The 57,671-nt window shown below is 70.3% G+C and carries 47 protein-coding genes and 1 riboswitch (1 of these 48 running past the window's edge); of the genes, 26 read left to right on the top strand and 21 right to left on the bottom strand.

Going from position 1 to position 57,671, the window contains the following annotated elements; translation table 11 throughout:
- Together RAC69_RS13355 and RAC69_RS13350 are read left to right on the top strand one after the other, a co-directional pair.
- Positions 1-311, top strand: partial view of an MFS transporter gene (locus tag RAC69_RS13355; protein ID WP_375087232.1) — the final stretch only. The gene continues 940 nt to the left of window position 1, outside the view; the window shows 311 of its 1,251 coding nt (coding positions 941-1,251); the start codon falls outside the window, past its left edge; the stop codon is at positions 309-311.
- A gap of 22 nt (positions 312-333) precedes the next feature.
- A complete protein-coding gene (locus RAC69_RS13350) occupies positions 334-1,053 on the top strand; it encodes a DUF6882 domain-containing protein (RefSeq protein ID WP_375087231.1) in 720 nt (239 codons plus the stop codon).
- A gap of 118 nt (positions 1,054-1,171) precedes the next feature.
- Here RAC69_RS13350 and RAC69_RS13345 read toward each other — a convergent pair whose 3' ends face one another.
- Both RAC69_RS13345 and glyA read right to left on the bottom strand, forming a co-directional pair.
- Positions 1,172-2,050, bottom strand: coding sequence for a bifunctional methylenetetrahydrofolate dehydrogenase/methenyltetrahydrofolate cyclohydrolase (locus RAC69_RS13345; protein ID WP_341935159.1), 879 nt, complete (start codon positions 2,048-2,050; stop codon positions 1,172-1,174).
- On the bottom strand, positions 2,047-3,321 hold the full coding sequence (gene glyA, locus RAC69_RS13340) for a serine hydroxymethyltransferase (RefSeq protein ID WP_375087230.1): 1,275 nt from the start codon (positions 3,319-3,321) through the stop codon (positions 2,047-2,049). The genes RAC69_RS13345 and glyA overlap by 4 nt, the downstream gene beginning before the upstream one ends.
- 38 nt (positions 3,322-3,359) lie before the next feature.
- A riboswitch (ZMP/ZTP riboswitch) is annotated at positions 3,360-3,444 on the bottom strand.
- Between the two features lie 54 nt (positions 3,445-3,498).
- Between glyA and RAC69_RS13335 the strand changes: the two genes are divergently transcribed.
- The 6 genes from RAC69_RS13335 (at position 3,499) to RAC69_RS13310 (ending at position 10,984) form a co-directional block, all read left to right on the top strand.
- Complete coding sequence (locus RAC69_RS13335; RefSeq protein ID WP_375087229.1) at positions 3,499-5,013, top strand: family 20 glycosylhydrolase; 1,515 nt, start codon at positions 3,499-3,501, stop codon at positions 5,011-5,013.
- 2 nt (positions 5,014-5,015) lie between these two features.
- Complete coding sequence (locus RAC69_RS13330) at positions 5,016-6,176, top strand: N-acetylglucosamine-6-phosphate deacetylase (protein WP_375087228.1); 1,161 nt, start codon at positions 5,016-5,018, stop codon at positions 6,174-6,176.
- 471 nt (positions 6,177-6,647) lie between these two features.
- Positions 6,648-8,711 (top strand): sigma-70 family RNA polymerase sigma factor, encoded by a 2,064-nt coding sequence (locus RAC69_RS13325; protein ID WP_375087227.1) that lies wholly within the window; start codon positions 6,648-6,650, stop codon positions 8,709-8,711.
- Positions 8,712-8,772: 61 nt separating this feature from the next.
- A complete protein-coding gene (locus tag RAC69_RS13320) occupies positions 8,773-9,144 on the top strand; it encodes a YrdB family protein (protein ID WP_341935164.1) in 372 nt (123 codons plus the stop codon).
- Positions 9,145-9,204: 60 nt separating this feature from the next.
- On the top strand, positions 9,205-10,587 hold the full coding sequence (locus RAC69_RS13315) for an FAD-binding oxidoreductase (RefSeq protein ID WP_375087226.1): 1,383 nt from the start codon (positions 9,205-9,207) through the stop codon (positions 10,585-10,587).
- The gene (locus RAC69_RS13310) at positions 10,580-10,984 is read left to right on the top strand and encodes an NUDIX domain-containing protein (protein ID WP_341935166.1); all 405 of its coding nucleotides are present in this window, start codon (positions 10,580-10,582) and stop codon (positions 10,982-10,984) included. Before RAC69_RS13315 ends, RAC69_RS13310 begins: the two co-directional genes overlap by 8 nt.
- A gap of 13 nt (positions 10,985-10,997) precedes the next feature.
- Here the strand turns inward: RAC69_RS13310 and nagB are convergent, their stop codons facing one another.
- The 5 genes from nagB to RAC69_RS13285 form a co-directional block, all read right to left on the bottom strand.
- Entirely contained in the window at positions 10,998-11,777 is a 780-nt protein-coding gene (gene nagB / locus RAC69_RS13305) for a glucosamine-6-phosphate deaminase (protein ID WP_375087225.1), read from the bottom strand.
- Positions 11,770-12,735, bottom strand: coding sequence for an ROK family protein (locus RAC69_RS13300; protein WP_375087224.1), 966 nt, complete (start codon positions 12,733-12,735; stop codon positions 11,770-11,772). The genes nagB and RAC69_RS13300 overlap by 8 nt, the downstream gene beginning before the upstream one ends.
- Before the next feature lie 40 nt (positions 12,736-12,775).
- Positions 12,776-13,963, bottom strand: a complete 1,188-nt coding sequence (locus RAC69_RS13295; RefSeq protein WP_375087223.1) for an ROK family protein — start codon at positions 13,961-13,963, stop codon at positions 12,776-12,778.
- A 98-nt stretch (positions 13,964-14,061) separates the two neighbouring features.
- Positions 14,062-17,310, bottom strand: a complete 3,249-nt coding sequence (locus tag RAC69_RS13290) for a family 20 glycosylhydrolase (RefSeq protein ID WP_375087222.1) — start codon at positions 17,308-17,310, stop codon at positions 14,062-14,064.
- Complete coding sequence (locus RAC69_RS13285; protein WP_375087221.1) at positions 17,301-18,518, bottom strand: alanine racemase; 1,218 nt, start codon at positions 18,516-18,518, stop codon at positions 17,301-17,303. The genes RAC69_RS13290 and RAC69_RS13285 overlap by 10 nt, the downstream gene beginning before the upstream one ends.
- A 25-nt stretch (positions 18,519-18,543) precedes the next feature.
- Here RAC69_RS13285 and RAC69_RS13280 point away from each other — a divergent pair, with 25 nt between their 5' ends.
- The gene (locus RAC69_RS13280; RefSeq protein ID WP_341935172.1) at positions 18,544-18,948 is read left to right on the top strand and encodes a RidA family protein; all 405 of its coding nucleotides are present in this window, start codon (positions 18,544-18,546) and stop codon (positions 18,946-18,948) included.
- Between the two features lie 120 nt (positions 18,949-19,068).
- Complete coding sequence (locus RAC69_RS13275) at positions 19,069-20,583, top strand: L,D-transpeptidase family protein (RefSeq protein WP_375087220.1); 1,515 nt, start codon at positions 19,069-19,071, stop codon at positions 20,581-20,583.
- 78 nt (positions 20,584-20,661) lie between these two features.
- On the opposite strand, the gene RAC69_RS13270 is transcribed toward RAC69_RS13275, so the two are convergent.
- Positions 20,662-22,881, bottom strand: coding sequence for an NADP-dependent isocitrate dehydrogenase (locus RAC69_RS13270; RefSeq protein WP_375087219.1), 2,220 nt, complete (start codon positions 22,879-22,881; stop codon positions 20,662-20,664).
- A gap of 121 nt (positions 22,882-23,002) precedes the next feature.
- Between RAC69_RS13270 and RAC69_RS13265 the strand changes: the two genes are divergently transcribed.
- The 7 genes from RAC69_RS13265 (at position 23,003) to RAC69_RS13235 (ending at position 31,713) form a co-directional block, all read left to right on the top strand.
- On the top strand, positions 23,003-23,461 hold the full coding sequence (locus RAC69_RS13265) for a GNAT family N-acetyltransferase (protein WP_341935175.1): 459 nt from the start codon (positions 23,003-23,005) through the stop codon (positions 23,459-23,461).
- A 209-nt stretch (positions 23,462-23,670) separates the two neighbouring features.
- Entirely contained in the window at positions 23,671-24,684 is a 1,014-nt protein-coding gene (locus RAC69_RS13260) for a LacI family DNA-binding transcriptional regulator (RefSeq protein ID WP_375087218.1), read from the top strand.
- A 125-nt stretch (positions 24,685-24,809) separates the two neighbouring features.
- The gene (locus RAC69_RS13255; protein WP_375087217.1) at positions 24,810-26,117 is read left to right on the top strand and encodes an ABC transporter substrate-binding protein; all 1,308 of its coding nucleotides are present in this window, start codon (positions 24,810-24,812) and stop codon (positions 26,115-26,117) included.
- Between the two features lie 55 nt (positions 26,118-26,172).
- Entirely contained in the window at positions 26,173-27,150 is a 978-nt protein-coding gene (locus tag RAC69_RS13250) for a carbohydrate ABC transporter permease (RefSeq protein WP_375087216.1), read from the top strand.
- Complete coding sequence (locus RAC69_RS13245) at positions 27,150-28,037, top strand: carbohydrate ABC transporter permease (RefSeq protein WP_341935179.1); 888 nt, start codon at positions 27,150-27,152, stop codon at positions 28,035-28,037. The genes RAC69_RS13250 and RAC69_RS13245 overlap by 1 nt, the downstream gene beginning before the upstream one ends.
- Positions 28,037-30,268 carry an alpha-xylosidase gene (gene yicI, locus RAC69_RS13240; RefSeq protein ID WP_375087215.1) on the top strand — a complete coding sequence of 744 codons (2,232 nt, stop codon included), beginning with the start codon at positions 28,037-28,039 and terminating at the stop codon, positions 30,266-30,268. Before RAC69_RS13245 ends, yicI begins: the two co-directional genes overlap by 1 nt.
- Complete coding sequence (locus RAC69_RS13235; protein ID WP_375087214.1) at positions 30,265-31,713, top strand: GH1 family beta-glucosidase; 1,449 nt, start codon at positions 30,265-30,267, stop codon at positions 31,711-31,713. Before yicI ends, RAC69_RS13235 begins: the two co-directional genes overlap by 4 nt.
- A gap of 99 nt (positions 31,714-31,812) precedes the next feature.
- On the opposite strand, the gene RAC69_RS13230 is transcribed toward RAC69_RS13235, so the two are convergent.
- The 7 genes from RAC69_RS13230 to RAC69_RS13200 form a co-directional block, all read right to left on the bottom strand.
- Entirely contained in the window at positions 31,813-32,616 is an 804-nt protein-coding gene (locus RAC69_RS13230; protein WP_375087213.1) for a hypothetical protein, read from the bottom strand.
- Between the two features lie 98 nt (positions 32,617-32,714).
- Entirely contained in the window at positions 32,715-34,529 is a 1,815-nt protein-coding gene (locus RAC69_RS13225; protein ID WP_375087212.1) for an ABC transporter ATP-binding protein, read from the bottom strand.
- Complete coding sequence (locus RAC69_RS13220) at positions 34,526-36,460, bottom strand: ABC transporter ATP-binding protein (protein ID WP_375087211.1); 1,935 nt, start codon at positions 36,458-36,460, stop codon at positions 34,526-34,528. Before RAC69_RS13220 ends, RAC69_RS13225 begins: the two co-directional genes overlap by 4 nt.
- A gap of 321 nt (positions 36,461-36,781) precedes the next feature.
- Positions 36,782-37,276 carry a methylated-DNA--[protein]-cysteine S-methyltransferase gene (locus RAC69_RS13215; RefSeq protein ID WP_375087210.1) on the bottom strand — a complete coding sequence of 165 codons (495 nt, stop codon included), beginning with the start codon at positions 37,274-37,276 and terminating at the stop codon, positions 36,782-36,784.
- On the bottom strand, positions 37,273-38,784 hold the full coding sequence (locus RAC69_RS13210; RefSeq protein WP_375087209.1) for an AlkA N-terminal domain-containing protein: 1,512 nt from the start codon (positions 38,782-38,784) through the stop codon (positions 37,273-37,275). The genes RAC69_RS13215 and RAC69_RS13210 overlap by 4 nt, the downstream gene beginning before the upstream one ends.
- A gap of 152 nt (positions 38,785-38,936) precedes the next feature.
- Positions 38,937-40,487, bottom strand: a complete 1,551-nt coding sequence (locus RAC69_RS13205; RefSeq protein ID WP_375087208.1) for an APC family permease — start codon at positions 40,485-40,487, stop codon at positions 38,937-38,939.
- Positions 40,488-40,605: 118 nt separating this feature from the next.
- On the bottom strand, positions 40,606-41,514 hold the full coding sequence (locus RAC69_RS13200; RefSeq protein ID WP_375087207.1) for a LysR family transcriptional regulator: 909 nt from the start codon (positions 41,512-41,514) through the stop codon (positions 40,606-40,608).
- A 118-nt stretch (positions 41,515-41,632) separates the two neighbouring features.
- Between RAC69_RS13200 and RAC69_RS13195 the strand changes: the two genes are divergently transcribed.
- From RAC69_RS13195 to RAC69_RS13175, 5 genes are all read left to right on the top strand, one after another.
- Positions 41,633-42,130: a YjbQ family protein gene (locus tag RAC69_RS13195; protein ID WP_375087206.1), complete on the top strand. Its 498-nt coding sequence runs from the start codon at positions 41,633-41,635 to the stop codon at positions 42,128-42,130.
- A gap of 1 nt (position 42,131) precedes the next feature.
- Positions 42,132-43,583, top strand: a complete 1,452-nt coding sequence (locus tag RAC69_RS13190; protein ID WP_375087205.1) for an L-fuculokinase — start codon at positions 42,132-42,134, stop codon at positions 43,581-43,583.
- A 52-nt stretch (positions 43,584-43,635) separates the two neighbouring features.
- Positions 43,636-44,442, top strand: a complete 807-nt coding sequence (locus RAC69_RS13185) for a sugar phosphate isomerase/epimerase family protein (protein WP_375087204.1) — start codon at positions 43,636-43,638, stop codon at positions 44,440-44,442.
- Positions 44,439-45,137 (top strand): triose-phosphate isomerase, encoded by a 699-nt coding sequence (locus RAC69_RS13180; RefSeq protein ID WP_375087203.1) that lies wholly within the window; start codon positions 44,439-44,441, stop codon positions 45,135-45,137. The genes RAC69_RS13185 and RAC69_RS13180 overlap by 4 nt, the downstream gene beginning before the upstream one ends.
- A 79-nt stretch (positions 45,138-45,216) precedes the next feature.
- Positions 45,217-45,984, top strand: coding sequence for an SDR family oxidoreductase (locus RAC69_RS13175; protein WP_341935194.1), 768 nt, complete (start codon positions 45,217-45,219; stop codon positions 45,982-45,984).
- A 66-nt stretch (positions 45,985-46,050) separates the two neighbouring features.
- On the opposite strand, the gene purH is transcribed toward RAC69_RS13175, so the two are convergent.
- From purH to RAC69_RS13160, 3 genes are read right to left on the bottom strand one after another with little or no spacing between them, the layout of a single operon-like run.
- Complete coding sequence (purH, locus tag RAC69_RS13170; protein ID WP_375087202.1) at positions 46,051-47,658, bottom strand: bifunctional phosphoribosylaminoimidazolecarboxamide formyltransferase/IMP cyclohydrolase; 1,608 nt, start codon at positions 47,656-47,658, stop codon at positions 46,051-46,053.
- A gap of 56 nt (positions 47,659-47,714) precedes the next feature.
- Complete coding sequence (gene purN, locus RAC69_RS13165; RefSeq protein WP_375087201.1) at positions 47,715-48,296, bottom strand: phosphoribosylglycinamide formyltransferase; 582 nt, start codon at positions 48,294-48,296, stop codon at positions 47,715-47,717.
- Positions 48,297-48,339: 43 nt separating this feature from the next.
- Positions 48,340-49,749 carry a DUF6350 family protein gene (locus tag RAC69_RS13160; protein ID WP_375087200.1) on the bottom strand — a complete coding sequence of 470 codons (1,410 nt, stop codon included), beginning with the start codon at positions 49,747-49,749 and terminating at the stop codon, positions 48,340-48,342.
- Positions 49,750-49,840: 91 nt separating this feature from the next.
- Between RAC69_RS13160 and RAC69_RS13155 the strand changes: the two genes are divergently transcribed.
- A complete protein-coding gene (locus tag RAC69_RS13155; protein ID WP_375087199.1) occupies positions 49,841-51,298 on the top strand; it encodes an NCS2 family permease in 1,458 nt (485 codons plus the stop codon).
- Between the two features lie 143 nt (positions 51,299-51,441).
- Here RAC69_RS13155 and sucD read toward each other — a convergent pair whose 3' ends face one another.
- Together sucD and sucC are read right to left on the bottom strand one after the other, a co-directional pair.
- Entirely contained in the window at positions 51,442-52,344 is a 903-nt protein-coding gene (gene sucD / locus RAC69_RS13150; protein WP_096714261.1) for a succinate--CoA ligase subunit alpha, read from the bottom strand.
- Positions 52,345-52,362: 18 nt separating this feature from the next.
- A complete protein-coding gene (gene sucC / locus RAC69_RS13145; protein WP_096714262.1) occupies positions 52,363-53,529 on the bottom strand; it encodes an ADP-forming succinate--CoA ligase subunit beta in 1,167 nt (388 codons plus the stop codon).
- A gap of 142 nt (positions 53,530-53,671) precedes the next feature.
- Here sucC and RAC69_RS13140 point away from each other — a divergent pair, with 142 nt between their 5' ends.
- Complete coding sequence (locus RAC69_RS13140) at positions 53,672-54,334, top strand: TetR family transcriptional regulator (protein WP_341935198.1); 663 nt, start codon at positions 53,672-53,674, stop codon at positions 54,332-54,334.
- Positions 54,335-54,428: 94 nt separating this feature from the next.
- On the top strand, positions 54,429-55,664 hold the full coding sequence (locus tag RAC69_RS13135; protein ID WP_375087198.1) for an acyl-CoA dehydrogenase family protein: 1,236 nt from the start codon (positions 54,429-54,431) through the stop codon (positions 55,662-55,664).
- A gap of 52 nt (positions 55,665-55,716) precedes the next feature.
- On the opposite strand, the gene RAC69_RS13130 is transcribed toward RAC69_RS13135, so the two are convergent.
- Positions 55,717-56,202 carry a hypothetical protein gene (locus RAC69_RS13130; protein WP_375087197.1) on the bottom strand — a complete coding sequence of 162 codons (486 nt, stop codon included), beginning with the start codon at positions 56,200-56,202 and terminating at the stop codon, positions 55,717-55,719.
- A gap of 41 nt (positions 56,203-56,243) precedes the next feature.
- Between RAC69_RS13130 and RAC69_RS13125 the strand changes: the two genes are divergently transcribed.
- Positions 56,244-57,671 (top strand): phytoene desaturase family protein (locus RAC69_RS13125; protein ID WP_375087196.1); only part of this gene is annotated, 1,428 nt, incomplete at its 3' end.

The following is a 57,671-nucleotide window of genomic DNA, read 5'->3' as shown; positions in this document are numbered from 1 at the left end:
CGTTCCTCGCGGGAGCGGGCGCCGAGGTCTTCAGCACCGGATGGAACGTCGCCATGATGGAGAACGTGCCGGGCGACAAGCTCTCGCGCGTCTACAGCTACGACATGCTCGGCAGCTACGTGGTGCTGCCCGTCGGCACCCTCGTCTACGGCTGGCTCGTCACGCACAGCGACGTCGTCACCGTGCTCATCTGGTCGGGGGCCGCATACGCCGTGATCGCCCTGCTCGCCCTCGCGGTGCCGAGCGTCTGGCGCATGGGGCGGCCCGCCGAAGCACTCGGCAGCCGACCCAGCGGGTTGGCGGATTCATAGCAATCCGGGTGAGACTGTGAGCATGACCTTCGCCGCGCTCCAGCCCCTCGCCGACCGTGCCGCACTGTTCACCGCCCTCCGTCAGGACGCCCTGGCGCAGGAGCTCGAGAAGCTCGGCGACAACCGCTGGGATGCCGACATGGCCGCCGGCACGATCACGTTCACGTCGAACGCCGATCCGGCACGCCAGCTCGTCGCCCGCGCGCACCTCGTCGCCACGATCGCCCCCGGACCCCGCTCGCTGCTCTGGGCATGGGCGCACCCGCAGGGCGATGCCGCGGGGATCGCGGCCCAGCTGCGGGACTACGGCACCGAGCACGGCATCCCCGCGCTCAGCGACGCCGAGCTTCCCTTCCCCGCCGACGCCGGGGGCGACGAGTGGATCGCCTCGGCGGGCCACACCGTCGGAGCGGTCGCGGTCGAGCTGACCGGCCGCTCGCCGTACTACGTGGCCCCGGTGGGTGGCGGGACCTCCGCGGTGTTCCTCCTCGACGCCCCGATCCCACCGCTCACGGTCGCGTCCGCCGCGATCGCGCTCCCCCGTATCCTGTCGGGCCTCGCTCTTCCCGACGCACGCACCTCGGTGTGGGATGCCGCTCGCCTCGCCGGCTGGAACCTCAGCTGGACGGACGAGTCGTTCTCGGGCGCGACGGTGACCGACTCCAGCGGCTCGGCGACGTTCCGCTTCGACGACCAGGCGCGCATCGCGAACATCGAGAGCAGCCTGCAGCCCCAGGGCTAGGTCGAACGACTCGGCCTGGCGTCCGACAGCTGATCCGCGCGTCGCACACATGCAGCGGTGTCGCAGGGATCCGGAGAATCCCTGCGACACCGAAGCTGATCTGCGACCGTAGCGCCTGTCAGGCCAACCGCTCCGCGGCCTCGACCACGTTCGTCATGAGCAGCGCGACCGTCATCGGCCCCACGCCACCCGGGTTCGGCGACACCCAGCCCGCGACCTCGGCCACGTCGGGGTGCACGTCGCCGAAGACGAGGTTCTTGCCCGTCTCGGGGTCGGTCTCGCGCGTCACGCCCACGTCGAGCACCGCTGCGCCCGGCTTGACGTCCTCGGCGCGGATGAGATGCTTCACCCCGGCGGCGGCCACGATCACGTCGGCCTCACGCAGGTAGCGCGGCATGTCGACCGTGCCCGTGTGCGTCAGCGTGACGGTGGCGTTCAGGTCCCGGCGCGTCAGCAGCAGCCCGATCGAACGACCGATCGTCACGCCGCGGCCGACGACGACCACGTGCTTGCCCTTCAGGTCGTAGTCGTTGCGCAGCAGCAGCTCGATCACTCCGCGCGGCGTGCACGGCAGCGGCGTGTGGATCGGGCTGTTGACGTTGAGCACGAGGCGCCCCAGGTTGGTGGGGTGCAGGCCGTCGGCATCCTTCGCCGGGTCGATCCGCTCGAGGATCGCGTCGGTGTCGATGTGCTTCGGCAGCGGCAGCTGCACGATGTAGCCGTGGCAGCTGTCGTCGGCGTTGAGCTCGTCGATCAGAGCCTCGACGTCGGCCTGCGTCGCATCGGCCGGCAGCTCGCGCTGGATCGAGTTCATGCCGATCGCCTCGGACTGCCGGTGCTTCATGCCGACGTAGAGCTGGGATGCCGGGTCGGCGCCGACCAGCACCGTGGCGATGCCGGGGACGATCCCCTTCTCCTTCAGCGCGGCGACCCGCTCGGTGAGCTCGGCCTTGATCGCGGCCGACGCCGCCTTGCCGTCGAGAACGCGAGCGGTCACTGCTGCAGGTCCGGGTACAGCGGGAAGGCGGCGGCGAGCGCGTCGACCCGAGCGCGGAGCGCCTCGACGTCGGCACCGGGGATGAGCGCCAGGGCGATGACGTCGGCGACCTCGGTGAACTCGGCGTCACCGAATCCGCGCGTCGCGAGGGCGGGCGTGCCGATGCGCAGGCCCGAGGTCACCATCGGCGGCCGCGGGTCGTTCGGCACCGCGTTGCGGTTCACGGTGATGTGGATCTCGTGCAGCAGGTCTTCGGCCTGCTTGCCGTCGAGCTCGGCATCCCGCAGGTCGACCAGCACGAGGTGCACGTCGGTGCCGCCGGAGCGGACGCCGATGCCGGCGTCCTTCACGTCCTGCTGCGACAGACGCTCGGCGATGATCGAGGCCCCGCGGAGGACGCGCTGCTGGCGCTCCGCGAACTCGGACGTCGCCGCGAGCTTGAACGCGGTCGCCTTCGCCGCGATCACGTGCATGAGCGGGCCGCCCTGCTGACCGGGGAAGACCGCGGTGTTGATCTTCTTGGCGATGTCTGCGTCGTTCGTGAGGATGAAGCCCGAGCGGGGGCCGCCGATCGTCTTGTGCACGGTCGACGACACGACGTGTGCGTGCGGCACGGGGTTCGGGTGCAGACCGGCGGCGACGAGGCCGGCGAAGTGCGCCATGTCGACCCAGAGCAGCGCTCCGACCTCGTCGGCGATCGCGCGGAACGCCTCGAAGTCGAGGGTGCGGGGGTACGCCGACCAGCCGGCGATGATGACCTTGGGCTTGTGCTCGAGAGCGAGGCGGCGCACCTCGTCCATGTCGATGACCGAGGTCTCGGGGTTCACGCCGTAGGCGACGATGTCGTAGAGCCGGCCGGAGAAGTTGATCTTCATGCCGTGTGTGAGGTGGCCGCCCTGGTCGAGCGACAGACCGAGCAGGGTGTCGCCGGGGCGGGCGATCGCGTGCAGCACGGCGGCGTTCGCCGACGCGCCGGAGTGCGGCTGGACGTTGGCGAACTCGGCGCCGAACAGATCCTTCGCGCGCTGGATCGCGAGCTCCTCGGCGACGTCGACCTCTTCGCAGCCGCCGTAGTAGCGACGGCCGGGGTAGCCCTCAGCGTACTTGTTCGTCAGGACGGAGCCCTGCGACTGCAGCACGGAGACGGGCACGAAGTTCTCGGACGCGATCATCTCGAGGAACGTCTGCTGACGGGCGAGCTCGCGGTCGAGGACCTGAGCGATCTCGGGGTCGACCTCGGCGAGCGGGGCGTTGAAGTAACGGTCGGTCATGGTGACATGCTCCTCTGACAACGGAATCGAAGGGTGTTCCTATCGGCCCAGGCGCGCGGTCGAAGTCCGTGGTCAGTCGCTCCCCGGTGGTAGTCCACCCAGACGCCAGTCGCGACGGTTCGAGCATACCGGATCCGCCCTGTCGTGGCGGCGCGTCCGCAGGGTAGGTTTTTGTTCATGGTCCGTCCTCTTCCCCTCCCTCTGGTCCCCCTCCCCGCCTCCGCCATCGTCGGCGAAGGGCGGATGCCGGTCACCGAGAGCATGCGAGTCATCGGCGACTCCCCCGCAGCGATCCAGCTGATGGATGCCGTGGCGCACCGCACCGGCATCCGCCTCACCACGACCGACGTCGCCGAGCCCGGCGCGATCACCCTGCGCGTGGAGTCCGGCGCCGCACCGACGGAGGGATACCGCCTCTCGATCGGGGAGAACCTGCAGATCGTCGGCGGCGACGAGGCGGGGCTCTTCTACGGCGTGCAGACGCTCCTGCAGCTGCTGACCGAGGAGAGCGGCGTCTGGAGCCTCCCCCGCGTCGAGATCACCGATGCTCCGCGGTTCCCCCGCCGCGGAGTCATGCTCGACGTCACCCGCCACTTCTTCGACGTGGCCGAGGTCAAGCGCTTCATCGACGAGACCAGCGCGCTCAAGTACAACCACCTGCACCTGCATCTCAGCGACGACCAGGGCTGGCGCATCCAGATCGACTCGTGGCCGAAGCTCACGGAGCTGTCGTCGGCGTCGGCGGCCGACGGCGACCGCGGCGGCTTCTACACGAAGGACGAGTACCGCGACATCGTGGCGTACGCGGCCGCGCGGCACATGATCGTCATCCCCGAGATCGACCTCCCCGGGCACACGCACGCGATCGGCGTCGCCTACCCCGACCTCGTCGAGGAACCCGTGCTCAACGACGCCCTCGTGTCGCAGGCGAAGGAGCTCGACCAGCCGCTCCCCGTGAAGGGCGAGCCGTACCTCGGCTGGGGTGTCGGCCACTCGAGCGTCCGGATCCACGAGGAGCGCACGTACGACTTCGTGCGCGATGTGATCCGTGAGCTCGTCGAGCTCACCCCCGGGCCGTACATCCACATCGGGGGCGACGAGTCGCTCGGCACCCCGCAGGCCGACTTCGACCTGTTCGCCGAGCGCGCCACCGCCATCGTGATCGAGGAGGGCCGGATCCCGGTCGCCTGGCACGAGATGGGGTCGGCCGCCGGCATCGCCGAAGGCACCGTCGGCCAGTACTGGGGCATGACGACGCCCTCCGAGACGCACGCCGCCGAGGCGGCGCGCTTCGTCGAACGCGGCGGCGCGCTCATCGTGTCGGCCGCGGACGCCGCCTACCTCGACATGAAGTACACGCCCGACTTCCCGCTCGGCCTCACCTGGGCCGCCGTGGTCGACGTGCAGCGCGCGTACTCGTGGGACCCGACCGCCGTGCTCGACGTGCCGGACAGCGCCGTGCTCGGCATCGAGGCGCCGCTGTGGAGCGAGACCACGCGCACGTACGCCGACGTCGAGCAGCTCGTGTTCCCGCGCGCGGCGGCGCTCGCGGAGGTCGCCTGGTCGCCGCAGGAGGGCGAAGGGCGCGACTGGGAGTCGTTCCGCGACCGCATCGCGACGCTCGCACCGGGGTGGCGCGTCCGCGGCGTGAACTTCCACGCCTCACCCGAGATCGACTGGGTCGAGCAGTGACGGTGGCGCCGACCGCCTCTGGGTCGCTCGTGATCCACCGCGCACGGCTGGTGGACGGCGGCACCGTCGTCGACGACGCCTGGGTGCGCATCGAGGACGGCCTCGTCGTCTCGACCGGCACCGGGAGCACGTGGGATCCGGCTGATCTGATCGTCGATGCGCAGGAGGCCGCAGGCCGGGGCGCTGTGCTCACCCCCGGCTTCATCGACATCCACGGGCACGGCGGCGCGGGAGCGGCTTTCGACGACGGGATCGACGCGATCCGCACGGCCCGTGCCCTGCACCGCGCACACGGCACCACCCGCGCCGTGGTGTCGCTCGTCACGGCTCCGCTCGACGACCTCGCGCACCGTGTCGCCGAGATCGCGGAGCTCATGCGCAGCGACCGCGACATCCTCGGCTCGCACCTGGAGGGGCCGTTCCTCGACCCCGGACACCACGGCGCCCACGAACCGAGCCTGCTCCGCGCTCCGGTGGCGGCGGACGTGGCCCGACTGCTCGAGGCGGGCTCCGGCACCGTGCGCCAGGTCACGATCGCGCCGGAGCTGCCAGGCGGGTTGGATGCCGTGCGGCTGATCGTCGAGGCGGGAGCGGCGGCGGCCGTCGGCCACACCGACGCAGACGCCGAGATGGCCCGCGCGGCGTTCGACGCCGGAGCGTCGATCCTCACCCACGCGTTCAACGCGATGCCCGGCATCCATCACCGCGCGCCGGGCCCGGTGCTGACGGCAGCAGCCGACCACCGCGTCGTGCTCGAGGCGATCGCCGACGACGTGCACCTCGACCCGCATGTCGTGAAGCTGCTCTTCGACTCCGCTCCCGACCGCGTGGCGCTGATCACCGACGCCATGGCCGCAGCGGGAAGCGCCGACGGGCACTACGACCTCGGCGCCGTGAGCGTGACCGTGCAGGACGGCATCGCCCGTGCCGACGACACCGGATCGATCGCCGGTTCGACGCTCACGCAGGACGTCGCTCTGCAGCGCGCGGTGGCCGCAGGAATCCCGCTCCCCGTCGCAGTCCGCGCCCTCACGCGCACCCCCGCGTCCGCGATCGGATACGGCGACCGGCTCGGCGCGCTCTCCCCCGAGTACGCCGGCGACGCCGTGCTTCTGGATGCGGAGCTGCGCGTCGCGCGCATCTGGGTGGGCGAACTCCCCTAGCTCGCTGCGCGACGACGCGCAGCTCTGCGCTCTCCGGTCTTCTTTTCAGGGTGGAGGGCCGCCTTTCCCCAGAATGGCGGCCCCCGCACTCTCCCTTCTCAGAGCTGGCGGGCCGGGAACTCCTCCCCCGAGGTGCCCGACCCGCCATTCACCGGTGCTCATGCCCCTCGGCACCAGCGCCTGGTCCTTCCGCCCCCCGGTGGAGGACCATGGCAGTCTCTATGGGATGAGACGAAGGCCCTCGCGATTCATTACGCGACTTCTCAGATTTTCTTCGGATTTCTTTTGAGCCCTCGTGTGGAATCACTCTGACCTGGGATTTTCCCGCCGGGAGGCGATCGATGAGAGTTCCATCCCGGGGTGGCGAACCGGGGAGATCGGAGGGAGAATGAAGAAGGCGCGTGATGAAGGACGGTCTCACGCGTCTCTTCATGTGGAGACGCATCCGCTCTCCATGACAGATGGATGACAGTGAGCCAGGACACCACAGCGAACGACCAGAAGGTCTCGAACGAAGAGACCATCGCCGACGCCGACCTCGTACTGCGCACCCGCTCGGGTGACGCCGCCGCCTTCGGCGAACTCTGGAGACGTCACTACCCGTCGGGCATGTCCGTCGCCCGCTCCATCACCTCGTCCATCGACCCCGACGACCTCGTCCAGGAGTCGTACACGCGCATCTATCAGGCGATCATCAAGGGCGGCGGCCCGAACGGCTCCTTCCGCGCGTACCTGTTCACGAGCATCCGCAACACCGCGGCCGCATGGGGGCGCTCGCGCCGGGAGTCGGCCATCGACGAGCTCGACACGGTCGCCGACCCCGACAGCACCGAGCAGGCCACGAACGAGGCTCTCGACCGCAGCCTCACGGCCCAGGCCTTCCGCAGCCTCCCCTCGCGGTGGCAGGAGGTGCTCTGGTACACCGAGATCGAGCAGATGAAGCCGGCCGAAGCCGGCCCCCTTCTCGGCATGAAGGCGGGTGCCGTCTCGCAGCTCGCCTTCCGCGCTCGCGAAGGTCTGCGCGAGGCCTGGATCCAGGCGCACCTGCGCAGCGCCGAGCCCGGCTCCGACTGCCAGTGGACCATCGAACACCTCGGCGCGTACTCGCGCGGCAACCTGGGCGTGCGCGACAAGAAGCGTCTCGAAGCACATCTCGAAGACTGCGCGCGCTGCATGATCGTCGCCGCGGAGGCCAAAGACGTCTCGACGCGCCTCGCCCTCGTGCTCCTTCCGCTCGTGCTCGGCGTCACCGGCGCGACCGGTTACCTGGCCACCCTGCAGGCGGGCGGAGCCCCCGTCGTCGCCCTCGCCGCGATGCCGTCGGCCATCACCCAGGGCGCCGTCGTGGTCGGCTCCGGCGCCGCCGCCACCGGAGGAGCCTCGTCGGGCGCCGGCGGAGCCTCGTCGGGCGCCGGAGGAGCAGGAGCAGGCGGGTCCGGTGGCGCCGGCGCCGCGGGCGGAGGCGTGCTCAGCGGAGTGGGCGCCCTGGTCGGCGCAGGCTCAGCCGCCCTCATCGTCGCCGGCGTCGTCACGGCGGCGACCATCATCCCCGGACTCGCCGGAGCGAACCCCGCGGCGTCTCTGCCCAGCGCGGGCGACAGCAACTCGTCGTCGATCAGCGCCGACGTCGGTCCCGACGAGGCAATGGCGGCCGACAAGCCCGTCACCGTCGAGACCCCGGCCCCCGAGCCCGTCGTCCCCCCGGTCGAGACTCCGGTGACGCCCGAGCCCGCCGAGGACCAGGCCCCCACGACCGCGCCCGCCGCGGCAGCTCCGTCCGCCCCGATCGCGCCGCCCGTCACCACGCCCGGTGGCGAAGAAGCCGGCGGCGAAGGGCCGGGAACGGAAGAGCCCGGCACGGAGCAGCCCGGGGTTCCCGCGGGGTCACCCGGCTTCTCGCGGGCGACTGCGGAGTTCGTCATCGGCGGCCCCAACATCGTCACGACCCATTACGTCGTCCCCGTGTCGGGTGCCACAGGCGCCACGGTCGGGTCGCGCATCGGCGGAGGCTCCGGCGGTACCGGTCAGACGGTGCTCACGGCTGCCGACACCGACCCCGCCGTCGGCTACGGCACGATCGACCTGCGGCCGACGCTGCAGCAGCTCTGCACCAACGCGACGGTCGAGTTCTTCTACGTCGGCGACGGCGTGACCGGCACCGCCACCACGACCACGCTCCGCGACCTGCACTCGTTCGATCCGGGCATCATCCTCTGCTCCCTGGTACCGGAGGAGGGCGCTGACGCTCCCGCCGACGTCCCCGCAGACGCCGAGCTTCCCGCAGACGCCGCCCTGCCAGCGGATGCCGTCACCACCCCCGCGCCCGTCGTCGAGCCCGCGCAGGCTCCGGCGGAGCAGACACCGGCTGAACAGGCACCGGCATCGCAGCAACCGGTCGGTCAGGCACCGGCAGAGCAGGCACCGGTGGAGCAGGCACCGGTGGAGAACGAGACGTTCGCCGTGGTCGACGCGCCTGTCCAGGAACTCCTCGTGGACGAGTCGACCGCGGTCGACGCGGTCCTCCCCGTCCCCTGATCGCGGCCGGCCGCTCCATCGCGAAGTCCGGCGCAGATCCGCGGCGAATTAGACTGGGACCATGCCCGAGGAACCCTCTGCCGTACCCGGCGTGAACCGCCCGACCATCACCGCGCTCGACGTCATCCGCTCGATCGTCCTGGTGATCTCCGTCGCGACGCTCGCGCTGTGGGGCTTCGCCACCTGGCCGCTGCCCTGGAACATCGTCCTCGGCATCGGGGCACCGGTTCTCGTCATCCTCGTCTGGGCTCTGTTCCTGTCGCCGCGACCGGTGCTGCGCCTGCACCCCTTCCTGCGCGCGGCGGTGGAGCTGCTCATCTACGTCAGCGTCACGATCGCGTGGTGGCTCATGGATCAGCCCGTCATCGGTCTGGCCTTCGCCCTCGTCGCCGTGGGCGCCGGGGTCGTCAGCGGCCGGCGGCGCATCGCATGACGACCGGCGACTCCGGCATCCGCGCTGTCGAGCCCGCGCCTCGGGCGTGAGGGTGCGGCCATGACGACGGCGTCCGGCACGGCGGCCCTCGACCTGCTCGTCGACGCGCTCGGCGGTCTCGTCGACACCGACGGCGCCGTGCTCGAACAGGCCAGAGCCGACAGCTCCGGCCACGCCGCCCCTGGTCGCCCGATCGCGGTCGTGCATGCGGAGACCGTGGAACACGTGCAGACCGTCATGCGCATCGCGACCCGCACGCGCACGCCCGTGGTCGTGCGCGGAGCCGGCACGGGACTCGCCGGGGCGGCGAATGCCGGCGACGGCGAGATCGTCCTCTCCACGCGCCGCATGACCGCGATCCGTGAGGTGCGCGCAGACGACCTGCTCGCGGTCGTCGAGCCAGGCATCCTCAACGCCGACCTCAACGACGCCCTCGCCGAGCACGGGCTCTGGTGGGCTCCCGACCCCGCGAGCCGTGCGACCTCGACGGTCGGCGGCAACATCGCCACGGGCGCCGGCGGCCTGCTGTGCGCGAAGTACGGCGTCGTGCGCGACGCCGTGCTCGGCGTCGACCTCGTGCTCGCCGACGGCCGCCTCCTGCACCTCGGCCACCGCAGCGTGAAGGGGGTCACGGGTCTCGACCTGACCTCCCTCGTGATCGGGTCCGAGGGCACGCTGGGCGTGGTCGTCGGCGCCACGCTGAAGCTGCGCCGCCTCGTCGCCGGGACGACGTGCACGATCGCCGCCGTCTTCCCCGACGTGCGCCGCGCGGCCGCCGCGTCCGCCGCGGTGACGGCATCCGGAGTCCAGCCCGCGATCATGGAGCTGATGGATGCCGCGAGCCTCGCCGCCGTGGCGGCCCTGCTCGACCTGCCCTCCCCCGGCGAAGGCAGCGCTCAACTGACCATCCAGACCGACGGACCGGCCGCGGCCGCCGAGGCCGCGGTGATCGCCGACGTCCTCGCGGCCCACGACGGTGCGGTGCAGGTGTCGTCCGACCGCGAGGAGGGCGAGCGACTGCTGGCGATCCGCCGGTCGATGCACGCGGCGATGGCGTCGCTCGGCACGACCCTCATCGAAGACGTCTCCGTGCCCCGGAGCGCGATGCCCGCGATGTTCGACGAGATCGCCCGCATCGAGCAGGCGTACGGGATCACGATCCCCACCGTCGCGCACGCCGGCGACGGCAATCTGCACCCCAACTTCATCTTCGAGGGGTCGGATACTCCCCCGCACATCTGGGCGGCTGCCGACGAGCTGTTCCGTGCAGCCATCGCCCTGGGCGGCACCCTGACGGGCGAGCACGGCATCGGCACGCTCAAGAGCCGCTGGCTCGCCGACGAGCTCGGCGACGATCAGTGGCAGTTGCAGCGGCAGATCGCGCGTGTCTTCGATCCCCTCGGCATCCTCAACCCGGGGAAGGTGTTCGCCGCCGATGCCTGACATCCACGTGAGCGCCGCCGTGATCGTCGACCCCGCCGGTCGCGTGCTCGTCGTCCGCAAGCACGGCACGACCCGGTTCATGCAGCCGGGTGGCAAGCCGGAGGCCGGCGAGACCCCGGCGCAGACGCTGATCCGCGAACTGCACGAGGAGCTCGGCCTGCGTCTCGTCGACGCCGACCTCGCGCCGCTCGGCCGTTTCGTGTCGGCCGCCGCGAACGAGCCGGGTCATCGCGTGGTCGCCGACGCGTTCGCGGTCGACATCGCCCAGGCCGACGTGACCGTGCAGGCCGAACTCGCCGAACTGCGCTGGATCACGCCTCAGGATGCCGAGACGCTGCCGCTCGCGCCCCTCAGCGTGGAGCACCTGCTCCCGCTCGCCTGGGCGCGCGGGAGCTGACAGACGTGCAGGGTCAGATGCCCTGCCAGGCCGGCTTGTTCGCGAAGGTGTAACGGTAGTAGTCCGCGAGCTTCAGTCGTGACGCCGCGGCCTCGTCGACCACGACCGTCGCGTGCGGGTGCAACTGGATCGCCGAGCCGGGGAGGATCGCCGACAGCGGCCCCTCGACGGCATCCGCCACGGCCTGGGCCTTGCCCTCGCCGAACGCGAGCAGCACGAGGTGGCGCGCGCGCAGGATCGTGCCGAGCCCCTGGGTGATGCAGTGCATCGGCACGTCGTCGATCGAGTCGAAGAAGCGGGCGTTGTCCTCGCGGGTCTGCTCCGTGAGGGTCTTGACCCTCGTGCGCGAGGCTAACGACGACCCGGGCTCGTTGAAGCCGATGTGCCCGTCGGTGCCGATGCCGAGGATCTGCAGGTCGACGCCACCGGCCTCGTCGATCGCCTTCTCGTAGTCCTCGCCGGCGTGCTGGATCGTCGCCTCGGCGCCGTTGGGCACGTGGATGCGCTGCGGGTCGAGTCCCAGCGGCTCCACGACCTCCTTGGTGATGACCGAGCGGTAGCTCTCCGGGTGCGCGGGGTCGAGACCGACGTACTCGTCGAGCGCGAATCCCCGCACCCGCGAGACATCGCGACCGGCGAGCTGCGTGCGCAGCGCCTGGTACACGGGCAGCGGTGTGGATCCCGTCGCGAGGCCGAGCACGGCATCCGGACGCGCGTCGATGAGTTCGACGATCTCCGCGGCGACCAGGGCGCCCGCGGCGGCGGCGTTCTCGACGATGACGACTTCAGCCATGGGTGACGATCTCCTTGAGTGGTGAGGTGGCTCCGACGAGCGCGGCGCCGACGGCAGCCGCCGGCGAGCCGAGCGGGAGCAGTTCGATCCGGTCGTCCAGGTGCAGGGAGCGCATGAACGCGGAGGCCTCCGCACCCGCGTGCAGGGCGTCTCGGACGCCTGCCTCGAGGCGGGCGCCGAGAGCCGTCAGGCCCCCGCCGATGATAACGCGCTCGACGTCGGCCGAGAGCACGAGTGCACGGACGGCCGCTGCCGCCCCGTGGAACAGGTCGGCGCGCAGCGACGCGGCGAGCGGATCGCCTTCGTCGGCGGCGTCGAGGATGTCGCGCACGGGGTGCGCGCCGGGGCGTCCCCAGGCCTTGGCCAGGGCTCCGCCGCCGCAGAAGGTCTCGATGCAGCCGCGCTGGCCGCAGCCGCACAGGCGACCGGCCGGGTCGACCGAGAGGTGGCCCACCTCCCCCGCCGTACCGCGGGCGCCGCGCCAGATCGCGCCGTCGACGACGATGCCGGCGGCCACTCCGGTGCCGAGGTTCAGATACGCCATCGATCCCTCGATGCGGCGCAGCGCTGCAGCGCCGAGGGCCGCGGCCTTCACGTCGTTCTCGACCCGCACGACCGCTCCGAGCCGGGCGGCGACGCGCTCGGCGAGGTCGAGCGACTCGACGCCGAGGTTCACCGCGTGCAGCACCCGTCCCGATACCGCGTCGACGAGACCGGGGATGCCGATGCCGACGGAGTCGATGTCGGCGACGGTCAGACCGGCCTCTGCGGCGAGATCGACGACGGCCGCTGACACGCTCTCGACGACCGCGTCCTCTCCCCACCCGGTCGGGCGGCGCAGGCGGGCGAGGATCTCACCCGATGGCGCGACGGCGACCGCGTCGATCTTGGTGCCTCCGACGTCCAGGCCGACGCGAATGCGTCGACCGGCGAGGTCGACGGTGATGGCATCCGTCATCGGATGGTGCTCCTGCCCGTGGTCGAGTCGAGGGCGCCGCTCACGAGACGCCCAGCTGGCCGGACAGGACCATCACGGCTGCGCCGCGCAGCACGATGTCGGACTGCAGAGTGCGCCGGATCACGACGTCTTCGAACACGCCCTCGAGCGTGCGGGCGTGCAGGGTCTCCACCGCCGCGTCGATCAGGACGCCGTCGAGCAGGTCGCCCTGCCCCGACAGCACGACCTCGGAGAGGTCGAGGGCGGCGACGATGGGGGCGATCGCGATGGCCATCCGCGTCCCGGCGTCGCGGAGGATGTCGTCGCGGGAGTCCGGTGCGGCCTCGATGGCCGCGCGCAGGCGGCTCTCGCTGAGCCAGGCCTCGAGGCATCCGTCCTTGCCGCAGGCGCAGCGCGGGCCGCCGTCGGTGCCGACGACCACGTGCCCGATCTCGCCGGCCGCGAACCGGCTCCCGAGCAGCGGCTGGCTGCCGGTGATGACGCCGGCGCCGACGCCTCGACCGATCTTGATGAGCATGAAGTCGGCCTCGGCCTCGCCGAACGTGTACTCGGCGAGCACGGCGGCATTCGCGTCGTTGCGCACGAGCACGGGCAGGTCGAGGTCGACGCCCAGCTTGGCCTCGAGCGGGAGGTCGGACCAGCCCAGGTTCGGCGAGCTGAGCACCATCCCGTCCGGACGCACGACACCGGGCGTGCCGATGCCGACGCCGAGGATGGGCTGCGTGGCCTCGGCGACGAGCTCACGGGCGAGCTGCAGCAGGGCGGCGTACGCGGCGTCGCCGTCCGGCGTCTCCGGACGCGGCACCTCCCGGCGCCCGATCACGTCGCCGTCGAGGCTCAGCAGCGCGCCGGTGAAGGCGCTCGGGGCCGAGAGGTCGATGCCGATGATCTGGTGACCGACGCGGTCGATGTCGATGAGGATGGGCGGCTTGCCCGGACCGACCGTCTCGCGGACACCCATCTCGATGACGATGCCGTCGGCGATGAACTCCGCGACGAGGTCGGAGATCGTGACGCGGGTGAGTCCGGTCTCCCGGGAGAGGTCGGCGCGGCTCATCGCGCCGGAGTGATAGAGCGTCTGCAGCACGAGGGCCCGGTTGTGGCCGCGGGCGTGCTCGGGCAGCACCTTGGCGCGCGAGCGCAGATGCCGCGCGGGGCCGAAGGCGTGGGCGTTCGTCCCGACGTACTCCGACGTCGTCGACGGGCGCGTTTCATCCGATACGGACATGTTTGTTAGTAGACCTTACGAACAAAAATTGTGCAACCCCACCGCGCAGAGCGTCCGGGAGGGTTACCGAAACGTTACATTACGATGACGACCGTGTGTCAGCCGTCCGAGTCGGCCTCTCCCGCCCGCTCGACGAGCCGGGCGACGAGGCCTTCCACGATGCCCTCCCGCGCCTCCCGCGTGAGCGGCTTCCCGGGGACGCCGGGGCGGCGCTGAGCGGGCGTCGGACCGTCGAGAGGACGATACCGCACGCCCCTCTCGGCCAGCCGGCGCAGGTGCACGGGCAACCGCCTGGCGAAGTCCTCGAACGGCGCCGGTTCCCCGCCCTCCCACAGCCGCTCCGCGACCGCGGACAGCCTCGGGAACATCGCGAAGTCCACACGGTCCCGCGACGGCAGATGCTCCGTCCAGACGTTCGCCTGCCCGCCGGAGGCCCCCTCCTCCACACGCAGTCCGTACACCTGCTCGATCGGCAGCGGCGGTCCGACGCGGATCGGCTCCTCCTCCGAGTCGGACTGCGGGTAGTCGAGGTAGACGCTCAGATCAGGGCACGCGATCACCGGGATGCCGCGGCGCAGCGCCTCCCGCATCGCGACGGGACCACGCCAGGCGAGGATCTCGACGCCGTCGGGCACGTCGCCCTCCAGCACCTCGTCCCAGGCGAGCGCCGTGCGCCCCCGTGCGCGGACGTGCGCGACGAAGTGCGCCGTGAACCAGGGCTGCACGTCGTGGGCCGACGCGAGGCCCAGTTGCCGCATCCCCTCCTGCGCCGCCGCACTGTGCTCCCACTCCGTCACGGGAACCTCGTCGCCGCCGATACCGATCCACGGCGAGTCGAAGAGGTCGCACAGCGCGTCGATGGCCGCGCGCCCGAAGGCGAGCGACTCCTCGGTCGGCGCGAGCGTGCGGGGGTTGACCCCGAACCTCTCCCAGGGAGCGGTGACGGGACCCCCGACGTCGGTGTTGCCGAGCTCCGGGTAGGCGGCGAGACCGGCCTGGATGTGACCGGGCAGCTCGACCTCCGGCACGAGCGTGACGTGCTGCGCTGCTGCGTATGCCACGAGGTCGCGCAGCTCGGCATCCGTGTAGTGCCCCTCGTGCACGCCGGGCTCGACCGTCGCGAGCGGACCGTGCCCGCGCTGCGTCGCCTCCCGCCGGGCGCCGACCTCGGTGAGACGCGGGTATCCCGGCACCTCGAACCGCCAACCCTGGTCGTCGGTGAGATGCAGGTGCAGGACGTTGAGGTGGTGGTCGGCGAGCAGATCGACGAGTCGACGAACGTCGGCGGCCGGTCGGAAGTGCCGTGCCACGTCGAGCATCGCCCCGCGCCAGGCATACGCCGGTGCACCGGACCACTCGCCCGCGGGGATGCGCGACTGCTCGGCGCCGGGCTCGCGCAGCTGTCGTAGCGTCGTCGCGCCGCGGAACACGCCGGCGACCGACGCGCCGGTCACGGAGACGCCCTCGGCGGAGACTCGGAGGCGGAACGCCTCCTCGCCGATGCGTCCCTCGGCGAAGGGCGCGTCGGCCAGCGCCGCGTCGATGCGCAGCGTGATCGCGCGCTCCGCACTCCCGGAGGCCCGTACCCCGCCGAGGCGCTCGGCGCTCGCGGCGAGGTCGTCGGTGGCGACGACCGGCGTCTGCGCAGTCCAGACGAACGGAGCGGCTGCGGGGTCGATGCGCGAATGCACGAGCGGGACCGTCGCCCGATGCGGGGGTGGCGGCATGCGGAGCGCGTGCCCCGGAGCGCCGCCGGTGGCGCGCCCCTGCTGCACGACCGGCTCGCCGGCGACCAGCACCTCCACGACGCCGACGGGCGCCGCGTGCGGGTCCTCGAACGTCGCGCCGGCGGCGATGGTCTCGGGATCGAACAGCACGAGATCGGCCGTGGAACCCTCGCGGATCACTCCGCGCGGCGCGTCGCCCCTGTCGAGGCCGAGCCGCGCGGCCGGCGTGCCGGAGAGATGCCGGACGGCCTCCTCGAGCGACAGGATGCCGAGCTCCCGCACGTAGTGCCCCAGGTAGCGCGGGAAGGTGCCACGGCCCCGCGGATGCGGACGAGCACCGATCAGGATGCCGTCACTGCCGCCCGTGTGGCGGGGGTGCCGCATGATCTCGCGGACGTTCTCCTCATCGCCGATGTGCATGAGGATGCTCGTGGCACCGGCGTCCTCGATGATCGTGTCGAGCACGACATCGACCGCGCGCCGACCCTCGGCCGACGCGATCTCGGCGACCGTGCGGCCGACGAGCCCGGAGAGAGCGGCGTCGCCCGTGCCGGCGATCTGGATCGCCTCCCAGTCGGCTCGCTCCCCGTGGAAGCCGTCACAACCGATGTCCTCGAGCTCGACCCGCACGGCCTCCCGCCCCGCGGCGTCGAGCGCCGCGATCGTCCCGAGCAGGTCCCCGCTCTCCGACAGCCGGCTCGGCAGCAGCGCCGCGAGGGTCGTCGCACCCGGGAGGTACGGGTAGGTGTCGAGCGTGACGTCGACCCCGTCGGCGAGCGCCTCGTCGACGAGCGCGAGCAGCTCGTCGGCCCTGCCGCGGTTGGGGAGGAAGTTCATGGTGGCGTGCGTGAGGTGGATCGGGCACCCGGTCCGGCGTCCGATGTCGAGCGCTTCGCGATACGCGTCCAGCGCCGCGCCGCCGTAGCTGCGCGTATGCGGCGACCAGTAGCCGCCCCGTTCGGCGACCACGCGGCACAGGGCCTCGAGCTCCGCCGTGTTGGCGTACATGCCCGGCGTGTACGTCAGGCCGCTCGACATGCCGAAGGCGCCGGCGTCCAGCGCCGCGCCCAGCAGCTCCCCCATCGCCGCGATCTCGGCATCGGTGGCTCGGCGGTTCTCGTGGCCGACCACCATCATGCGCAGGTTGCCCTGCGGCACGAGCACCGCGACGTTCGCGACCGCCGCGGCATCGAACGAGGCGAGCAGGTCGCCCATCGTGCGCCACGGCACCGACGCCGGCGCCCCGTTCCAGCCGGCGATCTGCGCGGGGATGACCGAGGCCGTCGCGTCGTCGAGCGGCGCATAGCCGAGACCGTCCTGCCCGACGACCTCGGTGGTCACGCCCTGGCTGATCTTGGCGGTGTGCGCGGCACCCTCCAGCACGGCGAGCTCGCTGTGCGCGTGCATATCGATGAAACCCGGTGCGAGCACGAGCCCGGCGGCGTCGACCTCGACAGCGGCATCGGGCAGCTGAGGCGCCTCACCCGCCCCCTCGCGCACCAGCGCGACGATCCTCGCGCCCTCGACGTACACGTCGGCGCGGTAGCGCTGCGCGCCCGTGCCGTCGACGACCGTGGCGTCGCGGTAGACGCGCACCGGCTTCTCGCTGCTCAGAAGCACGTCGCCACCGCTCCGATCACGCGCGGGTCGTCGGCGTCGGGGTCGTCGATCACCGCGACGACCTTCCACTTGTCGAACGCGGTGCACGGGTGCGAGAGGCCCAACCGCACCACGTCGCCCTGCGCGACCGCCGCGTCGGCGGCGAGGCTCAGGAAGGCGTGCTGGTCGTTCAGCGCCGTGATCGAGCCGGCCACCGACTGCGGGACGGGAAGGTCGATGTCGAAGGGCACGTCCCGACGCCCCGCGTCGAGCAGGGCGAGGCCGGGATCGGGCTGCGAGACGACGCGCGACCACGCGTGCATGGCCGACCGCAGGGGCGCGGTGCCCGTCAGCGGACCGAACGGCGACATGCGGGAGTAGAAACCGTCGTCGTGGATCTGGAATGCGCCGGAGCGCAGCACCACGTCGGCCCCGTCGGCGTGCGGTGCGAGCACGGCCGCCGCACGGTCGGGGAACGAGCTGCCGCCGGCGCTCAGCACGGGCCGCACGCCCTCCGGATAGGCCAGGCGCGAGTGCAGCTCGACGAGCGTGCCGAGATAGGCGTCGACGGCGACGATCGAGGTGTCGCTGCGGTCAGGGCCGAACGGGCCCTCGTAGCCCGTGACGCCGGCGAGGCGGAGACCGGATGCCGCGGCGATCGCACCAGCGATGCGCTCGCCCTCCTCGATCGTGCGGGCCCCCGTGCGTCCCCCTGCTCCGCCGAGCTCGACGAGCACGTCGAGGGGCCGAGCGGCGCCCTCGAGCGCACCCGCGAGGATCTCGACCGTCCGCTCGGAGTCGGCCCAGCACAGGATGCGCAGCTCGGGGTCGGCGGCGAGCAGCTCGCCGAATCGCCGTGCTGCTGCCGCATCGGTGACGGCGTTCGCGATGAGCACGGTCGAGACGCCGGCCTGAACCGCGACCTCCGCCTGCCACGACGTGGCCACCGAGATCCCCCAGGCGCCCGCGTCCAGGAGACGCTGCCACAGCGCGGGAGCCATGGTCGTCTTGCCGTGCGGCGCGAGCCGGACGCCTTTCTCGGCCGCCCAGGAGAACACCGTCGCCTCGTTGTGAGTCAGTGCCGCCTCGTGCACGGTGAGCACCGGGGTGACCAGATCCGAGAGGTGGAGGTCGGCGTCGGCGATCTCGGAGAGACGCAGCCCTGCCGCCAGGGCCGGGAAGCCCTTCGCCCAGGTGCCGAGTTCGGGATCCGGAATTTGTAGAGGCATCTAACAAGGCTACTAGGCTTGCAGCATGACTTCGAAGACCCGCATCACGACAGACGCCGCCCCCGCCCCCGCCCACACCTTCTCGCAGGGCGTGCGCAAGGGCCCGTTCGTCCAGGTCTCCGGCCAGGGCCCGGTCGACGCCGTCACCAACGAGTACCTCTACCCCGGCGACGTCGCCGCGCAGACCACGCGCACGCTCGAGAACGTCAAGGCCATAGTCGAGGCCTCGGGAGCGACGTTCGACGACGTCGTGATGCTGCGCGTCTACCTCACCAAGCGCGAGGACTTCCCGATCATGAACGAGGCGTACGGCGCCTTCGTCGAGGCGAACACGCCGAGCGGCGTCCTCCCCTCGCGCACCACCGTCTTTACGGGTCTGCCCCGCGAGGAGATGCTCGTCGAGATCGACGGCATCGCCGTCGTCGAGTGACCGCGGGCGACGTCGTCGCCTGATCCGTGCGGGCCCGAGAGGGCCCGCACGACCGTTGCCCCCTCGTTACCTTCGATCCCGTAGCATTGAATGTGATAAAGGCCACGTGAGAACCGGGGGGTGAAGTTCGTGACCGATCTGATCTCAGCGCAGGATGCGAAGACTGAGAAACTGACCGAGGCGGGCTCCGCCGACACGGTCGCTCTGACTCCGTCGGGTGATGACACCCCGACCGACTCGATGCCGCCGCAGAGCGGCGACCAGCCGCTGGCCTGGGCTCCCATCGAGCCGGCGCCCAAGAAGAAGCGCCTCGGACTGTGGATCGGCCTGGGCGTCGGGGCCGTCGTGATCGGCGCCGGCGCCGCCTCGATGATCCTGATCGCCCCCGGCACCACGGTCGCCGGCATCCCCGTGGGCTGGCTCACGCCCGGCGCGGCCGCCGATGTCATCAGCGCGCACGTGGCCGAGACCGAGGTCACCCTCACGGGTGCGGGCGACGACGTCGTGCTCACCGGCTCGGAGCTCGGAGCAGCCGTCGACGCGAGCGCCCTCGCCGACAAGGCCTTCGCCGAGCACCCGATGTGGAACGTCGGCGCCTGGATGGGCGAGCCCGTCGCGGGTGAGATCACCCTCGACCCCTCGACCGCCGACGCCGCCCTGCGCGACGCCGTGCCGACGAGCTTCGAAGACCCGGTCGACGCAGGCGTGGTCTTCGACGCCGCCACCGGCAGCTACGTCATCACTCCGTCCGCGACCGGCACCGGCGTCGACGTCGCGGCGCTGAGCGAGGCGTTCACCGACACGATCGCCGACGGCGGCAAGAGCTTCGAATTCCCCGGCGGTCCCGCCGAGGCGGCTCCGGCCGTGACCGACGAGGACGCCACGACCCTGGCGACCTCGATCAACACGATGCTCGGCACGATCGGCTTCTACCTCGGCGAGGAGCGCACGGTCCCCGTCGACGCCGCCACCGCCTCGACCTGGTTCACCGTGGTCGACGACGACGGCACGCTCCGCATCGAGGCGGATCAGGCGGCGATCCAGGCGACCGTCGACGTGCTGCCCGCAGCCGTCGACCGCGCACCGGTCAACGCCACGCAGATCGTCGACTCGTCGGGCAAGGTGCTGCGCACCGAGTCCGAGGGCGTCAACGGCCGCGCACTGAGCGACACCTCGAACCTCGCGTCCGACGTGGCCGACAAGCTCGAGGCCGGCGAGGGCGTGTTCCCGATCTCGGTCACCGAGACCCCGTTCACCGCCGTCACGCTCCTGCGCAAGATCGACGTGAACCTGAGCTCGCAGACCGCGACGCTCTACGAGAACGGCGCCGTCGTGCGGTCGTGGAAGATCTCCTCCGGCAAGGCTGCGACGCCGACCGACGTCGGCAACTTCAAGGTCTACGCCCACGTGCGCTCGCAGACCATGAAGAGCCGCGAGCCCGACGGCTCGATCACCGAGACGCCGAACGTCCCCTGGGTCACCTACTTCAACGGCGACGAGGGCTTCCACGGCACCTACTGGCACAGCAACTTCGGCAACCGCATGAGCCACGGCTGCGTGAACATGCCGATCGACGTCGCCAAGTTTGTGTACGAGTGGTCGCCCGTGGGCATGGAGGTCTCGGTCCACAACTGAGTCGCTCGCCCCGACGGGCGCCGAGCGGATACGCGAAAGGGCCGGATGCTGAGCATCCGGCCCTTTCGCTGTGCGGTCTCAGCTGAGCGCGTCGACGATCTCGTTCAGCGTCGTCGAGGGGCGCATGACCGCGGAGACGAGCGCGTCGTCCGGGCGGTAGTACCCGCCGATCTCGACGGCGGAGCCCTGCACGGCGTTGAGCTCGGAGACGATCTTCTCCTCGTTCTCGGCCAGCTTCGCGGCGACGGGCGCGAAGGCTGCGGCGAGTTCGGCGTCCTTCGACTGCTTGGCCAGCTCCTCCGCCCAGTACAGGCCCAGGTAGAAGTGGCTGCCGCGGTTGTCGATCGTGCCGAGGGCGCGTCCGGGCGAGCGGTCCTCCTCGAGGAAGGTGCCGGTCGCGGCATCCAGCGTCTCGGCGAGCACGCGCGCCTTCTCGTTGCCCGTGCGGTCGGCGAAGTGCTCGAGCGAGGCGGCCAGCGCGAAGAACTCGCCGAGCGAGTCCCAGCGCAGGTAGTTCTGCTCGACCAGCTGCTGCACGTGCTTCGGCGCGGAGCCTCCTGCTCCCGTCTCGAACAGTCCGCCGCCGGCGAGCAGCGGCACGATCGAGAGCATCTTGGCGCTCGTGCCGACCTCGAGGATCGGGAACAGGTCGGTGAGGTAGTCGCGGAGCACGTTGCCGGTCACCGAGATGGTGTCGAGGCCGTGACGCATGCGCGCGAGCGTGTAGCGAGTGGCCTCCTCGGGAGCGAGGATCGTGATCGTGAGGCCCTTGGTGTCGAGCGTCGCGAGACCCTGGTGCACCTTGGCGATGATCTGCGCGTCGTGCGAGCGGTTCGCGTCGAGCCAGAACACCGCGGGCACACCCGTCGCGCGGGCGCGCGTGACGGCGAGCTTGACCCAGTCCATCACGGGGATGTGCTTGGTCTGCGTGGCGCGCCAGATGTCGCCCTCGCCCACCTCGTGCTCGATGAGCACGGTGCCCTCGCTGTCGAGCACCTGCACGGTGCCGGCGGCGGCGATCTCGAAGGTCTTGTCGTGGCTGCCGTACTCCTCGGCCGCCTGAGCCATGAGCCCGACGTTCGGGACGGTGCCGATCGTGGCGGGGTCGAGCGGGCCGTTCGCGATCACGTCGTCGATCACGGCCTGGTAGACGCTCGCGTACGAGGAGTCGGGGATGACCGCGAGGGTGTCGGCCTCGCCGCCGTCCTTGCCCCACAGCTTTCCGCCGTTGCGCACCAGCGCGGGCATCGAGGCGTCGACGATCACGTCGCTGGGGACGTGCAGGTTCGTGATGCCCTTGTCGGAGTTCACATACGAGAGGCGCGGCCCCTCGGCGATCGCCTTCGCGAACGCGGCGGCGATCTCGTCTCCCCCGGCGATGCCCTCGAGCCCGGCGAGGATCGAGCCGAGGCCGTCGTTCGGGTTGAGACCGGCGGCGGCGAGCTGCTCGCCGTACTGGGCGAACACGTCGGCGAAGAACGCCTTCACGACGTGACCGAAGATGATCGGGTCGCTGACCTTCATCATCGTGGCCTTGAGGTGCACCGAGTAGAGCACGTCGTCGGCCTTCGCGGTCTCGAGCGTCTCCGCGAGGAACGCGTCGAGGTGGGACGCCGACAGGAAGGTCGCGTCGACGATCTCGCGGGGCAGGACCTTGAGGCCCTGCTTCAGCACCGTGACCGTGCCGTCGGCGGCGATGTGGCGGAAGCTCAGCACGTCGTCGTGGGCGGCCACCCAGGAGCGCTCGTTGTGCTTGAAGTCGTCGTGACCGAGCGTCGCGACGCGGGTCTTCGACCCCTCGGCGAACGGCTTGTTGCGGTGCGGGTGCTTCTTCGCGTAGTTCTTCACGGCGAGCGGCGCGCGGCGGTCGCTGTTGCCCTCACGCAGCACCGGGTTCACGGCGGAGCCCTTGATGCGGTCGTAGCGCGCGCGGATGTCCTTCTCCTCGAGCGACGAGGGCTCGTCGGGGAAGTCGGGGATGTCGTAGCCCTGAGCCTGCAGCTCGGCGATCGCGCCCTTCAGCTGCGGGATGGATGCCGAGATGTTCGGGAGCTTGATGATGTTCGCCTCGGGCAGGGTGGCGAGTCCGCCGAGCTCGGCCAGTGCGTCGCCGACCTGCTGCTCCGGAGCGAGCTTCTGCGGGAAGGCGGCGAGGATGCGACCGGCGAGGGAGATGTCCCGCGTCTCGACGTCGATGCCCGCCTGGCCGGTGAAGGCCTGGATGATCGGGAGGAAGGAAGCTGTGGCGAGCGCGGGAGCCTCGTCCGTGTAGGTGTAGATGATGGCGTCGTCGGTCACCGGGAGGTTCTCCGTTCACGAGGGCAGAATTGTCTCGATACCAAGATACCTGAGGGCTTCTCGCCCTCGAGAATCTGCTCGTCTCTGGGTAGGAGCGGGCCGGAGGGGTTAGCCTGTGTCTATGTCCGAACTGCGCATGGTCGAACTCTCCGCTGCGACGATCGTCGCCGTGAACAACCTGTCGCTCAAGCCCGGACAGGAGCAGTTCCTCGCTCCGGTGTCCTACGGCATCGCGGCGACCGTCATCAACCCGCAGACCTCCTGGCAGCGCGTCGTGCTCGACGGCGACCAGGTCGTCGGCTTCGTGAGTGCGAACTTCGACTCGGAGGCGCCCGAGGAGCACTTCCGCTCCGTCCTGTGGCGCATCAACGTCGACGCCGACGATCAGGGCAAGGGCGTGGGTCGCTTCGCCGTCGAGCAGCTCGTGGAGGAGGCGCGCTCCCGCGGCGTCGACCACGTGAACGTCATCTACGAAGCCGGGGAGGACGGCCCTGAGGCCTTCTTCCTGCGCGTCGGCTTCACGCCCGTCGGCGAGACGGAGTACTCCGAGGTCATCGCCGAGATCCGCGTCACGCCGTAGGCCGGCGGCGGGGTCGCCGCCCCCTCCCTCGTCGAGGCCCGTCGCCCTGTCGGCACGGACCTCCGATGTTCTCCCGCGGCGGAGATCACGGATTTGTTGCGAGTCGCCACAAAAAGCTTGCGCTCCCCCGCCGAGCGTGCCTATCATCACTTCAGAGCGCTGGCGAAGCGCTTCGACGATGTTCCCGAACGAGCGACGACGGAGTCCCGATGACGACGATCCATGAGGTGGCGCACGCCGCCGGGGTGTCGATCAGCACCGTCTCCTACGCGCTCAGCGGCAAGCGCCCGGTCTCCGAGAAGACGCGCCGCCGCATCGAGGATGCGGCTCGCACGCTCGGCTACGAGCCGGACGCCGGCGCCCGCATGCTGGCGGGCCGCCGCACCCACATCTTCGCCCTCACTGAGCCGCTGCGCGCCGACACGCACGCCCCCACCCACATGGCTTTCGTGCTCGCCACGGCTGTCGCCGCCCGGCGCCGGGGCTACGACATCCTGCTCCTCACCGACGAGCAGACCTCGGACGGGATGAACCGCGTCGCGGCGAGCCGCCTCGTCGACGCGATCCTCGTGCTCGATGTCGCGCCGGACGACGACCGCGCCGCCATCGCGCGCAGCGTCCGCACGCCGACGGTGTTCATCGGCATCCCCGACGACGCGGAGGGCCTGACCTGCGTCGACCTCGACTTCGAGGCGGCGGGCGCGCTCGCGATCGACCGGCTCGCCGATGCCGGGCACCGACGCGCCATGCTGCTCGGCCAGACCGAGGTGTCATACCGCAAGTCGAACTTCCCCCGGCGTCTGCTCGCCGGCGTCACCGACCGCGCCGCGCACCGCGACATCGCCCTCGCCTGGGCGACGACCGGCGACACGACGACGGATGCCGCGTCCGTGCGCTCCACGTGCGAGGCCGCCCTCGACCGGGGCGACCGCGCGTTCATCGTGCACGCGGTCGGCGACGTGCACGAGATCCTGCTCGCGACCGTCGCCGACCGCGGACTGCGCGTCGGCGAGGACGTCTCGGTCGTCTCGGCCGCGGCATCCTTCGACACGACCGAGCTGTCGGTCGCCGTCGACACGATCCCCCTCGTGCCGCAGCAGTCGTGCGAGCTCGCGGTCGACCTCGCCGTCGGCAGCGTCGAGAGCGGCGGATCGACGCCGCGCATCCACCTCATCCCACCCGAGTACCGCGAGGCCGGCTCGATCGCTCCCGCCCGGGAGTAGCGAACCGCTCCTCGTCGCGATCGTCTGCGCGTTGTCGAAACGCTTCGATGACGTACAGGCCACAACTGAAGACGACCCGAAGAAGTGTCCCGGCCCGTGAGGCCACCGAGAAAGGAGTGCCGACGATGGCACGCAACATCCGCACGACCAAGACGCTGGCCGCCGTGGCCGCGCTCACCGCGGCAGGGCTCGCCCTGAGCGGCTGCGGCGCCGGCTCAGGAGACGAGGGCGGCGACGGCCAGACCCTGAAGCTCTGGCACTACGAGGGCGCGGACAGCGCCATGGGGAAGGCCTGGGCGGAGGCCATCTCGATCTTCGAGGAGGAGACGGGAGCTACGGTCGAGTTCGAGGAGAAGTCGTTCGAGCAGATCCAGAAGACGGCGAGCCAGGTGCTCGACACCGACGCCGCCCCCGACCTCATGGAGTTCAACAAGGGCAACGCCACGGCCGGATTCCTGGCCTCGACCGGCCTGATCGCCGACATCTCCGACGCGGTCGACGAGTACGGCTGGGACGAGAAGCTCGCTCCCTCGCTGCAGACCACCGCGAAGTACTCGGAGGACGGCGTGATGGGCGGCGACACCTGGTTCGGCATCCCGAACTACGGCGAGTTCGTGGGCGTCTACTACAACCAGGACGCGTTCGCCGAGGCCGGCCTCGAGATCCCCACCACCTACGAGGAGTTCGTGGCCGTGCTCGACGCGTTCGTCGCGAAGGGCGTCACCCCGCTCGCCGAGGCAGGGGCCGAGTACCCGCTGGGTCAGCTCTGGTACCAGCTCGCGCTGCTCGAGGGCGACCGCAGCTTCGTCGACGCCTATCAGCTGTACGACGGCGAGGTCGACTGGCAGGGACCGGAGATCAGCTCCGCCACCGAGACGCTGAAGGAGTACGTCGACAAGGGGTACATCGCCTCCGACGTCTCGTCGGTCAAGGCCGAGGACGCGGGAGTCTCGTTCATCAACGGCACCTCCCCCATCTTCGTGTCCGGCTCGTGGTGGTTCGGCCGCTTCGTCGCCGAGGCGACCGGCTTCGACTGGACGATGACCGCTTTCCCCGGTGCCGACCTGTCGCTCGGCTCCTCGGGCAACCTCTGGGTCGTCCCCGAGAACGCCGCGAACAAGGAGCTGGCCTACCAGTTCATCGACATCACGATGCGCCCCGAGATCCAGGCCATCATCGGCAACAACGGCGGGCTGCCCGTCGCCGCCGACACAGCCGACATCACCGACGAGAAGAGCGCCGCGCTCATCGAGACGTTCAACGGCGTGCTCGACGCCGACGGCCTCTCGTTCTACCCGGACTGGCCCGCACCCGGCTTCTACGACGTCATCGTGCAGGAGCTCCAGGGCCTCATCACGGGCTCGCAGGACGCGGAGACCACCGACAAGAACCTCGGCGAGCAGTACGACGAGGGCACAGCGGAATTCCGTTGATCGATTCGCGGAGGGCGGCGCTCGCGTCGCCCTCCGCATCCTCCTGGAGAAGAACATGACACTCGCCACGCGCGAACCCCGCACGAGCAAGGGCCGCACCACGCTGCCGCCCGAACAGCCGTCCATCCCGCAGCGCCGCGGCGGCACCGGCGCGTACTGGATGTACCTGCTGCCCGGCTTCGTCCTGCTGCTGGTCGTCGTCATCGTGCCGCTGATCTGGAACGTGTACCTCACCTTCACGAAATGGAAGGGCGTGCGCACGCCGGAGTTCATCGGACTCGAGAACTGGCAGAAGATCCTCACCGACAGCGACTTCTGGACCTCGTTCGGAAACTCCGTGTGGATGATCATCGCGATGGTGGTCGTCCCGACGATCGTCGGACTGGTCGTGGCCGCCCTGCTCTTCGACGTCGTCGGACGCAAGTTCGGCGGCAAGGTCGGCAGCTTCCTCCGCGCGACGTACTACCTCCCGCAGATCCTGCCCATCGCGGTCGCCGGCATCGTCATCGGATGGATCGTGCGGCCGGGCGGCGACGGCGCCCTCAACCAGATCCTCGGCGCCTTCGGCATCCCGTCCTACGACTGGCTCGGCCAGATGCCCTCCGCGCTGATCGTGCTCATGGTCGTCATGGTCTGGGTGCAGCTCGGCTACCCCGTGGTGGTGTTCATGGCCGCGCTGCAGCGCGTCGACCCCGAGCTGTACGAAGCGGCAGAGCTCGACGGCGCGAACTGGTTCCAGCGCTTCTCCGCCATCACCATGAGCATCATCCGTCCCGAGATCTTCGTCGTGACGCTCACCTGCACGATCGCCGCGCTCAAGGTCTTCGGCCCGGTCTACATCATCACGCGCGGCGGACCGGCCGGTTCGACTCTCGTGCCCGCGTACTACGCGTACCAGGAGTTCTTCACCAAGCGGAACGTCGGATACGGCGCGACCATCGCGACCGTGCTCACCATCGTCGTGGTCATCGTGTCGATCATCTTCATCCGGGTGCAGAACTCGCTCGAGCGCAAGGAAAGGGCGGGTCTGTGATGCACGCCACCACCGCCATCGTCACCGGCAAGCCGACCAAGACCCGTCCCCGCGGCGGCATGACGAAGAAGCGCCCTGTCGACTGGCTGCTGCTCGCGCTCATCGTGATCGGTGCGCTGCTCGTGATCGCGCCGTTCTACCTCGTGCTCGTGAACTCGTTCAAGTCACCGGTCGACTACGCGACCTCCGGCCCCCTCGCGTTCCCCGAGAGCCTCGACTTCGGCGGGATCATCAAGTTCTGGGAGCGGGTGAACTTCCCCGAGAAGGTCTGGAACTCGATCTTCATCTCGGGCATCGTCGCCGTGCTGGCGGTCGTGATCTCGATGCTGAACGCCTTCGCGATCGGCATCGGACGCGTGCGAGGTCGCTCCTGGATCGTGCTGCTCTTCCTGCTCGCGAACCTGCTGCCGCAGGAGGCGCTGCTCTACCCGCTCTACTACATGTTCAAATCCGTCGGGCTCTACGACAACGTGTGGTCGGTCATCATCGTGTTCACGGTGATCCAGGCGGCGTTCGGCACCTACCTGCTCTCGTCGGTCTACGGCACGTTCCCTAAGGAGGTGCTCGAAGCCGCGTCCCTCGACGGAGCCAACCGCTGGCAGATCCTCTGGCGCGTCGTGTTCCCGATCAGCCGCCCGACGCTGTCGGTGCTGCTCATCTTCTTCTTCATCTGGACGTGGAACGAGTTCCTCATCCCCCTGACGTTCCTCGCCTCGAACGCCAACCAGACGGTCCCGGTCGCGATCAGCGTGCTGCAGGGCGACCGGTTGATGGACGTCACCACCACGAGCGCGTCGGCCCTGCTGGGCATCATCCCCACGCTCATCTTCTTCCTCATCTTCCAGCGCACGCTGACACGCGGCATCACGGCAGGAGCAGTCAAGTAATGAAGTTCACCGACGGGTTCTGGCAGCTGCGTCCGGGCGTCACGGCGCTCTACGCGCAGGAGGCCTACGACATCGCCGAGACCTCCACCCCCGACGGTCCGGGCATCGTCGTCACCGCGCCGACCATGGTGATCGCCAAGCGAGGCGACACGCTCAACCGCCCGGTGCTCACGACGACGCTCTCCTCCCCCGCGGAAGGAGTCGTCCGCGTGCGCATCGCCCACCACGAGGGCGCGCAGTGGCACGGCGGCTTCGCGCTCACGGGCGCCGGTACGGGCTCGGCTCGGGTGTCGCTCGGCGACGCCGGCGGATCCTTGGATGCCGGTGCGCTCGTCGCGCGCATCGCACCGGGGGCGCCGTGGGACCTCTCCTTCGAGGTCGACGGACGGCGCGTCACGGGCAGCGGCCACAAGGCCCAGGGCTACGTGCGCCTCGCCCCCGACGCACAGGTCGACGCGGGCATCGTCGACAACGCCCGTCAGGGCGGCTCTCCTGCGACCGCGACGGCATTCGTGCACGAGCAGCTCGACCTCGGCGTCGGTGAACTCGTGTACGGACTCGGCGAGCGCTTCGGCCCACTCGTCAAGAACGGCCAGTCGGTCGACATCTGGAACGCCGACGGCGGCACGTCCAGCGAGCAGGCCTACAAGAGCATCCCGTTCCACCTGTCGAACCGGGGCTACGGCGTGCTCGTGAACGATCCGGGCCACGTCTCGTACGAGATCGGCTCCGAGGCGGTCGAGCGCGTGCAGTTCTCGGTGCACGGCGAGGTCCTGGAGTACTTCGTCATCGCCGGCCCCACCCCGAAGGACGTGCTCGGCCGCTACACCGCGCTCACGGGCCGCCCGCCCGTCGTGCCCGCATGGTCGTACGGCCTGTGGCTGTCGACGAGCTTCACCACCGACTACGACGAGCAGACGGTCACGTCGTTCATCGACGAGATGGCGGCACGTGAACTGCCTGTGTCGGTGTTCCACTTCGACTGCTTCTGGATGCGCGAGTTCAACTGGTGCGACTTCGAGTGGGATCCCCGCGTGTTCCCCGACCCCGACGGGATGCTCGCGCGCCTGCACGAGAAGGACCTGCGCGTCTGCGTGTGGATCAACCCGTACATCGGTCAGCGCTCCCCCCTGTTCCGCGAGGCGGCCGACCAGGGCTTCCTCGTGCGCCGCCCCGACGGCTCGGTGTGGCAGTGGGACCTGTGGCAGGCCGGCATGGGACTCGTCGACTTCACGAACCCCGAGGCCACCGCCTGGTACCAGGCGCACCTGCGCCGTCTCGTCGAGCAGGGCGTCGACTGCTTCAAGACCGACTTCGGCGAGCGCATCCCCACCGAGGTCGTCTGGGCCGACGGCTCCGACCCCCTCCGCATGCACAACCTCTACACCGACCTGTACAACCGGGCCGTGCACGACGTGCTGACCGAGGCACGGGGCGCCGACGACGCCGTGCTCTTCGCCCGCTCCGCGACGGCGGGCGGCCAGAGCATGCCGGTGCACTGGGGCGGCGACTCCACGTCGACGTACGCGTCGATGGCGGAGACGCTGCGCGGCGGGCTCTCCCTCGCCCTCAGCGGCTTCGCGTTCTGGAGCCACGACATCGGCGGCTTCGAGGGCACGCCGGACGCCGGGGTGTTCAAGCGCTGGACGGCCTTCGGTCTGTTGGGCTCGCACTCGCGCTTCCACGGGTCGAGCTCGTACCGCGTGCCGTGGGCGTTCGACGACGAGGCCGTCGACGTGACCCGCCGGTTCACCCACCTGAAGATGCGGCTCATGCCGTACCTGTACCAGCAGGGACTGGATGCCGCGGCGACCGGCATCCCCCTGATGCGGCCCCTGCAGCTGGAGTTCCCCGAGGACCCAGCGGTCGGATACCTCGACCGCCAGTACATGCTCGGGTCGAGCCTGCTCGTCGCTCCGGTGTTCTCGGCCGACGGGTCGGTGGAGTTCTATCTGCCCGACGGCGAATGGACGTCCCTGCTCACGGGCGAGACGGTCACGGGGGGCGGATGGCGTCGCGAGACCCACGACTTCGACTCGCTGCCCCTGTACGTCCGCCCCGGCACCGCTCTGCCATGGGGCGCGCGCACCGATCGCCCTGACTACGACTACCACGAGGGTCTCGAGGTGCGGGTGTTCCCCGGCGGCGAAGGGATCGTCGCGGTGACCGTGACCGCCCCCGACGGCGAGCGCAGAACGTACGACGTCGACCTCGGCCAGGTGACGCGATGAGCCACGACACGAGGGGGCTCGGGCCGGCGGGCGACTACCGCGGCAGCGGTCTCGTGCTGCCCGAGGGTTTCGTGTTCGGCTCGGCGACCGCCTCGTACCAGATCGAGGGGGCAGCAGCCGAGGACGGCCGCACCCCCTCGATCTGGGACACGTTCAGCCGCACGCCGGGCACGGTGTGGAACGGCGACACCGGCGACGTCGCCTGCGACCACTACCACCGCGTCGAGCAGGACCTCGACCTCATGGCCGACCTCGGGCTGCAGGCATACCGGTTCTCGATCGCCTGGCCGCGCATCGTGCCCACGGCCTCGGGTGCCGTGAACCAGGCGGGCATCGACTTCTACTCGCGCCTCGTCGACGGTCTGCGCGACCGCGGCATCCGCCCGGTGGCGACGCTCTACCACTGGGACCTCCCCCAGTACCTGGAAGACGCCGGCGGCTGGACCTCCCGCGAGACGACGGACGCGTTCGAACGGTACGCCGAGGTCATGGGCGCAGCGCTCGGCGACCGCGTCGACACCTGGACCACGCTCAACGAGCCGTGGTGCTCCGCCTACCTCGGATACGGGCAGGGCGGTCATGCGCCAGGGCGCCACGAACCGGCATCCGCTCTCGCCGCCGTGCACCACCTCAACCTCGCCCACGGTCGAGCGCTGCAGGCGCTCCGCGCCACCTCGACGGGCGACCCCGACTACTCCGTGACGCTGAACTTCCATGTGCTGCGCGGACAGGGCGACGGGGCGGCCGAGGCGATGCGACGGATCGACGCGCTCGCGAACCGCGCATTCACCGGTCCGATGCTGCGCGGCGAATACCCCGCCGACCTGCTCGCGGACACGGCCTCCGTGACCGACTGGTCGTTCGTCCGAGACGGCGACCTGGCGGCCGTGCACCAGCCGATCGACGTGCTGGGCGTCAACTACTACTTCACCGCCACCGTGCGACTCTGGGACGGTGTGTCGGAGAAGCAGCAGAACGACGGACACAAGGGCGCCGAGGGAGGCACCGCCTGGCCCGGCAGCGACCAGCTCGTCGAATTCGTCGAGCAGCCGGGCCCGTACACGGCCATGGGCTGGAACATCGCACCGGAGGGTCTCGAAGAGCTCCTCGTCTCACTCTCGCAGCAGTTCCCCGAGCAGGCGCTCATGGTCACCGAGAACGGCGCGGCGTTCGACGACGAAATCGCCGACGACGGCAGCGTCCCCGACCCTGAGCGCACCGACTATCTGCGGAGACACTTCACGGCCGCGCACCGAGCCCTGCAGCGAGGCGTCGACCTGCGCGGCTACTTCGTGTGGTCGCTCCTCGACAACTTCGAGTGGGGCTACGGCTATGCCAAGCGATTCGGCATCGTGCGCGTCGACTTCGACACGCTCGAGCGCACCGTGAAGGACTCGGGACACTGGTACCGCGAACTCGTGCGGTCGCGAACCATCCGGGAGTGAGGTGAACCCGCGAGGGCACGTGGCGTGAGCGCGTGAGCGCGTGAGCGCGTGAGCGCGAGCGCGGCGGTGAGCGCGTCCCTCACCGCGTGAGCGCGTCGGCTAGCGCTTGTCGGGCCGCTGCTTCCGATCGTTCCACGCGGCGAACGCGGAGGCGGCGGCTCCGGCCGCACGGTCGAAGGCCTCCGCCGACCGCGAGATCATGTCCTGCGCGGCATCCTGCCAGGTCGGCGCCGCAGGGGCTTCCCCTGCCTGCACCCGCGCCGCATGCTCCGCCGCCTCGAACGCCCGCTCCAGATCGGCGACCGCGTCGCGATAGGCGGCGAACTCCGCCGGCGTCGTGACCTTCCCGCCCGCAGCGCGGCGGGCGTCGACCGCGGCGCCCGCCGCCCGCAGGTAGGCCGCCGTCGCGGGCTGCTTGACGTCGGTCATCGCCGGATAGGCGATCTGCAGCGACGCATCCGTCTCGTACCGCATCCACCGCGCGGTGATCGCCTCGTGCTCGGCCTGCAGCCGCTCGAGCGGTCGAGGAGCGGATGCCGCGGGCAACGCCGCCCGCGCAGCGCTGAGCCGCACCTGCTTGGCTCGGACGTCGGCCGCAGCGGCCTTCGCGTCGTTCTCCTTCTCGCGCAGCATCCGTTTGGCTCCGGCGACCTGCTCGGGCGTCGCCCGCCGCGCGCTGCGCTCGGCCGAGACGCGCGCGTACTCGGCCCTGGCCAGTCGGGCGGCCATGCGACGTTCGGTCGCGAGCTGCTGCGCCTGTCTGAGGTCGTGCCGCGCGGCGTCGATCGCGAGCCGGCGTCCGCTCTTCATGCTCCGCCTCCGCATCCCGATTCCTCCCGCGGCGACTCCTCCGGCCGCGACGGGCGCGACCCACCACCACTCGATGAGCAGCAGCGGATCCATGCTTCGATGCTACCCAGTGCCCACGCACTCTGTCCCCGCCCTGGCGTTCGCCGCTCCGCCCCTCTCGACCCTGCCCTCCTGCCCGCGACTTCTGCGAGCTAGACGAGGGTCTCCTGCCAGGCCGCGTGCAGCTGCGCGAACTTGCCCGTGCCGCCGATGAGCGCGTCGGGGCTGTCGTCCTCGATGATGCGGCCGTGCTCCATGACCAGCACCCGATCGGCGATCGCGACCGTCGACAGGCGGTGCGCGATGATGATGGCCGTGCGGTCCTTGAGCAGCGTCTGCAGGGCGTCCTGGATCAGACGCTCCGACGGGATGTCGAGCGACGCCGTCGCCTCGTCGAGGATCAGCACCGAGGGGTCGGCGAGGAACGCGCGCGCGAACGAGATGAGCTGCCGCTGTCCGGCCGACACCCGGCCGCCGCGCTTGTTCACGTCGGTGTTGTAGCCGTCGGGCAGCGACGAGATGAACTCGTCGGCGCCGACCGCACGGGCCGCGGCCCGGATCTCGTCGAGCGATGCGTCGGGCTTGCCCAGCGCGATGTTGTCGGCCACAGTGCCGCTGAACAGGTACGCCTCCTGCGTCACCATGACGATCGCACGCCGCAGATCCTTCGGGTGCAGGTCGCGCAGGTCGACACCGTCGAGCGTGACCGTGCCGAGCGACGGATCGTAGAACCGCGAGATCAGCTTGGCCAGCGTCGACTTGCCCGCACCCGTCGTGCCGACGAGCGCGATGGTCTGCCCCGCGGGGATGTCGAGGGTGAAGTTCGGCAGGATCGTCTTCTCGCCGTTGTACCCGAACGTGACCTCGTCGAACCGCACGTGCCCGCGCGACTCCCACAGGTCGACCGGCTTCTCGGGGTCGGGCACCGTCGGCACCTCTTCGAGGACTCCCGACACCTTCTCGAGTGCAGCCGTCGCCGACTGGTACGAGTTCAGGAACATCGCGATCTCCTGCATGGGCGCGAAGAAGTTGCGCACGTACAGCACCGCCGACAGCAGCACGCCGACGGTGAGCGCATCGCCCGACACCCGGATGCCGCCCCACAGCACGACGATGCCGAGCACGAGCGCCGCGACGCCCATCAGCCCGGGCTCGAAGGTGCCGAACAGGAGCATCGAGCGGCGGTTGACGTCTCGGTACTCCCCGGCGATCTGCTGGAACGAATCGTCGTTGCGGGGTTCCTTGCGGAAGGCCTTGACCGCGCGGATGCCCGTCATGGTCTCGACGAACTGCACGATGACTTTCGCGCTGATGACGCGCGATTCGCGGTACACGAGCTGCGACCGTGAGTAGAACCAGCGCATCAGGAAGAACAGCGGGATGCCGCCGATCGCGAGGATCAGTCCCGACTGCCAGTCCCACACGCACAGGGCGATGAAGGTGAACAGGCCGAACAGCACTCCGGAGACGAGCTCGTTGAGACCGCCGTCGAGCAGCTCGCGGATCGAGTCCAGGTCGCTCGTCTGCCGTGAGATGATGCGCCCGGACGTGTACGACTCGTGGAACTCGAGGCTGAGGCGCTGGGTGTGCAGGAAGATCCGCTTGCGGAGGTCGAGCAGCACCGCCTGGGTCAGCTTCGCCGCGATGATCACGTACCAGGCGATCATGGCCGCAGCGACGGCACCGGCGAGCAGATAGATGCCGCCGATCATGAACGTCGGCATCCAGTCGGCGCGCTCGAGCACGGCGGGCAGGGCGCGGTCGAGGCCGATGCTGATCAGGATGGGGCCCGACACCTGCAGCGCGGTGGAGATCACGAGCACGACCGCGGCGAGCACGATCTGCGGCTTCAACGCGCGCACGAGCGATCCGAGCAGGCGCAGCGACCTGCGGCGGATCGCCCGGCTCTCCTCGCGTGTGTAGCGGGAGCGGTCCTCGTCCTGGGTTCCGGTGATCGCGGAGCTCATCGCTGCACTTCCTTCTCGGTGAACAGGTCTTCGTCGTCGGGGGTCTCCTCGCGGATGCCCTCGCGCACGGCATCCTCGATCTCGTCCTGCTCGTCGCGGATGATCGGGATCGCACCGGTGCGCGCCGCCTCCTCGGCCTCGAGGCTCGAGATGACGTGCCGGTAGTGGCTGCTCGACTTCAGCAGCTCGGAGTGCGTGCCGACCGCCGTGACGCGTCCTGCCTCGAGCAGGGCGACCCGGTCGGCGAGCGCCACCGTCGAGGGACGGTGCGCGACGATCAGCGCCGTCGTGTCGGCCAGTACGTGGCGCAGCGCCTCCTCGACGAGTGCTTCGGTGTCGACGTCGAGCGCCGACAGCGGGTCGTCGAGCACGAGGACCTTGGGCTTCGCGGCGACGGCACGGGCGAGAGCGAGTCGCTGACGCTGCCCACCGGACAGGCTCAGCCCCTCCTCGCCGATGATCGTCTCGACGCCCTCGGGGAGCGTGTCGACGAACGACGCCTGTGCGACGTCGAGCGCTTCGCGCAGCACCCGCTCGGCCTCGTCGCTGTGCACGTCGAGGTCGGCGCGACCGAGCAGGACGTTCTCCCGCACGGATGCGGAGAACAGCGTCGCATCCTCGAAGGCCATCGCGATGTGCTGACGCAGCTCCGCCAGCGGCAGGTCGCGGACGTCGACGCCGTCGAGGGTCACGCGCCCGCCTGTCACGTCGTACAGGCGGGTCGGGAGAGTCGTGAGCGTCGTCTTGCCGCTGCCGGTCAGGCCGACGAGCGCCATGGTCTCGCCCGGCCGGAGCACGAGGTCGATGCCGTCGAGCAGGTCGCGCTCGTGCGCCCCTGCGTCCTGATAGCGGAAGTGCGCACCGTCGAAGGCGAGTTCGCCGCGCGGGTTCTCGATGTGCACCGGGTTCTCGGGATCGGTGATCGTGTTGATCTCGGCGTAGATGTCGAACACGCGATCCGTCGCCGTGCGCGCGTCGAGCATGAACGAGAACAGGAAGCCGATCGACTCGATGGGCCAGCGCAGCACGGTCGCCATGGCGAAGAACGCGAACAGCTCGGGCAGCTCGATGGCGCCCTGCGAGATCAGCCAGATGCCCGACATGAGGCTCAGACCGAACGCGATCTGCGGCATGAGGTCGAGCCAGAACCAGATCGACGAGATCGCTCCGGCCTTGCTCATCTCGGTCTCGCGCAGCGTCTCGGCCTGGCGGCTGAACCGACGGAGGGCGTGCTTGCCGCGCCCGAACGCCTTGAGCACGCGGATGCCGTGCACGCTCTCCTCGACGCTGGTGGCGAGGTCGCCGGCCTGGTCCTGGCTGCGCCGCGTCAGGGCGCCGTAGCGCTTCTCGAACAGGTAGCCGCGGATCCAGAGCGGGATCGCCGTGACGATGAAGATCGTGCCCAGCAGCCAGTGCCAGCGGAAGAGCAGCACGGCGCCGATGATGATGGTCAGGACGTTGACGACGAGCAGCACGAGACCGAACGCGAGCCAGCGGCGGATCAGGCCGATGTCCTGCATCATGCGGCTCAGGAGCTGACCCGACTGCCAGCGGTCGTGGAATGCGACGGGCAGCGTCTGCAGCCGCGAGTACAGCTCTGTGCGCATCTTGTACTCGACCTGGGTGGCGGGATTGAGCACGAACTGGCGGCGCAGCCACACCATGAGCGCCTCGCCGAGGGCGAGGCCGAACACGGCGAGCGCACCCCAGACGATGGCGTCGATGGCTCCGGTCTGCACCGGCCCGCGGATGATCTGCTCGAGAACGATCGGGATCATCAGGGCGATGACGGCGGCGGCGAGCGCGCTGAGGGCGCCGCCCGCGAGCCGCCAGATGACGGGCTTCACGAACGGCTTGAGCCGCCACAGGGCTGCCGGTGTGGAGAGGGATGACGACGGTGAGCTGTTCGACGATGAAGGCGAGGAAGACATGTCTCTCAGACGAGTTTCGTATGGAAAGCGGTTACTGAACGGGGGCGGGCGCGGAGAAGACTCTCGGAGTCCGGCGTCCGAAGCGGGGGAGTCACGATGCGACTCCGAGTGGGCTCTAGCGGAGCGGACGCGCCGGGGTCGAGCCGTGAGCGGCGATCGGCGCAGTGACGATCGATGTCATGATGTCCTCCTCAGGGGCTCGGCGGTGTCGTCCGGTCGGCGCGACAGCCCACCAGCCTATTCCTGAGAACCAGCTGAGCGCAAGAGAGATTCCCGATCCGCAGAAAGAGGTCGGCGCCTCTCCCCTCGCGCGGGAGCCGGTCAGACGGCGGCCTCGCGGGCGAGCAGGCTCTGCTTCACGGGCAGACCCCAGGCGAATCCGCCGAGGGTGCCATCGGTGCGCAGGACGCGGTGGCACGGCACGAACAGCGCTGGAGCGTTCCTGGCGCAGATCGAGGCGGCGGCCCGCACGGCCTGGGGATTGCCGAGACGAGCGGCGAACGACGTGTACGTCAGCGGCTCCCCCGGGGCGATCGCCCGCAGTGCCGCCCACCCGAGCTGCTGCAGCGCGGTTCCCTGCTGCGACACCGCCACGGCGTCGATCGCCGTCACGTCGCCGGCGTAGTACGCGTGCGCGGCCGCTGCGGCATCCGTCTCGCCGTCTCGCACGTCGACGGGGCGGTGCGCGGCCGGGAGGCGGACGAGGATGGCCTCGCGATCGGCGGTCCAGCCGGAAGCGAGCACGCGCTGCTGCTCGTCGGCGAGGATCGTGAACGGCCCGTCGGGAGTGTCGACGGTCTGGATGAGGGCGGTCATGAGGACTCCTTCGAGATGAGAGTGGAGGGACGCGCAGTGAGGCTCGAGGGACGGCGACGCGGCGCCCGCACCGGGGCCGCGCGCCACAGGTGTGCGCTGAGGTAGCTGCGCCAGGGCGCGACGCGCTCCGCCCACGCCACGAGCGGGCGGGGTTCGGCGGGCAGTCCCGCGGCGGCTGCACCGGCACGCAGCGCGACGTCGCCGGGAAGCATCACGTCGGGGTCGCCGAGCACCCGCATCCGTACGTAGTCGGCCGTCCACGGCCCGACGCCGGGCATCGCGAGCAGCGCCGCGCGCTGCTCGCCGGCATCGTCGCCGACCGAGAGCTGCAGCGACCCGTCGGCGAGAGCCTCGGCCGCTCCCACGATCGATCTGATGCGTGCGGCGGGCCCGCGCAGCACCTCGGCGCCATGCTCGGCGATCGCCGCCATGGTCGGGAACAGGATGCCGCCCTCGATGCGCTCGCCCAGCGCCTCGGTCAGCGCGGTCAGCGCCGTGCGCGCGGCGACCACCGTGATCTGCTGCCCCACCATCGCCCTGATCAGCATCTCGTGCGGGTCGGCGGAGCCGGGCACCCGGATCCCCGGCGTGCGCGCCACGAGGGGGGCGAGTTCGGGGTGCGCGCTCAGCGCCTCGTCGATCGCGAGCGGATCGGCGTCCAGGTCGAAGAGGCGCCGGGCCGTCGAGACGAGCGGTGCGAGGTCTCCCAACTGGGTGACGCGCGTGCGCAGGTGCAGCCGCTCATCGGCATCCCGACGCACCTCGAACCAGGCCGGTCCGCCGACCATCCGCAGGTGCCGGGAGAACGAGGACTCCCCTGCCTCCTCTGCACCGGGGATCGCGCGAGCCGCCATCCATTCGAAGATGCCCGACGAGTCCAGCGGACCGCGATACGGCAGGATCAGGTCGATGGACCCCGGCGCGGCAGTGATGCTCCCCCGCCGCCGAGCACGCAGCTCGCCCGGTGTCAGACCGAAGACCTCGCGGATCGTGTCGTTGCACTGTCGGATGCTCGCGAAGCCCGCCGAGAACGCGACGTCGGACACCGGCAGGCTCGTGCCGACGAGCAGCATGCGCGCGGTATGAGCCCGATGCGCTCTGGCCAGTGCGAGCGGCCCGGCGCCGAGCTCGGCCGACAGCAGACGCGTGAGGTGCCTGGTCGAGTACCCGAGGCGCTGCGCGAGGCCCGAGACACCCTCGCGCTCGACGACTCCGGAGGAGATCAGGCGCATGGCCCGCGCGGCGACATCGCTGCGCACGTTCCACGCGGGCGAGCCGGGCGCTGCCTCCGGCAGACACCGTTTGCAGGCACGGTAGCCCGCTTCGTGGGCAGCCGCGCTGGTCGGATAGAACGTGACGTTCGCCGGCTTCGGCGTGCGGGCGGGACAGCTCGGCCGGCAGTAGATGCCGGTCGTGCGCACCGCCGTGACGAACTGGCCGTCGAAGCGGGTGTCGCGCGCGCTGATCGCGCGATACCGCTCGTCGAAGTCGATCACGGGGAAGCTCATGCCTCAACTCTGTCACGCGCCTCCGACATCGGCTGGCGGAAATCGGACACGGCTGTGGACGGCGGTCGAGGCCCCAGCACACACCGAAGACCCCGGCCCGCTGACGTCAGCGGGCCGGGGTCCGGATGCGAGCCGGGGTCGAGGCGAGAGCGTCAGACCGCGTCGGAGACGGCGCGGATCTCCTCGTCGGGGTGGTCCTGCGCATAGCGAGGACCGGCCTCGCCATTCCGCAGCCGACGCCGCAGCACCAGCAGCCACCAGACCAGGGCCAGCGCCATGATGCCGGCGAAGACGTAGGCGTTGCCCGCGAACGGCGGGAGGAAGACGAGCGCGAGGTCCACCCCGGCGAAGACGACGACGCCGATCACGAGCAGCGGGATCCTGGCCCGCCCGAGATCGAACGCGCCCTTCTCCGGCGCGGGCATGCGTCCCCGCACGGCCGCGATGAGCAGACCGATGGTCTGCAGCAGGTACGTCGTGAAGAACGCCAGCGTCGCGATCCCGAGGAAGTAGTTGAACGCCTGCGGGCTGACGAGCGCCGACAGCAGCAGCAGCACCGACACGACGCCGAGGGTGATGACCGAGGTCGACGGCGTCTTGCGCTTGGGCGCGACGTGCCGCAGCGCTCGGGAGAACGGCATCATGTTGTCGCGCGACAGCGAGTAGAGCAGGCGGGTGCCGACGAGCACGTTCGACAGCAGGCAGACGAGGATGTTCGTGAGGGCGATCGCGATCACGATCCGGGCGACCACGGGGCCGAGCTGCTGACTGATGATCTCCTCGATCGGCGCGCTGGATCCGGCCACGGCATCCGCGTCCTTGATCGCCAGCACGTAGACCAGATACATGGCGAACTCGATGACGCACGAGACCGCGAAGGCGTAGAACATCGTGCGCGGGATGACACGGCGGGCGTCCTTCGTCTCCTCGGCGACATCGGCGACGGCCTCGACGCCCACCAGACCGAAGAACGGCCCGAGCGCGGCGGTGAACCAGGCGACGATGTACGGCACGGTCTCGTCGGGGCTCTTGCCGACGAAGAGCGACGAGAACGGCTGGGCGTTCTCGGGCGCGAAGATGAGCACGAGCGCGATGATGAGCGTCACGACGACGGTGACGACCAGCTCGAGCCCCACGCCGATGTTGTTGATGAACGTGGCAAGACGCACCTTGTAGGCGTTGATGAGCACGCACACCACGACCACGGCCACCGCGATGAGGATCTGTTCGCGCTGTTCGAGCTCCCACCCGAACACGCTGCCGAGATACCCCGCGAAGATGTAACCGAGGCTCGTCATGCCGCTGATCCAGCCGATCAGCGCGCAGAAGCCCGTGAACCAGCCGAAGGTCGACCCGTTGAGTCGGCTCGTCCACTGGTACGCGTACCCGGCGAGCGGGATCTTGCCGGCGATGTCCGCGGCGATCAGCGTCCAGATGAAGAACACGGGGATGGCGAGGAAGAGCGTCCAGATGAACGGGGCGCCCGCGTTGAGGTAGCCGGCCGAGAAGCCGGTGAAGACGGCGGTCGTGGCGCTGATCGTCGAGAAGCCGATCGCGAACGACGCGATGCGGCCGACCGACCGGTCGAGCTTCTGCGAGTAGCCGAACTCGGCGAGGCGGGCGTCCTCATCCTCGTCGGATCGACGCGGAGGCGGTGTCAGCGATGTGACCGGCGGGTCCTGCGGTGTTCGGGAATCGACCATGGGGCTCTCCTAGCGTCCTTGCTGAGGTCGTGGGTGACCGTTCGCTGTTGCCCAGTGAAGCGAGCACGCCCAGGACGGCGGAAGGTCGAGACTCTTATGTCCCGACAACCTCCGTCGATCAGTCCGACCCCTCACCAGCCGGCGCGTTCCCGAGCATGTGCTCGACGAGGCGTCGTCCCGGTGTCGTGAAGCGGTCGGGTCGCCACGCCACCGCCGTGTAGCTGGTCGGGCGGTCCACGATCGGCACGAACCGCAGCCCTGGTCGGTCGTACAACCGCACCATCGAGGACGTCGTGAAGCTGATGCCGACCCCTCGGGCGACGAGCGTGACCTCGGCTTCGTAGGTCGCGGCCTCGGCGGCGATCTGCGGCGGCCTCCCTCTCCTGGCGTCGGCGGCGAACCAGAAGTCCCGCCACTGGCCGGCCGACTTGGGCGCGACGATGATCGGCTCGTCGAGCAGCTCGTCGATGCGGAGCTCGTCCCGGTCGGCGAGCCGGTGCGTGCGCGGCAGGCACGCGACCCAGGTCTCCTCCGCCACCACGGCCATCGCGATGTCGGGCACGTCGACCGGAGGGCGCAGCAGTGCGATGTCGGTCTGCCCGCCGGCGAGGCCCGCCGTGGGGTCGGAGAAGTCGAACTCGATCGTCTCGATCGTCACGCCCGGCAGCGCCTTCTCGACGCCGTCCAGCAGTTCGAACAGCAGGTCGGCCCCGGTGCCGATCAGATACCCGAGGCGCACGTGGGCGTGGTCGATGAGCGTGACGACCGCCTCGAGCGCCGCGTCGACCTCCGCGAGAGCCCTCTCGACGTGCGGCAGCCATTCCCGGCCCGTCGCGGTGAGCGTGACCGAGCGCGTGTCCCGGTCGAACAGCCGGTCGCCGATGATCCGCTCGAGGCTCTGGATCGCGGCCGACAGGGCCGGCTGGCTGATGAACAGCCGCTCCGACGCGCGCCGGTAGTTGAGTTCCTCGCCCAGCACCGCGAAATAGCGCAGGGCACGCAGGTTCACGTCGGGCAGCGATCGCATGCGGACATCCTATTGATAGGTGCAGGTTATGTGACCATCGCCGTTCGGTCTTTCCGTCCGGCCGCTCCCCCGCCCCAGACTGAAGCCGACAGCAGCACGGTCGAGACAGGAGCCTCCCATGACCGCCCACCACCACTCGTTCACGATCGAGACCCCGGCACGTCAGGAGTTCTTCGACGTGACCGATCGGATGCGGGAGTTCGCGCGCTCCTCCGGCGTGCGCGACGGCATCGCCGTCGCCTACTCCGCCCACACCTCGTGCTGCGTGCTGCTGCAGGAGGAGTCGGAGGACACGACGTACTACGGCACGCAGCTGCTGCTGCAGGACACCCTCAACGTGCTGGCGAAGATCGCACCGCCGACCCGACACGAGGGTCAGTACCTGCACCCCGGACCCATCCACATCCGCAACGCGGCCGAGCTCCGCGGGGAGCTGCCGGAGTGGGGCCTGAACACCGACGGGCACATCCTCTCGTCAATCCTCGGTCGGTCTGAGAGCATGCCGATCGTCGACGGCGAGGTCGTGCTCGGCGAGTTCGGTCGCATCTACTTCGGCGACCTCGACGCGGTCAGGGCCCGTACCCGCACCGTGCACTTCCAGCTCATCGGAGACTGACGTGCTGATCTACGCGGTCGACCTCGGCACCACGAACCTCAAGGTCGTGCTGTACGACGAGGAGCTTCACCGTCTCGCGACGGCCGCGGCACCCGTCGACTACGACCGCGACGGCGTGCGCGTCGAGTTCGATCCGCGACGGATCCTCTCCGCGGTGCTCGATCTCATCGGCCGCTGCGCGAGCGAGATCGACACGAGCGGACAGGATGCCGTGATCGCCCTCACCGGGCAGGCGGAGTCCCTGGTCCTCACCGACGGCCGCGGCGACGCGGTGCGGGCGGGGATGTCGTGGCTCGACGACCGCGCGACGATCGAAGCCGCCGAGCTCGAACAGCACTTCGGCGGCGACGAGGCCTTCGCCGTGACCGGCGAGCCGGCCGCGTCGGCGACGTGGCCGGCCGCCAAGCTCCGCTGGCTCCTCGCTCACGAGCCCGAGAGCCTGCGCCGCACGAGCTCGGTGTCGATGATCAAGGACGACCTCGTACGCCGCCTCGTCGGCACGCCGATCGGCGAGGTCACGACCCGCGGGTTCACCTACCTGTGGGACGTGCGGGCCGGCCGGTACTGGTCGGACATGGTCGAGCACTGCGGCATCTCGCCCGACATGCTTCCCGAGGTCGTGCCGGCAGGCACCGACGTGGGCCGGGTGTCCGACGAGGTCGCGGGGCTGCTCCCGCCCGCCGCCGGCTACCGCGTGAACATCGGCGCTCTCGATCACTTCTGCGCGATGGCCGGCACCGGCTCCTATGTCGAGGGCGCCGTGAGCGAATCCGCCGGCACGGTGCTGTCGGTCTCGGCTCTGCAGCGCGATTGGCGCTTCGATCCCGCACGCCGGGTGTCGTTCCATCGCGGGCTCTCCGACGGCGACACCGTGCTCTTCAATGCCTCGGACACGGGCGGCATCGCGCTGGAATGGTTCCGCACGCAGGGACTCGGAGGGATGCCGTACGCCGACCTCGAAGCCGCGCTCGCCGACCGGGTGCTCGCCGACCCTCCTCTGTTCCTCCCGTATCTATCAGGCGTCAGCCCGCCCGATTTCCTCCCGCGCGCCAAGGGCGCCTTCGTCGACCTCGACCTGTCGCACGACCGCGTCGACCTCGCCTACGCCGTCGAGGAGGGCATCGCGCACCTGGTGCGGCGGAACGTCGAGTACCTCGACCCCGCCGCGCGCGAGGTCGTGTCGACCGGCGGCGGCGCGGCATCCGCCTACCTCACCCAGCTGAAGTCCGACGTCTGCGGCGTCGAGGTGATCGTCCCGGACGAGCTCGAGGCGACGTGCCGCGGCGCGGCTGCCCTGGCACTGCGCGCTGCAGGCCGGATCGACTCGCTCGACGACGTCGCAGCGCTCAATGCTCCGCGATCGACCCGGTACCGGCCTCGGGCCGGCGGCCTCGACAGGGCCGCACGCTACGACCGGTTCGCCCGCGCGCTGCACCGCCTGTACGGCGAGTGACAGCATCCCTCCTCCTCTCGAAACGACAGACGACACGAACGGAACGACCACCATGAACCTCTGCTGCTCCTCCCCGATGGTGCCGGGGAGCACCCTGACCGAGAAGGCCGACCTGCTGCGTGACTGGGGCTACGACGCGATCGCCGTCTTCCAGCCCTTCGCTGACTGGACCCCCGCCGTGCGCCGCGAGGTCGCGCAGCTCCAGGAGCGCACCGGTGTGCGTCCGGTCGAGTTCGTGCTCGTCGACGACATCTACGGCAAGGCGATGTCCGACGACGTGGACCTGCGCGAGCGCTGCCGCGCGATGTACCGCGAGAGCGCGTCGGTGTGCGCCGAGATCGGCGCTGTCATGGAGATCGAGTTCGAGTACGGGGCGCAGGATCCGCTGCCGCTGTTCGACGTGCACCGCCAGCTGAGCGCCGCGCAGAGCGACGCCTTCGTCGAGTTCTACGCCGAGATGCTCGGCCTCGTCGCCGGCACGGATGCGCGCGTGCTCCTGGAGCCGATCAACCGCTACGAGAGCGGCTACCTCAACCGGGTGTCCGACAACCTGCGGATCATCGAGGCCGTGGACCACCCGAACGCCGGCCTGCTCCCCGACCTCTTCCACATGTCGATCGAGGAGTCGGATCCCGTTCAGGCACTGCGCGACGGCGGAGACCGCATCGTGCACGTGCACCTCGGCGACAGCAACCGGCTGCTGCCCGGCGACGGACACCTCGACTGGCCGGGCATCATCGACGCTCTGCGCGACGTCGGCTACACCGGCTCGCTGAACCTGGAGTGCTCGACGAACGGAGACCCTGCCGTCACACTGCCCCGCACTGCCGCATACCTCCGTGAGCTGATCGGCTCATGAGCCCGGCGCTGAGCGCGCCGTTCTTCGAGATCGGGCCGAAGAACCTGCTGCGGCGCACCCAGCTCGAAGAGCTCGCCGTCGCCGCCGGTCGCGCGGGGCGCGCGCACGGCATCGCCGTCGTCTTCACCGTGCCCACCGCCATGATCGCGCCGATCGTCGCGCTCGACAGCGGCGTGCTCGTCTTCGCGCAGGGGATGGATGCCGAGCCGCTCGGCCCGTCCATGAATCGCGTGACGGCAGAGGCGCTGGAGGACGCCGGAGCCGCCGGTGTCATGCTCAACCACGACGCCGATCCGCTCGACGACGATGCCCTGGAACACGCCCTGCGGCGCTCGGACGAGGTCGGCCTGGCCACGATCGTGTGCGCGGGGACCGATGCCGAGGCCCGCCGCTTCGCGGGCCAGCATCCCTCTGCCGTTCTCTTCGAGCCGCCGTCACTGATCGGCGCGGAAGGCACAGGCGCCCGTGACTGGATCGGGCCGTCGACGCGAGCGATCCACGAGACCGGTCCGGGCGTGCTGGCCGTGCACGCGGGCGGCGTCTCGACACCGGACGTCGCGCTGCGCATCATGACGGCCGGCGCCGATGCGACCGGCTCGACCAGCGGCATCCTCTCGTCGGCGGACCCCGCGGTCGCCGCTGCGGAGTTCATCCGCGCAGCGCGAGCCGGCTGGGACGCCGCCCGCGCCGGCTGACCGCCGATCACCCCGGCACTCCACTGACGACCATCACCTACGACCACCACCTCGGAAACACCGGACAAGGAGCATCATCATGGACACCAGCCTGAAGGGCAGGACAGCCGTCATCACCGGCGGCGCACGAGGCATCGGGCTCGCGGTCGCGCGGTCGCTGGCGGCCGAAGGGGCGGACATCGCCCTGCTCGACCTGCTCGACGTCGTCGACGAATCGGCAGCGGCGATCGCGCGAGACTTCGGCGTGCGGGCGATCGGACGGCGTCTCGACGTCACCGATCAGGACGCGACCGACGCGGTCTTCGACGAGATCGCCGCCGAGCTGGGCGTGCCGCAGGTGCTGCTGACGGCGGCGGGCATCGAGATCAACGAGGACTCGATCGACGTGTCGGCGCGCAACTGGCGCAAGGTCATCGACGTGAACCTCACCGGTACGTTCTTCTCGGCCCAGGCCTTCGGACGCGGGCTGCTGCGCGCGGGGGTTCCGGGCAGCGCCGTGCTCATCTCGTCGATGTCCGGCGAGATCGTCAACGTGCCGCAGTGGGCGGCGTCGTACAACTCGTCCAAGGCCGCGGTCGCCCACCTCGCGAAATCGCTCGCCGTCGAGTGGGCCGCCTCCGACATCCGGGTCAACTCGATCGCGCCCGGCTACGTGCTCACCGACCTCACGAAGGAGATCCTCGAGCGGGAGCCCGAGCTCGAAGCCGATTGGGTCGCCCGCATCCCGCAGGGCCGCATGGCGACTCCGGAAGACCTCACGGGCCTCGTGATCTTCCTCGCGTCCGATGCGTCGAGCTACCTCACGGCGCAGCAGATCGTCATCGACGGCGGCTACACGGCCGTCTGAGTCCTGCCGCACCGCGAGACCCTCTCCTGCCGACATCGGCGGGAGGGGGTCTCGGTGCAGAGAGTCTCAGTGGAAGAAGTGACGCTCCCCGGTGAAGAACATCGTCACGCCGGCCTTGCGCGCGGCGTCGACGACCTCCTCGTCGCGGACCGATCCACCCGGCTGCACGATCGCCGTGATGCCGGCGTCGAGGAGCACCTGGGGGCCGTCGGCGAAGGGGAAGAAGGCATCGGATGCCGCGACCGACCCGGCCGCGCGGTCGCCGGCGCGCTCCACGGCAAGGCGGCAGGAGTCCACACGGTTGACCTGCCCCATGCCGACGCCGACCGTCGCGTTGTCCTTCGCGAGCACGATCGCGTTCGACTTCACGGCGCGGCAGGCCTTCCACGCGAAGATGAGGTTCTCCATCTCCTCGTCGCTCGGACGCTCGCCGGACACGAGCTCCCAGTTCTTCGCGACCGAGCCGATGTCGTCGGGGAAGCGGTCGGCGTCCTGCAGCAGGAGTCCGCCCGAGACGAGGCGCACGTCCATCCGCTCCTGCTGCCAGTCGGCGGGCAGCTGCAGCAGACGCAGGTTCTTCTTCGCCTTGAAGACCTCGAGCGCGGCGGGCTCGAACGACGGAGCCACGATCACCTCGGTGAAGATGTCCTTGAGGTTCTCGGCCATCTTCAGGGTCACGGTGCCGTTCGCGGCGATCACTCCGCCGTACGCCGAGACCGGGTCGCACTCGTGGGCGCGCAGGTGGGCGCTGGCGATCGGGTCGAGGGCGTTCGGCGCCGTGGTCGCGATGCCGCACGGGTTGGCGTGTTTGATGATCGCGACGGCCGGCTTCACCATGTCGTACGCGGCGCGCAGCGCGGCATCCGCGTCGACATAGTTGTTGTACGACATCTCCTTGCCCTGCAGCTGCGTCGCCTGGGCGATGCCGTGGCCGCCGGAGCGCGTGTAGATCGCACCGCGCTGGTGCGAGTTCTCGCCGTAGCGGAGCGTCGCGAGGCGCTCGGCCTGGATCGTGAGGTGCGCGGGCAGGTCGCCGCCGTCGTTCAGCGTGCCCTCCGCGAACCACGAGGCGACCGCGGTGTCGTAGGCCGCGGTGTGGGCGAACGCGCGCGCGGCGAGCTCGCGCCGCTGCGTGAGCCCGGTGCCGCCGGCCTCGATGGCGCTGATGATGCCGGGGTAGGACTGCGGCGAGACGACGATCGCGACGTTCGCGTGGTTCTTCGCCGCGGCGCGGACCATCGCCGGACCGCCGATGTCGATCTGCTCGACGACGTCGTCGCCCTCGGCACCCGAGGCGACGGTCTCGACGAACGGGTACAGGTTGACGACGACGAGTTCGAAGGGCTCGATGCCGAGGTCGGCCAGCTGACGCTCGTGGTCCTCGAGGCGCAGGTCGGCGAGCACGGCGCCGTGCACCTTCGGGTGCAGCGTCTTCACGCGGCCGTCGAGCATCTCGGCGACGCCCGTCACCGCAGCGACGTCGGTCACGTCGTATCCGGCCTCGCGGATCGCCGCGGCGGTCGAGCCGGTCGACACGATCTCGACGTCGGCGTCGGCGAGCGCCTTCGCGAGCACCAGCAGGTCGGTCTTGTCGCTCACCGAGACGAGTGCACGGCGGATCCGGACGGTGTCGCGGTCGCGGTACAGCGAGTAGTCGTGGCGGGGGCCGGCCATGAAGTGCTCCTTCTGCGAGAGGTCGTGGTGCTGCGAGAGGTCGTGGTGGTGCGGTTTCAGGAGGTGAGCGACAGCTCACCGGTCGCGATGCGGCGCACCACGTCGATGAGCAGGCGCCGCTCGACGGGCTTGATGCGCTCGTGGAGGGTGTGCTCTGTGTCGCCGTCGAGCACGGGCACGCGCTCCTGGGCGAGGATCGGTCCGGTGTCGACGCCGTCGTCGACGACGATGACGCTCGCTCCGGTCTCGGCGACGCCCGCGGCCAGTGCGTCGCGGACGCCGTGCGCTCCGGGGAACTCCGGCAGGTAGGCGGGGTGCGTGTTGATGAGGCGCGGCGCGTAGGCGGCGACCAGGTCGTGGGGCAGCAGTCGCATGAGACCGCTCAGCACCACGAGGTCGGGATTCCAGACCGCGAGCTGGTTGCCCAGCTCCTCCCCCCAAGCCTCCCTGCTCTCATGCTCGTGCCACGGCACGGTGAAGCTGGGGATGCCGAACTCCTCGGCGTGCGCGAGCCCGTCGGCTTGCCGGTCGGCTCCGACGACGACGACCCGTGCGGGGAAATCGGGGTCGCGAGCGGCCTCGAGAAGGGCACGAAGATTCGAGCCGGTGCCCGAGATGAGAACGGCGACCGTGAGCACGCGCCCAGTCTACCGGGGGCGGCACGCCGGCCCGCACCGCATGTCAGGCGAGCGGATCGGCCGGATCGCGGCGTGGCAGCCGGAATTCCGTCGCCTGGTCGGACGGGTCGGAATCCGTCCACGACGAGCGTTCCGGGTCCTCCCACGACCGGCGGTCGCCGTCGTCCCACGTGATGGCGACTGCGTCGGCCGATGCGGTGTCGGATGCCGTCATCGCGGCCATCCACCGGTCGGTGCGCTCTTCGGCGACCTCGTCGCGGTGACGCGGAGACAGCAGCAGGATCGCCGCGCCCAGCATCACCTCGCCGCCGAGCGCGAGAGAGAACGGGAGCGGCGCGGGGCCGGCCTCCGCGAGGCGGCCCGGCCCGATCGACCCGGAGGCGAGGACCGCGGCGAGCGCGGCGACGATCGCCGTGACGGCTCCCATGCCGACCGCGATGACAGCGCGCGGGGCGGTATGGAGCGGCGTCCCCTCCCACACGAGCCGCGAGCGGACGGCCCACCCGGCGAACGCGCCGGCGCCGATCGGGAGCAGCACGACGATCAGCATCCAGATCGTGGTGTGCTCGGGGAGCAGCCCGAACACGGGGATCCCGGGCACGACCCCGAGCTGCGTCCCGGCCGGCGAGACGGCGGAGCCCACGCCCACCGAGAAACCGGGGCCGGCGAGCCACGACGCGGTCCACACGAGCATGGTGGGCAGGTAGGCGAGCTGGCCGAGGGTGATGACCGTCGCGCCCAGGCCGTCGACCCGCGTCGCCTGGAACAGGGCGACCACCTCGCCTCCCCTGACGAGCGTGAGGATCGCCAGCGCGAGTCCGGCGATCGCGACCGTGGTCGTGATCGCGAACGCGGCGCCTCGGGCGACGGATGCCGGGACGGGCCCCCATCCGCCCCAGGAGTCCACGACGTCGTGGATGCGGTCGACGACGCTGCCGTCGCCGTCCTGCCAGGCGACGCGTACCGCGCCGACGAGCGCGCCGACGAGATACACGACAGGGGGCAGCGCGATCGCGAGGAGCAGGGGCGTCTCGGCCGCGGCGAGGCGGCCCGTGAACGCGACCGCGGCGGCGATCACTGTCATCGTCGCGGTGCCCGAGACGACGCCGAGCACCCACGCCCCTGCCCGAGCAGCACGGGCGCCGGAGCGCGCAGCGAACAGGAGCGTGAACAGCAGGAACGCGAGCGGCGTCACCGACAGGGTGAAGACCGCGGCATCCGGAGCGACGCCAGCCGCCCGCAGCGCCTCCGTGCCGATCTCGATGTCGAGAGGCGCTCCGTGACCGAACTGCCACAGGGTGCCGGCGAGCGGCCACAGCGCCCCCCAGTCGGCCGTCGCGCCGAAGGCGAGGGTCCAGAGCAGGGTGAGCGGCGCCAGCAGTGCAGCGAGCCCGACGGCGGCCGCGATGGCGGCGTCGAAGGCGGCGAGGAGCGCGACGAGGAGGCGTTGCATGACGATTCGAGACTACGACGAGAAGGCCGTCGCCGCCCGCGGGCGCGCGCGGTGCGGCGGACACGATATCGTCTCCTCCGGAGGTTCCCCGATGTCAACTGCCCCGTCCCCCACCACCTCAGAGACCGAACCGGCGAACGCGCTCGATCGCTTCTTCGAGATCAGCAAGCGCGGTTCCACCCTCGGCACCGAGATCCGAGGTGGCCTGGTGACGTTCGTCACGATGGCCTACATCGTGATCCTCAACCCGATCATCCTGTCCGGCTCCGCCGATGTCGACGGCAACACGCTCGACTTCAGCGCCGTCGGTGCCGCGACGGCCCTGACCGCCGGCATCATGACCATCCTCTTCGGCGTCATCACGCGCCTGCCGTTCGGCTTCGCCGCCGGTCTCGGCATCAACGCCTTCGTCGCGTTCTCCGTCGTCGGGCAGGTCACCTGGCCCGAGGCGATGGCGCTCGTGATGATCAACGGTGTCGTGATCGTGCTGCTCGCGGTCACCGGCCTGCGCAAGATGATCTTCGACGCCGTGCCGTTCCAGCTCAAGATCGCGATCACGGTCGGCATCGGCCTGTTCATCGCCTTCATCGGCTTCGTGAACTCCGGCTTCGTCACCGCGACCGGCTCGGCATCCCCGCCCGTCGGCCTGGGTGTCGGCGGATCCGTCGCCACCGTCCCCACGGTGCTGTTCATCGTGACGCTGATCATCACCGGCATTCTCGTCGCCCGCAAGGTGAAGGGCGGCCTGCTCATCGGTCTCGTCTCCGGCACCGTGCTGGCCGTGATCGTCGAGGCGGTCTGGCACCTCGGCGCGGCGGCCGAGGGCAACGCGGGCGGATGGGGCCTCACGGTCCCCGCGCTCTCCGGCGTGCCGTTCAGCCTTCCCGACCTGAGCCTGGTCGGCGCCGTCGACTTCGGCTTCGACCTGAGCAAGGTCAGCCTCGTCGCCATCGTCATGATCGTCTTCACCCTCGTGTTCTCGAACTTCTTCGACGCGATGGGCACCATGACGGGCCTCGCCAAGGAGGCGAACCTCGCCGACGAGAAGGGCGACTTCCCCCGCATCAAGTCGGCGCTGGTCGTCGAGGGCGTCGGCGCGATCGTCGGCGGTGGCACCTCGTCGTCGTCGAGCACCGTGTTCATCGAGTCCGGCGCCGGCATCGGCGAGGGCGCGCGCACCGGCTTCGCGAACGTCATCACGGGCGCGATGTTCCTGCTGGCGATGTTCCTCACACCGCTCACGTCGATCGTGCCGACCGAGATCGCGGCCGCAGCCCTCGTGATCGTCGGCGCGATGATGATGGCGCAGATCAAGTACATCGACCTGACCGACTTCAGCGTGCTGCTGCCGGTGTTCCTCACGGTCACCGTGATGCCCCTGACGTACTCGATCGCCAACGGCATCGGAGCGGGCTTCGTGAGCTGGGTGCTCGTGCAGGCCCTCTCCGGCAAGGCGAAGCGCATCAGCCCGCTGCTGTGGGTCGTCGCGGTCGGCTTCGTGCTCTTCTTCGCTCGCGGACCCATCGAGGCCCTGTTCGGCGTCGCCTGATCGCACCATGACAGAGGGGCGGATGCTGCGGCATCCGCCCCTCTTCGTGTCTGCGGACGGGCTCGGTGTCTGCACACCCCCGTCGCCGGGCATGAGAAAGGCCCCGGGGTGGAGCCCGGGGCCTTCTCGTCCAGCTTAGCGCGTCAGAGCGATTCGACGATCTCGCGCATCAGGGCTGCGGTCTCGGACGGCGTCTTGCCGACCTTCACGCCGGCGGCCTCGAGGGCCTCCTTCTTCGCCTGGGCGGTGCCGGCGGAGCCGGAGACGATGGCGCCTGCGTGACCCATGGTCTTGCCCTCGGGAGCCGTGAAGCCCGCGACGTAGCCGACGACCGGCTTCGTGACGTGCGCCTTGATGTAGTCGGCGGCACGCTCCTCGGCGTCGCCGCCGATCTCGCCGATCATGACGATGGCCTTGGTCTCGGGGTCGGCCTCGAACGCAGCGAGCGCGTCGATGTGCGTGGTGCCGATGACCGGGTCGCCGCCGATGCCGATGGCGGTCGAGAAGCCGAGGTCGCGCAGCTCGAACATCATCTGGTACGTGAGGGTTCCCGACTTCGACACGAGGCCGATCGGGCCCTTGCCGGTGATGTTCGCCGGGGTGATGCCGACGAGCGCCTCACCGGGCGTGATGATGCCGGGGCAGTTCGGGCCGATGATGCGGGTCTTGTTGCCCTTGCTCTGGGCGTACGCCCAGGCCTCGGCCGAGTCGCCGACGGGAACGCCCTCGGTGATGACGACGAGCAGCGGGATCTCGGCGTCGATGGCCTCGATCATCGCGTCCTTCGTGAAGGCGCCGGGAACGAAGGCGATCGACACGTCGGCGCCGGTCTCCTTCATGGCCTCGGCGACCGAGCCGAACACGGGCAGCTCGACGGCTGCGCCGTCCTTGTCGGTGTGCGAGACGGTCGTGCCGGCCTTGCGGGCGTTGACGCCGCCGACGACCTGGGTGCCGGCCTTCAGCATGAGCGCGGTGTGCTTCGTGCCCTCGCCGCCGGTGATGCCCTGGACGATGACCTTGGAGTCCTTGTTGAGGTAGATCGACATTCTTCTAGTCCTTCAGTCTCAGGCGTTGGCGAGCTCGGCGGCCTTGTCGGCGCCCTCGTCCATCGTGGCGGCCAGGGTGACGAGCGGGTGCGCGTACTCCGCGAGGATCGCGCGTCCCTCCTCGACGCGGTTGCCGTCGAGGCGCACGACGAGCGGCTTGGAGGCCGCGGAGCCGAGCGTCTCGAGGGCGCCCTTGATGCCGTTCGCGACGGCGTCGCACGCGGTGATGCCGCCGAAGACGTTCACGAAGACGCTCTTGACCTGCGGGTCGCCGAGGATGACGTCGAGGCCGTTGGCCATGACCTCCGCCGAGGCGCCGCCGCCGATGTCGAGGAAGTTGGCTGGCTTGACGCCGTTGTGGTTCTCGCCGGCGTAGGCGACGACGTCGAGCGTCGACATGACGAGCCCAGCGCCGTTGCCGATGATGCCGACCTCGCCGTCGAGCTTCACGTAGTTGAGGCCGGACTTCTTCGCCTTTGCCTCGAGCGGGTCGGCCGCGTCCTTGTCCTCGAGCTCCTCGTGCTCCGGGTGACGGATCTCGGAGGCGTTGTCGTCGAGCGTGACCTTGCCGTCGAGGGCGATGATGTCGCCCTCCTCGGTGCGGACGAGCGGGTTGACCTCGACGAGCGTCGCGTCCTCGCCCTTGTAGACGTCGAACAGCTTCACGAAGACGTCGGAGACCTTCTCGACGAGGTCCTCGGGGAAGTTCGCCGCGCGGGCGATCTCGACGGCCTTCTCCTTGTCGATGCCCGTCAGCGGGTTGACCTCGACGCGGGCGAGGGCCTCGGGGCGCTCGACCGCGAGCTCCTCGATCTCCATGCCGCCCTCGACCGAGCAGAGGCTCAGGTACGAGCGGTTGGCGCGGTCGAGCAGCACGGAGAAGTAGAACTCCTCGGCGATGCGCGCACCCTGCGCGACCATGACGCGCTTGACGACGTGGCCCTTGATGTCGAGGCCGAGGATGGCCTTCGCGGCCTCGTACGCCTCGTCGGGGGTCTTGGCGACCTTGACGCCGCCCGCCTTGCCACGGCCGCCGGTCTTCACCTGAGCCTTGACGACGACCACTCCGCCGATCTTCTCGGCTGCCGCCCTCACCTCCTCAGGGGTGTCCGCGACGATGCCGGCGAGGACCGGCACTCCGTACTTCTCGAAAACGTCTCGTGCCTGGTACTCGTACAGATCCACTGTGGTTCCTTCACTGGGCTGCTGTCTGGTAATTCTCTCGATGTCGAGACATCGACCAGTCCCCCAGCCTACTACCTCGGCCTGAGCGCCCCGGAGCGCGGGAACCGCTGGCGCGAGGCCACGGAGGTTCTAGGCTTTCGCTATGCGAGACTTCTCCGATTCGCGCGACGCCGTCGTCGCCGCAGCACTCGAGCTCTTCCAGGCCCAGGGCTTCGATCAGACCTCCGTCGAGCAGATCGCGAAGGCCGCCGGTGTCTCCCGGTCGACGTTCTTCCGCCAGTTCGGCGGCAAGGAGGACGTCGTGTTCGCCGACCACGAGGTGATGCTCGGCCAGCTGCGCGAGTACCTCGCCGAAGGGCATGACGACCCGTGGGGCGCGGTGTGCGCAGCATCCGAATCGGTCTTCGCGCATTTCGCACGCGACCCGGAGCTGGCCCGCCGTCGCTATCAGGTGGTGCGTCAGGTGCCGGTGCTGCGCGAGCGCGAGATCATCACGGTGTTCCGCTACGAGCGCCTCTTCGACGACTACCTGCGCAGCGCGCTGCCCGGGGTCGACCCTCTGGATGCCGTCGGCTTCGCCGCCCTGGTCACCGCGGTGCACAACCACGTGCTGCGGCAGCTGCTCCGCGGCAAGAAGAAGGTGCCGCTGTCGACCCTGCAGACCGCCCTCGCCGATGTGCGACGCCGCTACGGCGTGCCGGCGGAGCCCGAGACCGGTGCCCCCGACGACGTCGTGGTCGCCGTGTTCCCCCGGTCGATGCCGGTCGCGGAGATCACCCGCCGCCTGCGGTCGCAGCTGGACTGACCCCACGCCGACCCGGGCGACGGCCGTCCGCGCGCCCGCCTTCGTGAAACCGAGTACCGAGGAGTACGATACTCAGGTCCACGAAGGAGTCCCCATGAGCACCGAAGCCTCCCCCGTCCCCGGCGAGCGGATCGCCTCGTACGACATCACCGCCCGGCAGGACAGCGACTACTACGCGGTGTTCGCCGACATCCCCGAGGCCGACCGTGCGGCGTGGGACCGCGCGAAGGCGTACATCGACGAGGTCGGGCCGCAGATGGCGGATGCCTGGGACCGGGCCGAGTACCCCCTCGACGCCGCCCGCCGCATGGGCGAGATGGACCTCGTCGTCGACGGGATCGAGCATCCGGCCCTCACACACCTCTCGCCGCTCGCCGCCGGCCTCGTCAACATGGAGATCTCGCGGGGCGACGGGTCTCTCGGCACCGTGCTCGCCGTGCAGGGCGGTCTCGCCCTGCGCACCCTCGCCCTGTTCGGTTCGCCCGCCCAGCAGGAGCGCTGGCTGACGGCCCTCGCCGACGGCTCGGTCCTCGGCTCCTTCGCCCTCACCGAGCCCGACCACGGCTCCGACTCGGTGTCGCTCGAGACGGTCGCCCGGCGCGACGGCGAGGAGTGGGTCATCCGCGGAGCGAAGAAGTGGATCGGCAACGGCGCCTCCGGCGGCATCACCTTCGTCTGGGCGCGCGTCGACGACGAGACCGCCGCCGAGCACGGGGCCGTCCGCTGCTTCCTCGTCGAGCAGGAGACCCCCGGGTACACGGGCACCGCGATCCGGGGCAAGGCGTCGCTGCGGGCGATCCACCAGGCACACATCCGCCTCGACGACGTGCGCGTACCGCTCGACGCGGTGCTGCCTGGTACGAAGAGCTTCAAGGACGCCTCGATCGTCCTGTACGCGACGCGTTCCGGAGTCGCCTGGTCGGCACTCGGGCACGCGACCGCCTGCTACGAGGCCGCCCTCGCGTACGCCACGCAGCGGGTGCAGTTCGGCAAGCCGCTCGCCGGCTTCCAGATGGTGCAGGAGCGGCTGACCCACATGCTGGAGGACCTCACGGCGATGCAGCTGTACTGCCGGCGCCTCGCCGACCTCGAGACCGCAGGCCTGCTGCGGCCCACCCAGGCGTCGCTCGCGAAGTTCCACAACACCCGCGCGGCGCGGCGGGTGGCGTCGACCGCTCGCGACCTGCTCGGCGGCAACGGGATCCTGCTCGAGTACGGCGTGATGCAGCACATGGCCGACATCGAGGCGATCCACACCTACGAGGGGACGGAGAGCGTGCAGGCCCTGCTGCTCGGGCGCGACATCACCGGCAGGAGCGCTTTCGCCTGAGCGCTCCCGCGACGCGGGTGCGTGAACGCCGAGATGACGCGGGACGTGCCGGTCAGTCGCAGCCGCAGCCGCCGGCCGGCGTCTTCACCATGAAGCACACGTCGCAGACGCCGTAGTCGCGCTCCACCGGCTTGGGCGTCGTCGCGACGCGGGGTGCGGCGGCCGCGCGGGGCGTCGAGGACCGCTTCGCCTTCACCGGCGCGATCGGGCGGAACTCGCTCGGGTGCGTGACGTAGAAGTACGGCGCGCGACCCTCGCTCGCCCGCAGGCGCAGCGGCGTCGATCCGACGACGATGACCTCGTCCTCGGCGAAGCCGTTGGTGTAGGTCTTCCCGATGTGCAGGCTCGCGCCCTCACCGCGACGGATCGCCTCGATGTACCGGCCGCGGTCGATGTAGGAGGAGATGCCGACGGCATCCGTGATCGCCGTGATGAACTCGTGGTTCTCTTCGGCGATGCGGTGGGCGCGGAGCGCCTCGCGGAGCGATCGGTACGGACGGGAGGTTCCGGTGGGGGTCGGGCCCTGGACTTCGTTCATCTCCTCCAGGATCTCACGTCCTGACGTGGAAGACTGGCGGCATGGTTCGCGCGACGATCATCGGATCCGGTCCGAACGGCCTTGCGGCGGGGGTCTCCCTCGCCCGCGCCGGCTACGAGGTGCGGGTGCTGGAGGCGGCCGACACGATCGGCGGCGGCGTCCGCAGCGCCGTGACGACGCTGCCCGGTTTCGTGCACGACGTCTGCTCGGCCGTGCACCCCGCCGCACTGTCGTCGCCGTTCTTCCAGGCGTTCGGGCTCGCGGACCGCATCGACTGGATCGTGCCGGACATCTCGTACGCGCACCCGCTCGACGGCGGCCGCGCGGGCGTCGCCTGGCACGACATCGAGAAGACCGCGGCGGGACTGGGCGTCGACGGCAAGGCCTGGCTGGCTCTCCTGCGCCCCTTGAGTCGGCACATCGAGGGCGTCGTCGACTTCACCGGGAATCAGATGCTGCGCATCCCCCGGGAGCCGCTCACCGCCCTGCGCTTCGGCCTGCGGATGATCGACCAGGGCACGCCGTTCGCCTCCCTCTCGTTCCGCACCGACGAGGCCGCCGGTCTCATCTCCGGCGTGCTCGCGCACGCACCGGCGCGGATGCCGTCGCTCGCCGCCTCCGCCGCGGGGCTGCTGCTCGCTGCCGCGGGTCACGCCGGCGGCTGGATGTACCCGCGCGGCGGTGCCCAGCGCATCGCCGACGCCATGGTCGCCGACATCGAGGCGCACGGCGGCACGGTCGAGTCGGGGGTCCACGTCACCGATCTCGGCGATCTCGACTGGGGGGACCCGGATGCCGGCGACCTGCTGCTGCTGAACACGTCGCCGCGGCTGCTGCTCACCCACCCCGACATCCCCGACCGCTACGCCAGGGCGATCCAGGGATACCGCTACGGCGCCGCCGCCGCGAAGGTCGACTTCGCCCTCGACGGGCCCATCCCCTGGACCAACCCCGACGTGGCCCGGGCGCCCACCGTGCACCTCGGCGGCACGAGAGCCGAGGTCGCCGCGAGCGAGAACGCCGTGGCGCGCGGCCGGGTCAGCGACCGACCGTATGTGCTCACCGTCCAGCCGTCGGTTCTCGACCCGACGCGCGCCCCCGAGGGCAAGGCCGTGCTGTGGGCATACATCCACGTGCCGGCGAACTCCGACCTCGACCCGACCGAGCTCGTCACCCGGCAGGTCGAGAGGTTCGCCCCGGGCTTCCGCGACCTCATCCTCGCGCACCACGCAGTACCGGCCTCGGCACGCGAGGCCGTCAACCCGGCCGAGATCGGCGGCGACATCCTCGGCGGCGCCTTCACGATCCCGCAGGCCATCCGGCGGCCCGTGCTGAGCGTGGCCCCGTGGCGCACTCCGATGCGCGGCGTGTACCTCGCCTCCTCGTCGACCCCGCCCGGTCCCGGCGTCAACGGCATGGCCGGGTGGCACGCCGCGCGCACAGCGCTCGCGGACGCCGGCGAACGAGCC

Source organism: Microbacterium sp. LS_15, from assembly GCF_041954735.1.
Taxonomy (GTDB): domain Bacteria; phylum Actinomycetota; class Actinomycetes; order Actinomycetales; family Microbacteriaceae; genus Microbacterium.
The sequence above is the reverse complement of the archived record's forward strand: the minus strand, read 5'-3'. Positions and strand labels throughout refer to the sequence as shown.

Coding starts and splice junctions, on each gene's coding strand:
- RAC69_RS13350 (WP_375087231.1), top strand. CDS start 334: ATGACCTTCGCCGCGCTCCAGCCCCTCGCCGACCGTGCCGCACTGTTC.
- glyA (WP_375087230.1), bottom strand. CDS start 3,321: ATGACCGACCGTTACTTCAACGCCCCGCTCGCCGAGGTCGACCCCGAG.
- RAC69_RS13335 (WP_375087229.1), top strand. CDS start 3,499: ATGGTCCGTCCTCTTCCCCTCCCTCTGGTCCCCCTCCCCGCCTCCGCC.
- RAC69_RS13320 (WP_341935164.1), top strand. CDS start 8,773: ATGCCCGAGGAACCCTCTGCCGTACCCGGCGTGAACCGCCCGACCATC.
- RAC69_RS13315 (WP_375087226.1), top strand. CDS start 9,205: ATGACGACGGCGTCCGGCACGGCGGCCCTCGACCTGCTCGTCGACGCG.
- RAC69_RS13310 (WP_341935166.1), top strand. CDS start 10,580: ATGCCTGACATCCACGTGAGCGCCGCCGTGATCGTCGACCCCGCCGGT.
- nagB (WP_375087225.1), bottom strand. CDS start 11,777: ATGGCTGAAGTCGTCATCGTCGAGAACGCCGCCGCCGCGGGCGCCCTG.
- RAC69_RS13300 (WP_375087224.1), bottom strand. CDS start 12,735: ATGACGGATGCCATCACCGTCGACCTCGCCGGTCGACGCATTCGCGTC.
- RAC69_RS13295 (WP_375087223.1), bottom strand. CDS start 13,963: ATGTCCGTATCGGATGAAACGCGCCCGTCGACGACGTCGGAGTACGTC.
- RAC69_RS13285 (WP_375087221.1), bottom strand. CDS start 18,518: ATGCCTCTACAAATTCCGGATCCCGAACTCGGCACCTGGGCGAAGGGC.
- RAC69_RS13280 (WP_341935172.1), top strand. CDS start 18,544: ATGACTTCGAAGACCCGCATCACGACAGACGCCGCCCCCGCCCCCGCC.
- RAC69_RS13265 (WP_341935175.1), top strand. CDS start 23,003: ATGTCCGAACTGCGCATGGTCGAACTCTCCGCTGCGACGATCGTCGCC.
- RAC69_RS13260 (WP_375087218.1), top strand. CDS start 23,671: ATGACGACGATCCATGAGGTGGCGCACGCCGCCGGGGTGTCGATCAGC.
- RAC69_RS13255 (WP_375087217.1), top strand. CDS start 24,810: ATGGCACGCAACATCCGCACGACCAAGACGCTGGCCGCCGTGGCCGCG.
- RAC69_RS13250 (WP_375087216.1), top strand. CDS start 26,173: ATGACACTCGCCACGCGCGAACCCCGCACGAGCAAGGGCCGCACCACG.
- RAC69_RS13245 (WP_341935179.1), top strand. CDS start 27,150: ATGCACGCCACCACCGCCATCGTCACCGGCAAGCCGACCAAGACCCGT.
- yicI (WP_375087215.1), top strand. CDS start 28,037: ATGAAGTTCACCGACGGGTTCTGGCAGCTGCGTCCGGGCGTCACGGCG.
- RAC69_RS13235 (WP_375087214.1), top strand. CDS start 30,265: ATGAGCCACGACACGAGGGGGCTCGGGCCGGCGGGCGACTACCGCGGC.
- RAC69_RS13230 (WP_375087213.1), bottom strand. CDS start 32,616: ATGGATCCGCTGCTGCTCATCGAGTGGTGGTGGGTCGCGCCCGTCGCG.
- RAC69_RS13225 (WP_375087212.1), bottom strand. CDS start 34,529: ATGAGCTCCGCGATCACCGGAACCCAGGACGAGGACCGCTCCCGCTAC.
- RAC69_RS13220 (WP_375087211.1), bottom strand. CDS start 36,460: ATGTCTTCCTCGCCTTCATCGTCGAACAGCTCACCGTCGTCATCCCTC.
- RAC69_RS13215 (WP_375087210.1), bottom strand. CDS start 37,276: ATGACCGCCCTCATCCAGACCGTCGACACTCCCGACGGGCCGTTCACG.
- RAC69_RS13210 (WP_375087209.1), bottom strand. CDS start 38,784: ATGAGCTTCCCCGTGATCGACTTCGACGAGCGGTATCGCGCGATCAGC.
- RAC69_RS13205 (WP_375087208.1), bottom strand. CDS start 40,487: ATGGTCGATTCCCGAACACCGCAGGACCCGCCGGTCACATCGCTGACA.
- RAC69_RS13200 (WP_375087207.1), bottom strand. CDS start 41,514: ATGCGATCGCTGCCCGACGTGAACCTGCGTGCCCTGCGCTATTTCGCG.
- RAC69_RS13195 (WP_375087206.1), top strand. CDS start 41,633: ATGACCGCCCACCACCACTCGTTCACGATCGAGACCCCGGCACGTCAG.
- RAC69_RS13185 (WP_375087204.1), top strand. CDS start 43,636: ATGAACCTCTGCTGCTCCTCCCCGATGGTGCCGGGGAGCACCCTGACC.
- RAC69_RS13180 (WP_375087203.1), top strand. CDS start 44,439: ATGAGCCCGGCGCTGAGCGCGCCGTTCTTCGAGATCGGGCCGAAGAAC.
- RAC69_RS13175 (WP_341935194.1), top strand. CDS start 45,217: ATGGACACCAGCCTGAAGGGCAGGACAGCCGTCATCACCGGCGGCGCA.
- purH (WP_375087202.1), bottom strand. CDS start 47,658: ATGGCCGGCCCCCGCCACGACTACTCGCTGTACCGCGACCGCGACACC.
- RAC69_RS13160 (WP_375087200.1), bottom strand. CDS start 49,749: ATGCAACGCCTCCTCGTCGCGCTCCTCGCCGCCTTCGACGCCGCCATC.
- RAC69_RS13155 (WP_375087199.1), top strand. CDS start 49,841: ATGTCAACTGCCCCGTCCCCCACCACCTCAGAGACCGAACCGGCGAAC.
- sucD (WP_096714261.1), bottom strand. CDS start 52,344: ATGTCGATCTACCTCAACAAGGACTCCAAGGTCATCGTCCAGGGCATC.
- RAC69_RS13140 (WP_341935198.1), top strand. CDS start 53,672: ATGCGAGACTTCTCCGATTCGCGCGACGCCGTCGTCGCCGCAGCACTC.
- RAC69_RS13135 (WP_375087198.1), top strand. CDS start 54,429: ATGAGCACCGAAGCCTCCCCCGTCCCCGGCGAGCGGATCGCCTCGTAC.
- RAC69_RS13130 (WP_375087197.1), bottom strand. CDS start 56,202: ATGAACGAAGTCCAGGGCCCGACCCCCACCGGAACCTCCCGTCCGTAC.